The sequence below is a fragment of the Mycobacterium sp. genome, assembly GCF_035640695.1.
GTDB lineage: Bacteria > Actinomycetota > Actinomycetes > Mycobacteriales > Mycobacteriaceae > Mycobacterium.
Window position 1 is genome coordinate 1 of sequence record NZ_DASQVQ010000112.1, and the last position, 46,882, is coordinate 46,882.

Below are 46,882 nucleotides of genomic sequence, written 5' to 3' on the forward strand. Positions count from 1 at the left end.
CCGCCCCTGGGCGGATTCTGAAACGTCGTCTTGTGGAATCCCTCGACATCGGCACCGAACGTCTTCGTTTCCTCGAATATCCAGCCGCATTGCGGCGGCGCGTCCTTGGCGAACTGTTCGATGTCGACCGGAATCTTGCCGTCCATGCTGGGGATGATGTTCAGGTCCTCGCCGGCACCGGTGATCGCCCGCATCCGAGCCTTGTCGAGCATCACGGTCTCGACGTCGACCGGGGATTTCGACCCGACGTCGAGAGCGCCGCCAGGCGGCGACACCCTGCCCGCGACCATGTGCGTGCACCCCGAGACCAGAACGGCCGCCGCGCACCAGAGCAACGCGCGTGCGGGCATGGCGGCGACCCCCTTCCGTGTTTGGAAGACTAATCCAGTGAGCGTTTTCGCTGTCGCGACCGGTATCGGATCATGGCCCGGTGAGAATCCCCGCGAGGCAGCCGAGGTGGTGGTCGGCGAACTGCACTCGTTGCCCCATCTGGTCGAATTGCCCGCCCGCGGGGTTGGCGCCGATCTCATCGGGCGCGCGGGCGCACTGCTCGTCGACATCGCGATCGACACGACGCCGCGCGGCTACCGGATCACCACCCGTCCCGGCGCGGTGACGCGGCGCGCGGCGAGCCTGCTCGACGAGGACGTCGACGCGTTCGAGGAGGCCTGGGAGAAGGCCGGACTGCGCGGCGGCGAACGCACCGTCAAGGTACAGGCGCCCGGACCCGTCACGCTGGCCGCCCAACTCGAACTGCCGGGCGGCCACCGCGCCATCACCGATGAGGGCGCGCTGCGCGATCTCGCGGCGTCACTGGCCGAGGGCGTCGCGGCGCATCGCGCGCAATTGTCCGGCCGGCTGGGAACGCGGGTCGTCGTGCAGTTCGACGAACCGTCGCTTCCGGCCGCGCTGGCCGGCCGGCTGACGGGTGTGACCAGCCTGACGCCGGTGCATCCCGTCGACGAGACGCTGGCCATCGCGTTGATCGACGACTGCGTCACCGCCGCGGGCACCGAGGTGGCAGTACACAGCTGCGCCGCTGGACTGCCGTGGGACATGCTGCGGCGCACTTGCATTCACGCCGTCTCCGTCGACCCGTCGACGTTGCAGCAGCCCGACCTCGACGGTATGGGCGAGTTCGTCGACACCGGCCGCACGGTGCTGCTCGGCATCGTCGCGTCGACGCCACCCGCGAAGACGCCGGCCGTGGCGGAGGTGGCCACCGCGGCCGCCGCGGTCACCGACCGGCTCGGCTTTGCACGGTCGGTGCTGGCCGAGCGGATCGGCGTTGCCCCGGCGTGCGGGCTGGCGGGCGCAACTCCGCAATGGGCGCGCACCGCGATCGAGCTCGCGCAAAAGACCGCCGACGCGCTCGCCGACGACCCCGAAGCGGTCTGACTACGACGGACCGACCGGCGCCCCGCCCGCCCCGCCGAGCTGGTCCAGCCGCTTGACCAGCATCTTCGGCGCGCAGAACACCGGCCGGCCCCACGAGATCTTCTCGAACGCCTCCGGGAAGGCCAGCGCGATCCGCCCAAGTCTCTTCAGCGCGCGGCGTGCTGTCGGCGGCGTCGGCTAGCCTGCGGACGTGGGGCTTGACGAGGCGACGGCTTCGGCGGCGGATCCGATCGATCCCGACGTTCGGCGACGCTGGCGGCAGCTGGCCGACGAGGTGCGCGAGCACCAGTTTCGCTACTACGTCAAGGACGCGCCGATCATCTCCGACGCCGAGTTCGACAAGCTGTTCAACGAGCTCGCCGGGCTCGAGGACGCCCATCCCGAATTGCGCACCCCCGACTCGCCCACTCAGCTGGTCGGCGGCGCCGGCTTCGCGACCGACTTCGCGCCGGCCGAGCACCTTGAGCGGATGCTGTCCCTGGACAACGTGTTCAGGCCGGACGAGCTCGCGGCCTGGGCGGCCCGGGTCCGCAACGAGATAGGCAACGAGACAGGCGGTGATCCCCGGTACCTGTGCGAGCTGAAGATCGACGGCGTCGCGATGTCGCTGGTGTACCGCGACGGCAAGCTCATCAGGGCGGCCACCCGCGGTGACGGCCGCACCGGTGAGGACGTCACGATGAACGCGCGCACGATCGACGAGATCCCCGAAAGGCTCGGCAAGGCAAACGAATACCCGATCCCACGCGTGCTGGAGGTCCGCGGGGAGGTGTTCTTCCGGGTCGCCGACTTTGAGAACCTGAACGCCAGTCTGGTCGAGGAGGGCAAGGCGCCGTTCGCCAACCCCCGTAACAGCGCCGCCGGGTCGCTGCGGCAGAAGAACCCCGCCATCACCGCGAAGCGCAAGCTGCGGATGATCTGTCACGGGCTCGGCCACACCGAAGGGTTCCGTCCAAAGAGCCTGCACGACGCCTACATCGCGCTCAAGGCCTGGGGCCTGCCGGTGTCGGAGCACACCAAGCTGGTTGATGGCATCGACGCCGTCGAGGGTCAGATCACGTATTGGGGCGAGCACCGCCACGACGTCGAACACGAAATCGATGGGCTCGTGATCAAGGTCAACGACGTCGCCCTGCAACGCCGGCTGGGCTCGACGTCGCGGGCCCCGCGCTGGGCGGTGGCCTACAAGTATCCGCCCGAGGAGGCGCAAACCAAGCTGCTCGACATCCGTGTCAATGTCGGGCGCACCGGGCGGGTCACGCCGTTCGCGTACATGACGCCGGTCAAGGTCGCCGGGTCCACGGTCGGGCTGGCGACGCTGCACAACGCGTCCGAAGTCAAGCGCAAGGGTGTGCTGATCGGCGACACGGTGATGATCCGCAAGGCCGGCGACGTCATCCCGGAGGTGCTCGGCCCCGTCGTCGACCTGCGCGACGGCACCGAACGCGAATTCGTCATGCCCACCCACTGTCCGGAGTGCGGCACACCGCTGGCGCCCGCCAAGGAGGGCGACGTCGACATCCGATGTCCGAATGCCCGCAGCTGTCCGGCGCAGCTGCGGGAGCGGGTATTTCACCTCGCCGGCCGGGGAGCCCTCGACATCGAGGGGCTCGGCTACGAGGCGGCGATCGCACTGTTGAAGGACCACATCATCACCGACGAGGGCGACCTGTTCTCGTTCGGACGCGACGACTTGTTGCGCACCGAGTTGTTCCGCACCAAGGACGGCGGCTTGTCCGCGAACGGCGTGCGGCTGCTCGACAACCTGGAGCGAGCGAAGTCGCGGCCACTGTGGCGGGTGCTCGTCGCGTTGTCGATTCGGCATGTCGGGCCGACCGCGGCACGCGCGCTGGCCACCGAATTCGGCAGCCTCGACGCGATCATGTCGGCGTCCGAAGAGCAGCTCGCCGCCGCCGAAGGCGTGGGGCCGACGATCGCGGCGGCCGTCACCGAGTGGTTCGATGTCGACTGGCACCGCGCGATAGTCGACAAGTGGCGTGCGGCCGGGGTCCGGATGGCCGACGAACGCGATGCCGGTGTCGAGCGCACCCTCGAAGGGCTGTCCGTCGTGGTCACCGGCTCGCTGACCGGGTTCTCCCGCGACGAGGCCAAGGAGGCGATCGTGGCCCGCGGCGGCAAGGCCGCCAGTTCGGTGTCGAAGAAGACCGCCTACGTCGTCGCGGGCGATTCGCCCGGTTCGAAATACGACAAGGCCGTCGAACTCGGCGTTCCGATCCTCGACGAAGAGGGCTTTCGATCATTGCTGGACGACGGGCCACCGGTTGCTCGGTAGCACGAGCACCCGAATCCATACCTCGCCCGCGGGCGGCCGAGCGGCGTGACCGGTGGTGCGTTATCCCAGGATCGTTGCGACGATGCCGGCGAGGTAGCCCAGCCGGGCGACCTCCGATGGCCGGAAATCCGGGCCGCCCGGCCGCCCGAGCAACACCGCGCAACGGGGGTCACCCAGCGGTGCGGCGGCCAGCGTGGTGTCCATGTCGCGCCACACCGCGGGCACCCAGTCCGCGTCCGCGTCCAGCGCCACCGCATGGTCGAGGGGGAGCCACGGCGCCCGCTCGGCCACCGTCTCCGGCGCGCCGGGGCTACCGACGATGCGCTCGAACCCCGAGTCGGACAGCCGCACCACGGTGCACCAACCCACCCGCAGCACTCGCGGTGACTCGTCGGCGAGCACCTGCAGCTTGTCCAGTCCGCCGCCGCCGCCCGCGACGTGGTCGATCAGCTCCAGCTCACGATGCGCCTCCAACAGCCCGGTGTGCGGGCGGATGGCGTCGACCCTTACCCCGTCGAGCGCCTCGGCTGCGGTGATCAACATGTCGGGCATCGAGCCGGCCGGCAGATCGACCACCAAGTCGTCGATCGCGGTGCCCGACGCCCGCTCGACCACGTCGAGCGACAGGATGTCCGCGCCCACCGAACCCAGCGCCACGGCCAACGAGCCGAGGCTGCCCGGACGGTCGACCAGTTGAACCCGCAGCAGATACGAAGGCACGCCCACACTGTGGCACAGCACCCGCCGGTGAGCATTCCGGCGGAGAGCACCGCCTGGCGACCACTAGGCTTGTGCCTCGTGCCGCAGATCTCCCGAGACGAGGTCGCCCACCTGGCGAGGCTGGCCAGGCTGGCGCTGAGCGACGACGAGTTGGACAGCTACGCCGGTCAACTCGACGCGATCCTGGGCTATGTCGGCAAGATTCAGGCCGTCGACGTCGGCGACGTCGAACCGACCGGCAATCCGCTCAAGGATGTCAACGTCACCCGGCCCGACACCGTGGTGCCCGGCCTGACCCAGGAACAAGCGCTGGACCAGGCACCCGAAGCCGTCGACGGCCGGTTCGCGGTCCCGAGGATCCTCGGGGAACCGGAGTGACCACGAGCGACCTGATCCGGCTCGACGCGGCGACGCTGGCCGGCAAAATCGCGGCGGGCGAGCTGTCGTCCACCGAGCTGACCCGGGCGTGCCTCGACCAGATCGAGGCCACCGACGGGCGCTACCACGCCTTTCTGCACGTCGCCGCCGAACGGGCGGTTGCCGACGCGGCGCGGGTCGACGATGCGGTGGCCGCCGGCGAGCAGCCGGCATCGCCGCTGGCCGGTGTCCCGCTGGCGCTCAAGGACGTCTTCACCACCACCGACATGCCGACCACATGCGGGTCCAAGATTCTCGACGGCTGGCGATCGCCGTACGACGCGACGGTGACGGTGCGGCTGCGCGCGGCCGGGATCCCGATTCTGGGCAAGACGAACATGGACGAGTTCGCGATGGGTTCGTCGACGGAGAACTCCGCGTACGGGCCGACCCGCAACCCGTGGGACGTGGACCGGGTGCCGGGCGGGTCGGGCGGCGGCAGCGCGGCCGCGCTGGCGGCGTTTCAGGCGCCGCTGGCGATCGGCACCGACACGGGCGGATCGATCCGACAGCCCGCCGCGTTAACCGCGACCGTCGGCGTGAAACCCACGTACGGCACGGTGTCCCGCTATGGGCTGGTGGCGTGCGCGTCGTCGCTGGACCAGGGTGGGCCGTGCGCGCGAACGGTGCTCGACACCGCGCTGCTGCACCAGGTGATCGCCGGGCACGACCCGTGCGACTCGACGTCGGTGAAGGCCGGCGTGCCCGACGTCGTCGGGGCGGCGAGGCTCGGTGCCGGCGGCGACTTGCGCGGCGTGCGGATAGGTGTTGTCAAGGAATTGCGCGGCGACGGCTACCAGCCCGGCGTGCTGGCGTCGTTCAACGCCGCGGTCGAGCAGTTGATCGCGCTGGGCGCCGACGTCAGCGAGGTGTCGTGCCCGAACTTCGATTACGCGTTGCCCGCGTACTACTTGATCCTGCCGTCGGAGGTGTCGTCGAACCTCGCGCGGTTCGACGCGATGCGCTATGGGCTGCGTGTCGGCGACGACGGGACCCGCAGCGCCGAGGAGGTGATGGCACTGACACGTGCGGCCGGCTTCGGCCCGGAAGTCAAGCGCCGCATCATGATTGGCACTTACGCGCTGTCGGCCGGTTACTACGACGCGTATTACAACCAGGCCCAGAAGGTGCGCACGCTGATCGCGCGTGATCTCGACGAGGCGTATGGCAGGGTCGATGCGCTGGTGTCGCCGGCCACCCCGACGACCGCGTTTCCGCTGGGGGAGAAGGTCGACGACCCGCTGGCGATGTATCTGTTCGACCTCTGCACGCTGCCGCTGAACCTGGCCGGGCACTGCGGAATGTCGGTGCCGTCGGGTCTTTCGCCCGACGACTCGCTGCCGGTGGGCCTGCAGATCATGGCGCCCGCGCTGGCCGACGACCGGCTGTATCGGGTCGGTGCCGCCTACGAGGCCGCCCGGGGCCCGCTGCCGTCGCCGATCTGACCTGCCCGGCGCTGCGCGAGGGGGCAAGATGAAGGCATGCGGATCGGCATCCTCACCGGCGGCGGCGACTGTCCAGGCCTGAACGCGGTCATCCGCGCCGTGGTGCGAATCTGCGACGCGCGATATGGCTCTTCGGTGGTCGGATTCCTCGACGGGTGGCGCGGCCTGCTCGAAGACCGGCGCATCCAGCTGCGCAATGACGACCGCAACGATCGGCTGCTGGCCAAGGGCGGCACGATGCTGGGCACCGCCCGCGTCCATCCGGACAAGCTGCATGCCGGACTGCACCAAATCATGCAGACGCTCGACGACAACGGCATCGACGTGCTGATCCCGATCGGGGGCGAGGGCACGCTGACTGCCGCGCACTGGCTCTCCGAGGAGAACGTGCCGGTGGTCGGGGTGCCGAAGACCATCGACAACGACATCGACTGCACGGACGTGACTTTCGGCCACGACACCGCGTTGACGGTCGCCACCGAGGCGATCGACCGGCTGCACAGCACCGCCGAGTCGCACCAGCGGGTGATGCTGGTCGAGGTGATGGGCCGCCACGCCGGCTGGATCGCGCTCAACGCCGGCCTGGCCTCCGGTGCGCACATGACGCTGATCCCCGAGCAGCCGTTCGACGTCGAAGAGGTCTGCCGACTCGTCAAGGGCCGCTTCGTGCGCGGCGACTCGCATTTCATCTGCGTGGTCGCCGAGGGCGCCAAGCCCAAACAGGATTCGATGCAATTGCGTCAGGGCGGCATCGACGAGTTCGGCCACGAGCGCTTCACCGGCGTCGCGCAGCAGCTCGCCGTCGAGGTCGAGAAACGGATCAACAAGGAAGTGCGGGTCACCGTGCTCGGCCACGTGCAGCGCGGCGGCACGCCCACCCCTTACGACCGCGTGCTGGCCACCCGCTTCGGCATCAACGCCGCCGACGCCGCGCACGCCGGCGAGTACGGGCAGATGGTGTCGCTGCGCGGCACGGAGATCGGCCGTGTCCCGCTGGCCGACGCGGTGCGCCAGCTCAAGCTGGTGCCGCAGAGCCGCTACGACGACGCGGCGGCGTTTTTCGGCTGAGCCTCGTCGCTCTTGAACGCCTCCCGGCGGATCATCTGCCACACCGTGGGTGTGTGCTCGGTGGTCGAGATGATCACCGACTTGCCGACCGCGTCTCGGTCTTGGGCCAGCGCTAGCAGGTAGTCGGCCAGGTCGACGCGCGCGGTGAACGCGCCCACCGGATCGACTTCTCCGGCAACGTAATTGGTGGGTTCGGGCAGGTCGAACAGTCCGGACGGCCGCACGATCGTCCAGTCCAGGCCGCTGTTGCGGACGGCGGTCTCCATCCGCCTGATGTCGTCGTAGACCGTCTTGCCGATGGTGCGGGTGATGAGCGGTTCGAAAAGCCGCAACGCCAACGGCACGTGCCGCCGGCCGGGGGCAGGGTAGGCCGCCGAAGAGCTGACCACGACCAGTCGCCGCGCCGAGGTCTGGCGCATCGCGTTGACGATGTTGGCGGTGCCGACCGAATACGTGTCGACGGCCTGCCGGGTGAACGCGACACCGAGCGTCGAGAGCACCGCGTCGGCGCCGTCGATGACGGGCGCGAGCGCCGATTCGACTCGCACGTCCGCGCCCGCGACCGTCAACCGGGGGTGCTGCCACGGAAACTCGCCGGGCCGCCTGGTCACGGCGACCGCCGAATGCCCAGCATCGACGACGTGCCGGGTCAGCAGCCGTCCGGTCTGCCCGTTCGCGCCGAAGATCACGATTCTCATGCTCACTCCTCCTGATAGTCACCTGTAGTGACTATCACTCTACCGGATCGGCTGGCGGCTTGACGAGGCTCTGCCCCCCGAGGCCTGCCCCGGCCGGTCGGCGAGCCGGTCGTGCCGCGAACCGTCGGCTCAGGCCACCTAAAATCGGGGCCATGACGCTTGCCCCCGCGGCCGAACTACTCGACTACGACGAGGTCATCGCCCGCTACGAACCGGTGCTCGGCCTCGAGGTCCACGTCGAGCTGTCGACCGCAACCAAGATGTTCTGCGGCTGCCCGACCACGTTCGGCGCCGAACCCAACACCCAGGTGTGTCCGGTGTGCCTGGGCCTGCCCGGGTCGCTGCCGGTGCTCAACGCCGCCGCCGTTGACTCGGCGATCCGCATCGGCCTGGCGCTGAACTGCGAGATCGCGCCGTGGAGCAGGTTTGCCCGCAAGAACTACTTCTATCCGGACATGCCGAAGAACTATCAGATCTCCCAGTACGACGAGCCGATCACGGTCAACGGCTACTTGTGCTTTCCGCTGGACGACGGCACCACGTTTCGCGCCGGAATCGAGCGCGCGCACATGGAGGAAGACACCGGCAAGCTGACCCATCTGGGCAGCGTGACCGGCCGCATCGAGGGTGCGACGAAGTCCCTGCTGGATTACAACCGCTCCGGTGTGCCGCTGATCGAGGTCGTCACCAAGCCGATCGAGGGCACCGGCGCGCAGGCTCCGGAGATCGCCCGCGCTTATGTGACGGCGCTGCGCGACCTGTTGCGCGGCTTGGGCGTTTCCGATGTGCGGATGGACCAGGGTTCGATGCGCTGTGATGTCAACGTGTCGCTGAAGCCGATCGGGGCAAAGGAATTCGGCACTCGCACCGAGACCAAGAACATCAACTCGCTCAAGAGCGTGGAGGTTGCGGTCCGCTACGAGATGCGCCGCCAGGCGGCGGTACTCGCATCCGGTGGCCGAGTCACGCAGGAGACCAGACATTTTCACGAGGACGGTTACACCTCGCCCGGGCGAAGCAAGGAGACCGCGCAGGACTACCGCTACTTCCCGGAGCCCGATCTGGAGCCGGTCGCGCCGAGCGGCGAGACGATCGAGCGGCTGCGGCAGACGATTCCTGAGCTTCCGTGGCTGCGCCGCAATCGGATTCAGCAGGAGTGGGGCGTTTCCGAGGAGGTGATGCGCGACCTGGTCAACGCCGGGGCGGTGGAATTGGTCGCCGCCACCGTCCAGCAGGGGGCGTCCAGCGACGCGGCGCGGGCGTGGTGGGGAAACTTCCTGGTGCAGAAGGCCAACGAGGCCGGTGTCGAGCTCGATGCGCTGCCGATCGCGCCGGCGCAGGTGGCCGCGGTGATCGCGTTGGTCGACGAGGGCAAGCTGTCGAACAAGTTGGCCCGCCAGGTCGTCGAGGGCGTGCTGGCCGGTGAGGGCGAACCCGGGCAGGTGATGAAGGCGCGCGGCCTGGAACTGGTGCGCGACGATTCGGTGATCAGGGCCGCCGTCGACGAGGCGCTGGCCGCCAATCCGGATGTGGTGGAGAAGATCCGCGGCGGCAAGGTCGCCGCGGCGGGAGCGATAGTCGGCGCCGTGATGAAGGCGACCCGCGGGCAAGCCGACGCGGCCCGGGTGCGCGAACTGGTGCTGGCGGCCTGCGGCCAGTGACTCGCACGACCGCTACGTCAGATCGACGACGCTACGTCAGATCGTCGGGGGCGCGCGGGAAGCCGCCCGAGGGGAACACCGGGAAGACGACGTCGTCGAGCTTCTCGGCATCGCCGAAGGTCTTGTTCACCGTCGCGGCCCACACGTTGCCATCGGGGGAAACCTCCAGCGCCCAGGCGTGACCATGAATGTCCTGGCGCACCACCTCGGGCTGGCCGGTCACCGCCGCGCTTCCCGGCGCCAGGCGCACCGCAACGGTCTGCTTGGTGTTGACCAGGTTCACCAGCACGGTGCCCTCCATCGCCGCACAGCCGGCGACGCCGGGCCGATCGGGCCACGTCCACACCGTCGACTGCTTCGAGTCGGGGGCGATGCGCTGCAACCGGTCCGCGGTCGGCGTGCGGTCGGTGATGTACAGCGAATTGTCGGCGGGGTCGATGCACATTCCCCCGCCGGCGCCCATGCCCGTCATCGCGGTGGTCAGCGGCGCCTGGTTGACCGTAGTGGGTTGCTCGATGCGGACCACCTTGCCGGCCAGCGAGGCCGGGTCGGCCGCCGCGCCGGGATTGCCGGCGTCGCCGGTGAGCACGACGAGCGTCGTGGGGCTGGTGAAGATCATCGCGCCGGTGTTGCCGGTGGCGCCCTTCGGAATCCCGGTCAGGATGTTCTTGGGGATGTCCCCGTCGGCGATGCGGATGACCCGGTTGTCGGTGGGGGTGCTGACGTAGGCGTACATCAGCCGGTCCTGCGAGTACTTCGGCGACAACACGATGTCGATCAGTCCGCCGTCGCCGGCCGGGTCCACCGGTATGACGGTCTTGACCTTCGGCTCGGCGTTGACCGACACCTCCTTGACCGCGCCGGTCACCCGCTCGGCGACGAGCGCCGACTTGCTGTCCGGCAGCATGATCAGGCCGCTGGTGGTCTCCAGGCAGCCCTGCATCACGTTCGGCGCCGGGCACTGCTTCGGAAACGGGATCGGCGGCAGTGGCGGCGGTGGCGGCGGGCTGCTGCTGGGCCCGGACTTGATTTCGGGCTGGGTGGTGAACGGTTGCGACACCGCGTCGTTGAACCGCGCGCATCCGGTGCCGAGGAGCAGCGCGGCGGACAGCACCGCGAGCGCGCTCGTGACCGGGCCCCGCATTCGCATGCCAGCCAGGTTACGGACAGTACGGCTCCGCTCGCCACGTTGCCACGCCCCGCCCGGGCAGCCGACGGCGTAGGTAGGCGTAGGTAAAGGTGCGGTGACGGCGGGCCGCAAATCCTCGATTCGCGGGTTGCTTGCACTTACCCTGGCAGCGTGACCAGTCACCCGGATGACCCGCGCACCTGGCAACGGCCCGACGACACCAGCACTGTGCGGCCCGGCTCGGCAAGCCTGGTCGATCCGGAAGACGACCTGCCCTCGGCGAACTACGCAGGGGATTTCACGACTACCGCGATCCCGCGGTACAACTCCGGCAACCAGACATCCAGCAGTTCCGGATTGGGGCTGCTCGGTGAGCCCGAGCCGTTGCCGTACGTGCAATCGGGCCCCGGCCGACACGCCGCGGTGGGTCCCGAGGAAGTCGGTCCCGACGAGATCGTCGACGAACGCGTCCGCGCCGCCGGCCGGCGTGGCACGCAGGACCTCGGCCTGCTGCTGCTGCGCGTCGGCGTGGGCGCGGTGCTCGTTGCCCACGGCGTGCAGAAGGCGTTCGGACTGTGGGGTGGGCAGGGCCTCGCCGGCTTCGGGAACTCGCTGTCCGACGCGGGCTATCAGCACGCGGGCATGCTGAGCTATCTGGCGGCCGGCACCCAGATCGCGGCCGGGGTGCTGTTGGTGCTGGGACTGTTCACGCCGCTGGCCGGCGCCGCCGCCCTCGCGTATCTGACAAACGCGCTGCTGGCCAACGTCGCGGCCCAGCACCGCAGCGGACGCCTGTCGTTCTTCCTGCCCGACGGCATCGAATACCAGGTGGTGTTGATCGTCGCGGTGGCCGCGGTGATCCTAGCCGGTCCGGGACGGATCGGTTTCGACGTGGGGCGAGGATGGGCCCGGCGGCCGTTCCTCGGCTGCTTGGCGGCGCTGCTGATCGGCATCGGCGGCGGGGTCGGGGCCTGGATGCTGTTGAACGGCGCCAACCCGATCGGTTGAGTCAGGCGTACGGGTTCGGTACGCGTCCCTGACTGGCCGCGGCCAGCTGCGGCAGCGTCGAGAACGTCACGGCTGGTAACCGCAACTGGTCGCCGTTGCGCAATTGCGCACGGCCCCATCGTCCCTTGATGAACCGCAGCCCCGCGACATCGGACCACGGCACGGTCCGGCTGCCCAACAGTGTGCGCGCGGTCACGGTCTGCGCATCCGCCACCGTGCGCAGCCGCACGATCATTGCCGACAGGATCACCGGAATGATCAGCAGCGGCGCGCCGATCGACGGCCACGTCAGCACCGGCACCAGCAGGCCGAGCGTCAGGAATCCGACCGCGATGTGCGCCACCGGCGAAATCCGGATCACCACGGGCGGGTCCGACGACGATTGGTCAGCCACCTCAGCCATCATCGAATCATCGCAAATTTGACCTTGACCTGTGCGGAGGCTACCGTCGATTGTCATGCGGACCAGGTTGCTCGTAGTAATTAGTCGGCGCGTTGGTGCCGCGCTAGTCCCCGCACGGGCATAGCCACTGCACCGACGCGCAACCCTCGTACAGCAGCCAACGCTGACGGGGGTTTTTTGTTGCACAGACCGAAAATTCGACAAACCCGACAAGACACCGACAACGACCAAGAGGACACCGTGAGCGCACCAACGACGCGACCACCGGAGCGGTCGACGCCGCCGGCCACCAACGGCGGGCAAAGTCACGCTAAACGGATTGCGCCACAAGAGGTTACCGGCGCACAGTCGGTTATCCGGTCACTGGAGGAACTCGGCGTCGACGTGATCTTCGGAATTCCCGGCGGCGCGGTGCTTCCGGTCTATGATCCGCTGTTCGATTCGCGCAAGCTGCGCCACGTGCTGGTCCGCCACGAGCAGGGCGCGGGCCACGCCGCGAGCGGCTACGCCCATGCGACCGGACGTGTCGGCGTGTGCATGGCGACCTCGGGACCCGGGGCCACCAACCTGGTGACCCCGCTGGCCGACGCGCAGATGGATTCGATTCCGGTGGTGGCGATCACCGGCCAGGTTGGGCGGTCGCTGATCGGCACCGACGCGTTCCAGGAGGCCGACATCTCCGGCATCACCATGCCGATCACCAAGCACAACTACCTGGTCCGCAGCGGCGAGGACATTCCGCAGGTGCTGGCCGAGGCGTTCCACATCGCGGCGTCCGGGCGCCCCGGCGCGGTGCTCGTGGACATCCCGAAGGACGTCCTGCAGGGTCGGTGCACGTTCAGCTGGCCGCCGCGGCTCGAACTGCCCGGCTACAAGCCGAATACCAAGCCGCACGCCAAGCAGGTGCGCGAGGCCGCCAGGCTGATCTCGGCCGCGCGCAAGCCGGTGCTCTACGTCGGCGGCGGTGTGGTCCGCGGCCAGGCCAGCGCGCAGCTGCGGGAACTGGCCGAGCTGACGGGCATCCCGGTGGTGACGACGTTGATGGCCCGCGGCGCGTTCCCCGACAGCCACCCGCAGCAGCTCGGCATGCCCGGCATGCACGGCACCGTCGCCGCGGTGGCAGGGCTGCAACGCGCCGACCTGATCATCGGGCTCGGCGTGCGGTTCGACGACCGGGTCACCGGCCGGCTGGATTCGTTCGCGCCCGAGGCGAAGGTGATCCACGCCGACATCGATCCGGCCGAGATCGGCAAGAACCGCAACGCCGACGTGCCGATCGTCGGCGACATCAAGGCCGTCATCACCGATCTGATCGAGGCACTGCGGAAGACCGGCTCCGCCGGCGCAAGCCTGGACGGCTGGTGGGAGTACCTGCGCGGCGTGCAGTCCACCTACCCGCTGAGCTGGTCGCCGCAGCACGACGGCAGCCTCAGCCCGGAGTACGTGATTTCGACGATCGGCAAGATCGCCGGACCGGAGGCGGTTTACGTCGCCGGGGTGGGACAGCACCAGATGTGGGCCGCGCAGTTCATCCAATACGAGAACCCGCGGACCTGGATCAACTCCGGCGGCCTTGGCACCATGGGCTATGCGATCCCGGCGGCCATGGGCGCCAAGCTCGGTCGGCCGGGCGCCGAGGTGTGGGCGATCGACGGCGACGGCTGCTTCCAGATGACCAATCAGGAGTTGGCCACCTGCGCGATCGAGGCAGCGCCGATCAAGGTCGCGATCATCAACAACGGCAATCTCGGCATGGTGCGCCAGTGGCAGTCGCTGTTCTATCAGGAGCGGTATTCGCAGACCGACCTGTCCACGCATTCACATCGGATCCCGGACTTCGTCAAGCTGGCCGAGGCGCTGGGCTGTGTCGGATTGCGTTGCGAGCGTGAGGAAGACGTCGTCGACGTGATCAACGCGGCCCGGGCGATCAACGACCGGCCGGTGGTGATCGACTTTATCGTCGGCGCCGACGCCCAGGTGTGGCCGATGGTCGCGGCGGGCACCGGCAACGACGAGATTCAGGCCGCGCGCGGGATCCGCCCGCTGTTCGACACCGAGGACCTGGTCTAGTGACGCTTACGACACACACCCTGTCGGTGCTTGTCGAGGACAAGCCGGGCGTGCTGGCCCGCGTCGCATCGCTGTTTTCTCGGCGGGGCTTCAACATTCAGTCACTTGCCGTCGGCGCCACCGAGCAGAAGGACATGTCGAGGATGACGATCGTCGTCACCGTCGAGGACTTCCCGCTCGAGCAGGTCACCAAGCAGCTCAACAAACTCGTCAACGTCATCAAAATCGTCGAGCAGGAGGAAGAGAACTCGGTGGCCCGCGAGCTTGCGCTGATCAAAGTGCGGGCCGACGCGGGGACCCGCGGCCAAGTGATCGAGGCGGCCAACCTGTTCCGCGCCAAGGTCATCGACGTCTCCCCCGATTCGCTGATCATCGAGACCACCGGCATGCCGCCGAAGATCGAGGCGCTGCTGCGCGTACTCGAGCCGTACGGCATCCGCGAGATCGTGCAGTCGGGGGTGGTGTCGGTGGCGCGCGGACCGCGCGGCATCGCAACGGCGAAGTAACGGCGAAGTAACGCAAAGTAGTGAGAACTCTCGAAGAGAGCCTTGAGAGAAAGAGAAGTTCACGTGGCAGTTGAGATGTTTTATGACGACGATGCAGACCTGTCGATCATTCAGGGCCGCAAGGTCGCCATCATCGGCTACGGCAGCCAGGGGCATGCGCATTCGCTGAGTCTGCGCGACTCCGGCGTGCGGGTGAAGGTCGGACTGCGGGAGGACTCGCGGTCCCGGGCCAAGGTCGCCGATCAGGGACTGGAGGTCGACACGCCCGCCGAAGTCGCCAAGTGGGCCGACGTGATCATGTTGTTGATCCAAGACACCGCCCAGGCCGACGTCTTCAAGAACGAGATCGAACCTCATCTAAAAGCAGGCGACGCGCTGTTTTTCGGCCACGGATTGAACATCCACTTCCATCTCATCGAACCACCGGCCGACGTCACCGTCGGGATGGTGGCGCCCAAGGGGCCCGGGCACCTGGTCCGCCGCCAATTTGTCGACGGCAAGGGCGTGCCGTGTTTGGTTGCGGTGCAACAGGATCCTCGCGGAGACGGCATGGACTTGGCGCTTTCCTACGCGAAGGCCATCGGCGGCACCCGCGCCGGTGTGATCAAGACCACGTTCAAGGACGAGACCGAGACCGACCTCTTCGGCGAGCAGGCCGTGTTGTGCGGCGGCATCGAGGAATTGGTCAAGACCGGCTTCGACGTGATGGTGGCGGCCGGATATGCGCCGGAGCTGGCGTATTTCGAGGTGCTGCACGAGCTCAAGCTGATCGTCGACCTGATGTACGAGGGCGGCATCGCGCGGATGAACTATTCGGTGTCCGACACCGCGGAGTTCGGCGGCTACTTGTCGGGTCCGCGGATCATCGACGCGGCCACCAAGGAGCGGATGAAGCAGATTCTGGCCGAGATCCAGGACGGCACGTTCGTCAAGAAGCTCGTCGCCAACGTCGAGGGCGGCAACCGCGAGCTCGAGGAGCTGCGTAAGCGCAACGCCGAGCACCCGATCGAGGTCACCGGCAAGAAGCTACGCGCGCTGATGAGCTGGGTGGACCGCCCGATCACCGAAACCGCCTGAGCTCTCCAGCCCCCACGACGACGGCGCTGTCCACGCTCACAGCCGACCCCATTACGCTGGTCGGGTGAGCTTGCCCGTTGTTCTGATCGCCGACAAACTTGCCGAATCCACCGTCGAAGCCCTCGGTGACCAGGTCGAGGTCCGCTGGGTCGACGGCCCCGACCGCGACAAACTGCTCGCGGCCGTCCCCGAGGCCGACGCGCTGCTGGTGCGCTCGGCCACCACCGTCGACGCCGAGGTGCTCGGCGCCGCTCCCAAGCTCAAAATCGTCGCCCGCGCCGGCGTCGGCCTCGACAACGTCGACGTCGACGCCGCGACCGCGCGCGGCGTTCTGGTGGTCAATGCGCCGACGTCGAACATCCACAGCGCCGCCGAGCATGCCCTGGCGCTGCTGTTGGCCGCCGCACGCGAGATCCCGGCGGCCGACGCGTCACTGCGGCAGCACGCCTGGAAGCGGTCGTCGTTTTCCGGCACCGAGATCTTCGGCAAGACAGTCGGCGTCGTCGGGCTTGGCCGCATCGGGCAGCTTGTCGCTCAGCGGCTCGCCGCGTTCGGCACCCAGCTGATCGCCTACGACCCGTACGTGTCGCCGGCGCGCGCCGCCCAGCTCGGTATCGAGCTCGTCAGCCTGGACGAGCTGTTGACGCGGTCCGATTTCGTCTCGGTGCACCTGCCGAAGACACCGGAAACCGCCGGGCTGATCGGCAAGGAGGCGCTGGCCAAGACCAAGCCCGGGGTCATCATCGTCAACGCCGCCCGCGGTGGACTCGTCGACGAGGAGGCGCTCGCCGAGGCGGTCGGCAGCGGACATGTCCGGGCCGCCGGGATCGACGTGTTCACCAAGGAGCCGGCCACCGAAAGCCCGCTGTTCGAGCTGCGGCAAGTGGTCGTCACTCCGCATCTGGGTGCATCGACGGCCGAGGCTCAGGACCGGGCAGGTACCGACGTGGCCAAGAGCGTGAAGTTGGCGCTGGCCGGCGAATTCGTGCCCGATGCGGTCAACGTGGGCGGCGGCGTCGTCAACGAGGAAGTGGCGCCGTGGCTGGACCTGGTGCGCAAGTTGGGTCTGCTGGTCGGCGTGCTGTGCACCGAGTTGCCCTCGTCGCTATCGGTGCAGGTGCGCGGCGAACTGGCCTCCGAAGAGGTTGCGGTGCTGCGTCTTTCGGCGCTTCGCGGATTGTTCTCGGCGGTGATCGAAGACCCGGTGACGTTCGTCAACGCGCCCGCGCTGGCCGAGGAGCGCGGCGTGGCGGCCGACATCAGCACCGCCAGTGAGAGCCCGAACCACCGCAGCGTCGTCGACGTGCGGGCGGTGTACTCGAACGGTTCGGTCGCCAATGTCGCCGGCACGCTGTCCGGCCCACAGCTGGTGCAGAAGATCGTCCAAATCAACGGCCGCAACTTCGATCTGCGCGCCGAAGGGGTGAACCTGATCATCAACTATGTCGACCAGCCCGGCGCGTTGGGCAAGATCGGCACGCTGCTGGGCGGGGCGGACGTCAACATCCACGCCGCCCAACTCAGCGAGGATGCCGAGGGACCGGGCGCGACGATCCTGTTGCGGCTCAACCAGCGACCGCCCGAAGACGTGCTGGACGCGATCCGGCCCGCGGTCGGCGCCGCCTTGCTGGAAGTGGTCGATCTGTCGTGAGGCTGGCGATCATCGCCGGTGATGGCATCGGCCCCGAGGTGATCGGCGAGGCCGTCAAGGTGCTCGATGTGGTCCTGCCCGATACCGAGAAGACCAGCTATGACCTTGGCGCGCACCGCTATCGGACCACCGGCGAGATCCTGCCCGACTCGGTGGTCGAGGAGCTGCGCGCACACGACGCGATCCTGCTCGGCGCGATCGGCGACCCGTCGGTGCCCAGCGGGGTGCTGGAACGGGGCCTGTTGCTGAAACTTCGCTTCGTGCTGGATCACCACATCAACCTGCGTCCAGCACGGCGCTATCCTGGCGTGAAAAGCCCGCTGGCCAACATATCGGAGTTTGACTTCGTCGTCGTCCGCGAGGGCACCGAGGGTCCCTACACCGGCACCGGCGGCGCAATCCGGGTCGGTGGCCCGCACGAGATCGCCACCGAAGTCAGCGTCAACACCGCCTACGGCGTGCGGCGGGTCGTGCAGGACGCGTTCCAGCGAGCGCTGCAGCGGCGCAGGCACTTGACGCTGGTGCACAAGACCAACGTGCTGACCTTCGCCGGCGCGCTGTGGTCGCGCACGGTCGACGACATCGCGCACGAGTACCCCGAGGTCGAGGTGTCATATCAGCACGTCGATGCCGCGACGATCCATCTGGTCACCGATCCGGGCCGGTTCGACGTGATCGTCACCGACAACCTGTTCGGCGACATCATCACCGATCTCGCCGCCGCGGTGTGCGGCGGTATCGGCCTGGCCGCCAGCGGCAACATCGATGCCACTCGGGTCAACCCGTCGATGTTCGAGCCGGTACATGGCAGCGCTCCCGACATCGCCGGGCAGGGCATCGCCGACCCGACCGCGGCGATCATGTCGGTCGCGCTGATGCTCTCCCATGTCGGCGAGGACGCCGCGGCCGCGCGGGTGGACAAGGCCGTCGAAAAGCACCTGGCAACCCGCGGTGACCAGAAGCTGTCGACCACCCAGATCGGCGACCGGGTCGCTGCGGCCCTGTGAGTCCGGCGTGCACCGATCCGCAGCGACGCTGAGCACCGGACCGCGATGGCGACCATGAGACGGATGGCGGCGCGGTGGCATCCAAAGTACTGGGGCATCCCGGCGCGTTCGGCGTTCGTCTCGGCCGCGGTGGTGTTGGTCGTACTGACCGTCGCCGGGGCGCTCCTCACCGGAGTGCTGTATGGCTCGCTGGTGTCGGGCCTCGACGCGGCCGCGGCCGGCCGCGTGCGCGACATTGCATCGGGGTTGCAATCCGACCCTCCCGCCGAGCTGGACGCGGCGCTGGTGACAACCGACGAACGCATCGCCGCCGTGCAGGTCATCGACTCCTCGGGTGCGCTGATACGGGGCTCGGCGACCGCACCGCACGCACCACTGGTACCCGCCGAGACGGTGGGCGCGACCCTTCGGTCGGGTCTGCCCGGCCACGGCGCCTCACCGGCAGATCTTCGGGTGGCCGCGCAAAACGTCGATACCCCTACCGGGCGCTACACGCTGATGGTCGGCGCCAGCAGCGCGGGCATCGAATCCGCCACCGCCGCCGTGGGGGTCGGGCTGATGGCGGCGGCACCGATCGTCGTCGTCGGCGCGGCGGTGGCCACCTACCTGCTCGTCCGCCGGTCACTGCGCTCGGTCGAAGCGATCCGGGCCCGCGTCGCCGACATCAGCGCCTCCGATCTGACCCAGCGGGTGCCGGTCCCCAATCATCGCGACGAGATTTCGGCGTTGGCCATGACGATGAACGAAATGCTCGCACGCATCGAATCCGGCCAGCTCGCCCAGCGCCGCTTCGTTGGCGATGCCTCTCATGAACTGCGCAGCCCGCTCGCGACGATCATCTCCGCCCTGGAGGTCGGAGTCGCTCATCCGGAGTTGCTCGATGAGGAGCTGGCCAACACCGCGCTGCTGCCCGAGGCCCACCGCATGCGCGCACTTGTCGAAGACCTGTTGCTACTGGCCCGCGCCGACGAACACGCGTTGACGCTGCGGCACGCCGACATTGACCTCGATGACTTGGTGGCCACCGAAATCGCGCGGCTACGACGTGATACCGGGCAACGCATTGAATGCGACCTCACCCCGACGCGGGTTGCCGGCGACGCCGGCGCGCTGTCTCGGGTGCTGCGCAATGTCCTCGACAACGCCGCGCGTCACGCGGCCTCGCTGATCGAGGTCACCCTGCAACCCGACGCCGGCCAGGCTCAGCTGCGCATCGCCGACGACGGACCCGGAATACCCACCGGCGACCGGCTTCGGGTATTCGAGCGGTTCGTTCGGCTGGACACCGGCCGGGCACGCAGCGGCGGGGGAACGGGGCTCGGCCTGGCGATCGTCGCCGAAATCATTGCGGCACACCGCGGTAATGTGCGGATCACCGACCGCGTCGGCGGTGGCACCGCGGTGATCGTTCAGCTGCCACTGGCCGAGTCACCGGCCGAAGCGTCGACGATTTCGCCGCCTTCCAGCCGGTAGCCGACGCCGCGGATCGTTTCAATGGTGTTGGTACCGAACGGGGTATCTATCTTTCGGCGTAGATAGCCCATATAGACCTCCACGACATTGTCGGCTCCGCCGTAGTGCGGGTCCCACACGTTGTGCAGGATGTCGGCCTTGGTGACAACGACGCCCTTGTTGCGCATCAAGTACTCCAGCAACCCGTATTCCCGCGGCGTCAGCGTGATCGGCTCATTGTTGCGTCGCACACTGCGACGGGCCGGATCCAGCGACAGCGTCCCGGCGGTGAGCACCACCGGTCGTTGCGGTGCGCCGCGGCGCACGAGCGCCCGCAGCCGCGCCACCAGCACGATGAACGAGAACGGCTTGGTCAGATAGTCGTCTGCGCCCAGGTCGAAGGCGTCGGCCTGATCGTAATCACCATCCTTGGCGGTCAACATCAGCACCGGCGTCCACACCTGCTTGGCGCGCATCTGCCGCACCACCTCGTAGCCGCTCATCCCCGGAAGCATGATGTCGAGCACGACGACGTCGAATTGATTTTCGCTGGCCTCCCACAAGCCGTCCACGCCGGTGTTCGCCGTGACCGCCAGGAACCCCTCGGCGCGCAAACCCATCGCCACGGTCGCCGCCAATCGCGGCTCGTCCTCCACGACGAGGACCTTCACCTCGGCCCCATCTCCACAGCCAATTGACCTGGCTGATTCATCCGACCATTCCTCTCTGGTCAGTGCCGTTATGTGCTGACCCACCGTGGCACAAGGCCGCTGTGGAAACGCTGAGCCCGGGCCGGTACCGCGCCTGCTTGGAATCGACCTCCGCCGTTCCCGCGTGTCGCCACAGTGTGGCGCACGTCGCTGAGAGGACGCTGATAAGGCTTACCGCCCAGCCGGAGTCGCGGCTAGCATCACCTGCGGTCGGCGAGCCGGCGGTCGTCGTCGGATCTGATCTCACCCTGTGGAGGCTTTTGCGGATGACCGCGCACCTGACCTATGCCGAAGCGCTGATCGTCGGCGCGTTGCAAGGCGTCACCGAGCTGTTCCCGGTTTCCAGCCTCGGCCATTCGGTGCTGGTGCCCGCGCTGGTGGGCGGCAGCTGGGCCAGCGACTTGAATGTGTCGGCGCCGGAGTCGCCCTATCTGGCGTTCATCGTCGGGCTGCACGTCGCGACGGCCGCCGCGCTGCTGGTGTTCTTCTGGCGGGATTGGGTGAGAATCGTCGCGGGCTTCGTTTCATCGCTGCGGTACCGCCGGATCGAGACGCCCGCGCAACGGCTGGCGTGGTTAATCGTGTTGGCGACGATCCCGGTCGGATTGTCCGGACTGGCGTTGGAGCATCTGTTCCGAACCACCCTGGGCAGACCGGTTCCGGCGGCGTCATTTCTTTTTATAAACGGGCTCATCCTCTATGCCGGGGAGAAGTTGCGTCGCCGGACCGCTGCCGTTGTCCCCGCCGGCGCTGAGCCGTCGGCATCGGAGGCCGAACCGATCACCGGCAACGCCGCCGATGACCGCATCGCGAAAATACCTATGCCCCAAGGGGTTCTGATCGGCTGCGCGCAGATTCTGGCCCTGCTGCCGGGTATCAGCCGCTCGGGAGTCACCATGGTGGCCGGCCTGTGGCGCGGGCTCTCACATGAAGACGCGGCACGGTTCTCGTTTCTGCTCGCTACCCCGATCATCCTGGCCGCGGGCGTGTTCAAGATCCCGGACCTGTTCGGCCCGCTGGGTGACGGCATCCACGGCCAAGTGCTGGCCGGCAGCGTGGCAGCCTTCGCGTGCGCGTATCTGGCGGTACGGTTCCTGATCCGATACTTCGAAACCCGAACGCTGACACCGTTCGCAATCTATTGCGCGGTGGCCGGAGCGGCCAGCCTGGCCTGGCTCACCCTGCGCTGATGGGCCCGACTGCGACGGCAAGCTACGCCGCGGTCAGGCCCGCGCACGGGCGGCCTGCCACCGGCACCAAAGGTAGTGCGGCCAACGGGAATACCGCACAGACCGCGAACGCCAACGGGTAGCCGGCCGCCGAGATCAGCGCTCCGAATACCGGTGGGGCGATGCCCGCGGTCAACAGCTGGCTGGTGTTCTGCGTGCCCAGCGCGCGCCCGCTCCAAAACGGTCCGGCGATCTCGGCGATCGCCGTGAACGCCAACCCGTTGTCCGACACGGTGATCACCGATGCCGCGATCATCACCGCAACCGAAAGCGGCGAGCGAAGCTGGTCGGTCAGCGCCAGCACGCCCATCGCGATCGCGGCGGCCAGTGCGATGGTGCGGATCGGGCGCAGCCGCGAGCCCACCCGATCCGACCATCGGCCCGCACCCACCCGGCCCAGCGCGCCGAGCACCTGCGCCGCGGTCACCAGCGCGCCCGCCGAAGGGGCCGACCAGCCGCGATCGGTCATCAGCCACACCAGCGTGAACGTCCACACCACCACCTGCGGCACCACGAGCAGCACCGATACCGCATGGATGCGCCACAGCAGCCCCGACGCGCGATAGGGATTGGCCAACTCGGTCGCGGCAGCCTGCGCGCGCGGCGGGCGCGGCGGATCGAGCACCCACAACGCGCAGACCGCCGCCGCCGCAGCGCACACCGCCGCGGGAAAGAGCAGCGCCACCGCGATGCCGTGGCTTCCAGCCAGCCGCGGGATCACCAGCGCGCCGAGAGCGACGCCGAGCGGTTGGGCCATCTGCCGGATGCCCATCGCCAGCCCGCGCCGATCCACCGGAAACCAGCCGACCACCAGCCGGCCACTGGCCGAATTGCTGCTCGCCGCCGCCATGCCGCCGAGAAACAGGAACAAGCCGATCACCGCCACCGAGTCGGCGGCCGCCGCGGCGAAGGCCGCAGCCGCGGTCAGCGCCGAACCGAGCGCGAGCACTTTCCGCTCGCCGACCCGGTCGACCACGTAGCCCCACGCGATCAGCGTGACCACCATCCCCAAGCTCGGCATCGACGACAGCAGACCCGCCTTGGCGAGGTCGAGACCGCGATTCGAGTGCAGCGTGGGGATCAGAAACGCGGCGCCGTTGACGAACACATTCGCGCACATCGTCGCGGTCAGCGCGATCACCAGCATCGACCACCGGCGCGGGGTGCTGATCATGAATCGATCGTCGCACGGGCGTTCCCATCATGCTGAATCCCTGTCTCAATTTGTGGACCCGGACACGGGGCGGTGGGCCGTTTCCGGCGCACTAGGCTTGGCCAAATGCGCCTTGGTCGAATCGCCAGCCCCGACGGGGTCGCCTTCGTCAGCATCGAGGGGTCCGAAGACCAGCAGATCGCCCGCGAGATTGCCGAGCATCCCTTCGGCACGCCCGACTTCACCGGCCGGCAGTGGCCGCTGGCCGACGTGCGGCTGTTGGCGCCGATCCTCGCCAGCAAGGTGGTCTGTATCGGCAAGAACTATGCGGCCCACATCGAGGAGATGGGCGGCGGCCAGTTCGACGACCCGATCATCTTTCTCAAGCCCAACACCGCGATCGTCGGGCCCAACGCGCCGATCGTCTTGCCCGCCGATGCCGATCCCGTTCACTTCGAGGGCGAATTGGCCGCGGTGATCGGCCGGGCGTGCAAGGACGTGCCCGCCGCGCGAGCCGCCGAGAACATCCTCGGCTACACGATCGGCAACGATGTCACCGCGCGCGACCAGCAGCGCAAGGACGGGCAATGGACCCGCGCCAAGGGCCACGACACCTTCTGCCCGGTTGGTCCGTGGATCGTCACCGGCATCGATCCGTCGGACCTCGAACTGCGCACCGAGGTCAACGGCGAAGTGCGCCAGCACAGCCGAACGTCGATGCTCATTCACGACGTCGGCAAGATCGTGGAATGGATCTCCGCGGTGATGACGCTGCTGCCCGGTGACCTGATCCTGACCGGCACACCGCAGGGCGTCGGGCCCATCGAGGCCGGCGACACCGTCACCATCACCATCGAAGGCATCGGCGCATTGGCCAATCCCGTTGTGCGGAAAGGGAAGCCATGACCATACGGGTCCGCTTCTGCCCGTCGCCGACCGGCACTCCGCACGTCGGGCTGATTCGCACGGCGCTGTTCAACTGGGCTTACGCGCGGCACTGCAACGGCGTTTTCGTGTTCCGCATCGAGGACACCGACGTGCAGCGGGACACCGAGGAGAGCTATCTGGCGCTGCTGGACGCGCTGCGCTGGCTCGGGCTCGACTGGGACGAGGGGCCCGTCGTGGGCGGACCCTATGCGCCGTACCGGCAGTCCGAACGCAGCGACATCTACCGCGACGTCCTCGCCCGCTTACTGGCGGCGGGGGAGGCCTACGAGGCCTATTCCACCCCCGAAGAGGTCCAGGCACGTCATCTGGCCGCGGGCCGCAATCCCAAGCTCGGCTACGACAATTACGACAGGAACCTGACCGACGAGCAACGCGCCGCCTATCGCGGGCAGGGTCGCCGGCCGGTGGTGCGACTGCGCATGCCCGACGAGGATCTGGCCTGGCGGGACCTGGTGCGCGGGGAAACCGCTTTCGCCGCGGGCAGTGTGCCCGACTTCGCGCTGACCCGCGCCAGCGGCGATCCGTTGTACACCTTGGTGAATCCGGTCGACGACGCGTTGATGAAGATCACCCATGTGCTGCGCGGCGAGGATCTGCTGCCGTCGACGCCGCGACAGATCGCGCTGTACCACGCGCTGATCCGGATCGGCGCGGCCGAGTCGGTGCCGGAATTCGCACATCTGCCAACGGTGCTCGGCGAGGGCACCAAGAAGCTGTCCAAGCGCGACCCGCAGTCGAATCTGTTCCTGCACCGCGAGCGCGGGTTCATCCCCGAGGGCCTGCTGAATTACCTTGCGCTGCTCGGCTGGTCGATCGCACCGGATCGCGACGTCTTCAGCCTGGACGAGATGGTGGCCGCGTTCGACGTCGCCGATGTCAACCCCAACCCGGCGCGGTTCGATCAAAAGAAGGCCGACGCGATCAATGCCGAGCACATCCGGCGGCTGCCCGAGGACGACTTCGCGGCGCGGCTGCGCGACTACTTCACCGTGCACGGCCACGATCCGGGCCTGAATGCCGAGCAGTTCGCCGAGGCCGCGCGGCTGGTGCAGACCCGCATCGTGGTGCTGGGCGACGCGTGGGGACTGCTGAAATTCCTCGACGACGACGAATACGCGATCGAGCCGAAGGCCGCCGCCAAGGAACTCGGCCCGGACGCCGCGCCGGTGCTGGACGCCGCGCTCGCGGCGCTGGACGGTGTGACGGACTGGTCGGCCGCCGAGATCGAGGCGGCGCTGAAGGCCGCGTTGCTGGATGGACTGGGGCGCAAGCCACGCAAGGCGTTCGGGCCGATTCGGGTGGCGGTGACGGGATCATTGGTCAGCCCGCCATTGTTTGAATCACTCGAACTGCTCGGTCGCGACCGTAGCCTGGGCCGATTGCGCGCGGCCCGCGCGGCACACGTGGACGCTTGAACCGCGCCCCGAAAGGCCGCGCCGAGAATTTGGTAATCTGCACGTCGGCCCGCATTGGGGCCGGTGGCCGCCGCGAAAGGCCCTGACCAGCGGTTCTGGGTGGCCAGTGGGGTATGGTGTAATTGGCAACACAGCTGATTCTGGTTCAGCCGTTCTAGGTTCGAGTCCTGGTACCCCAGCGCGCATAGTGCAGTGGGCTATGCTGCACTTCGGCTCGATCATGCGAGTCGCACGGAGGTCTGGCCCCGTCGTCTAGCGGCCTAGGACGCCGCCCTCTCACGGCGGTAGCGTGGGTTCGAATCCCATCGGGGCTACAAAATCGTCCGCCCGGCGCAAGCTACTGCGCCGGCGCCGTCGAGCCGCCGGCCGGAATGTGGGGCAGTCCCAGCTTGCTGTGGTCCCACGACCGCGTCCGCTTCACCTGCAGGCGCACGCCCACCCGCTTGTTCATCATCATCTCCACCGTGGGCCGCAGCTCCTCGGTGTAGGGGCCGTTGTAGCGCTCCCAGATGCTGACGCCGACCCGGAACAGCGATTCGGGATCGTCGACGATTTCGCCGACGCCCTCGAACGACACCCCGCGCAGCGTGTCATAGGTGATGCCGTCCTCGATCAGAAACGACATGCGGGGATCGCGCCGAAGATTGACCGCCTTCTGGGACTTCGCCTTTGTCTCGAACCAGATTTCGCCGTCGACCACGCCGTACCACATCGCGATTAAGTGCGGCTGACCATCGGCGCCGATGGTGGCCAGGGTGCCCGTGCGGCCGGACGCGACGAACTCGGCGATCTCCTCGTCGGACATGACGATCTGTGCGCGTTGATTAGTGCCCATAACCGAATTCTGTCAGGCCGCCACAGCCGGCGCTTCACAGCCGCCGGGTCAGTGCTTCCGACGCGGCGATCAGGTCGGCGGCCCACCGTGCGCCCGGTCGTCGGCCCATCCGATCGATCGGTCCGGACACCGACACCGCCGCTATCACGTTTCCCAGCCCGTCGCGCACCGGCGCGGACACGCTTGCGACGCCGGGCTCGCGTTCGGCCACGCTCTGCGCCCACCCGCGACGGCGCACCTCGGCCAGCGTGCGGTCGGAGAACTTGGCGCCGGGCAGCACCGCCTGCTGCGTGGCCGCGTCGCTGTACGCCAGCAAAATCTTGGCGCCCGAGCCCGCGGTCATCGGCAGCCTGGTGCCCACCGGCACGGTGTCGCGTAGTCCGGCAGGCGGTTCCATCGCCGCGACGCACACCCGCCACGTTCCCTCGCGGCGGTACAGCTGCACGCTCTCGCCGGTGATTTCCCGCAGCCTCGGCAGCACCGCCGCGCCCGCCGCCGGCAACGGATCGTTGACCCGACCCGCCAGCTCACTCACCGCCGGACCCAGCCGCCAGCGGCCCTGACCGTCGCGGGCCAGCAGCCGGTGTGTTTCCAGGCCCACCGCCAGCCGGTGCGCGGTCGCGCGCGGCAGCCCGGTGCGCTCGCACAGTTCGGCCAGACCGCACGCCGACTCCGCGACGGTGTGCAGCACACCCACCGCTTTGTCGAGCACACCGATGCCGCTATCCTGTCTCATAAAGAGATACTAACGTCCCAGATTGTGAGAAGGCCACCAATGACTGAGCAATCGCGGCCACGCACGCTGGCGGAGAAGGTGTGGGATGCGCACGTGGTAGCGCGCGGCGCGGGCGGCGCGGCCGCATCGCGTGAGCCGGACCTGATCTACATCGACCTGCACCTGGTCCACGAGGTGACCAGCCCACAGGCCTTCGACGGTCTGCGCTTGAACCGGCGCACCGTGCGCCGGCCCGATCTGACCATCGCCACCGAGGACCACAACGTGCCGACGATCGGCATCGACAAGCCGATCGCCGACCCGGTGTCGCGCACTCAGGTCGAGACCCTGCGCCGCAATTGCGAAGAGTTCGGCATCCGGTTGCATCCGATGGGCGACGCCGAGCAGGGCATCGTGCACATCATCGGACCGCAGCTCGGCTTGACCCAGCCGGGCATGACGATCGTCTGCGGTGACAGCCACACCTCCACCCACGGCGCGTTTGGGGCATTGGCGATGGGCATCGGCACATCCGAGGTCGAGCACGTGCTCGCCACGCAGACGTTGCCGCTTCGGCCCGTCAAGACGATGGCGGTCAACGTCGACGGGCAACTGCCGCCGGGCGTGACGGCCAAGGACATCATCCTGGCGGTGATCGCCAAGATCGGCACCGGCGGCGGTCAGGGTCACGTCATCGAATACCGGGGCAGCACCATCGAATCGTTGTCGATGGAAGGCCGGATGACGATTTGCAACATGAGCATCGAGGCCGGCGCGCGGGCCGGCATGGTCGCACCCGACGCCACCACATACGAATATCTGCGTGGCCGCGCGCACGCGCCGGCCGGCGCACAGTGGGACATCGCAGTGGCCGCCTGGGATCGGCTCCGCACCGACGAGGGCGCGGACTTCGACACCGAGGTGTACCTCGATGCGTCCGCGCTGAGCCCGTTCGTCACCTGGGGCACGAACCCGGGACACGGCGTGCCGCTGGACGGATCGGTGCCCGATCCCGAGCTGATGACCGACGACAGCAAACGGCGTGACGCCGAGAACGCGTTGGCGTACATGGATCTTCGGCCCGGTACCCCGATGCGTGACATCGCGGTGGATACCGTGTTCGTGGGCTCGTGCACCAACGGCAGGATCGAGGACCTCCGACTGGTCGCCGACGTGCTGCGCGGTCGCAAGGTCGCCGACGGCGTGACGATGCTGGTGGTGCCCGGCTCGATGCGAGTGCGCGCGCAGGCCGAATCCGAAGGACTCGGCGAGATATTCACTGCCGCCGGAGCGCAGTGGCGGATGGCCGGCTGCTCGATGTGCTTGGGCATGAACCCCGATCAGCTCGCGCCGGGGCAACGATGTGCGTCGACGTCGAACCGCAATTTCGAGGGCCGCCAAGGCAAGGGCGGCCGCACGCACCTGGTGTCGCCGGCCGTGGCCGCGGCCACCGCGGTGCGCGGGACGCTGTCGGCACCGGCAGATTTGAATTAGGAGAGCTAGCGATGGAAGCGTTTGTCACCCACACCGGCATCGGCGTCCCGTTGCGGCGATCCAATGTCGACACCGACCAGATCATCCCCGCGGTCTACCTGAAGCGGGTCACCCGAACGGGTTTCGAAGACGGCTTGTTCGCGGCCTGGCGCAGCGATCCTGCATTCGTGCTCAACCAGGCTCCGTTCGACAAGGGATCGGTGTTGGTGGCCGGGCCAGATTTCGGTACCGGCTCGTCGCGGGAGCATGCCGTCTGGGCGCTGATGGACTTCGGATTCCGGGTGGTGATCTCGTCGCGGTTCGCCGACATCTTCCGCGGCAACGCCGGCAACGCGGGCCTGCTCGCCGCCGAAGTTGCGCAAGATGATGTCGAAATGTTATGGAAGCTGATCGAGCAGCAGCCAGGCTTGGAAGTCACTGTCAATCTTCAAGATCGAACCGTCGCTGCGGCAACGGTGGTGGTGCCGTTCACTATTGACGATTACACCGCCTGGAGGCTGCTCGAAGGACTCGACGATATAGGCCTTACGCTGCGGAAACTCGATCGAATCGAGACGTTCGAAGCGACTCGGCCGGACTACCTGCCGACCACTGTAGAGGTCTCCTAACCGAATCAAGATCAGCCAAATCAGCGGCCGACGAACGGGTTCCGCACCCACCCGATCACCGGCCAAGGGCGCCAACCGGATTGCCAAAAAGTTCGCTAGAACATGGCGAAAATAGGCGTGGCTCTTGGAAATCAGCAGGTGAAGGGTTTACCGTGTCCTCTAGTCGGTCCAAGAAGGACCACCGACTCGGAGGTTTTGCATGAACAAAGCTGAATTGATCGACGCACTGACGAACAAGATGGGCACGGATCGTCGGCAGGCCACCGCCGCGGTGGAGAATGTCGTCGACACCATCGTTCGCGCGGTGCACAAGGGTGACAGCGTCACGATCACCGGCTTCGGTGTTTTTGAACAGCGTCGCCGCGCCGCCCGCGTGGCGCGCAATCCGCGTACCGGCGAGACCGTCAAGGTCAAGCCCACATCCGTCCCGGCGTTCCGTCCGGGTGCACAGTTCAAAGCGGTTGTCTCTGGCGCACAGCGCCTCCCGGCGGAAGGACCGGCAGTGAAACGTGGTGTGGGTGGTCCGGCCAAGAAGGCCGCGAAGAAGGCCGCGAAGAAGACGACGGCCCGCAAGGCCGCCAAGAAGGCTCCGGCCCGCAAGTCTGCGGCCAAGAAGACGACGGCCAAGAAGGCAGCGAAGAAGGCTCCGGCCAAGAAGTCTGCGGCCAAGAAGACGACGGCCCGCAAGTCTGCCGCCAAGAAGACGACGGCCCGCAAGTCCGCCGCCAAGACCGCAACCAAGCGGACGACCAAGCGGTCACCGGCCAAGAAGACGACGGCCCGCAAGGCGCCCGCCCGCAAGGCGCCGGCCAAGAAGGGTCGTAGGTAACTTCACGAAGCCGAGGCGCCGCGGGTAGAGCCCACCCGCGGCGCGCCCGGCTGTCTGCGAAACCCGCGAAACCTGGCGAAACCTAGCGAAACCTTAAGCCACTTGCGCTTCGATCACCGACGGCAGACCGACCGTTGGAACAATGCGGTGCAGTCGCAAGCCGGCCCGTGCCAATAACTCGCGGTACCGGGCTGTGGTGCGCTCGCGGCCCGTGCCGGCGACGAGCATCTCCAGATCGAGCAGGTTCGCAAAATGATCGCCGGTGTCGTCCGGCACAACCGCCTCCACTACCAGCATCTTCGCATCGTCGGTCATCGCGGCGCGTCTCCGCCGGACGGTACGATATCGAAGAACGACCCAGCGACAACGGTGCAACGATCCGCCGACCCGGCCTCGTCGAAAGCGGCTGAGGCACCGGCGATGACCGACTCGAGGTCGAACAAGATTCCGCGGGCCCTCGGCCACTTGCCCAGGATTGCGGCCAGCAGCCGGCCGTGCCCGCCGCCGACATCGACGATCGTGCCGAAGCTGGAGAAGTCGTATGCCGACAGAATCGGCGCGAGCTCCATGTCCGAGATGCTCGTCATGTCTTCGTTGAAAATCGCCGCGAACTCCGGATTCTCAGCGAGGAAGTCGAACATCGGTTTGCCGCGCAGCGCGTCGACGTTCGGCTTGCCCGTCCGCACCGAATACTCCGGCTGGGCCCAGTGCTCGTAATGGATCGGATCACCGAGAAACAAGACGAACCCACGCAGCGGTCATCGGCCCGGCACTGAGCGTGTCGGCGATGCCGAGCTTCGTCGCCACGTAGATCGCGCGCGACACCCAGCTCGCCGTCAACATCTCGCGCAGCGCAGCCTGCGCAGGAACCGGTGGAATTCTCGAACTCGCGTCGCTCACTTGCGCACCTCCTTTCGCGGCGGCAGCGCGCTGTCGAGGTGATCGGCCGCGATCAGCTTGCGTTGCCACAGCGACAGCACCCAGGTGCTGCCCTTTCGGTTGCGGGACTTAACCGGCCGCACGCCGTCGCGCTCGCACCACCACCCGATCAGATCGGGAATCACCTTGCCCTGCGTACAGATCACCGGCGTGCCGCCCGCCGCGGCGATCTCCAGCACCCGTTGCCGCGCTCGCTTGCGGTTTTCCGAATAGGCTTCCTCGGTCAGCACGGGCTCACTGCTGATGCCGACGCCAAGTTCGTCGGCAAGCGGCTCGAGCGTCTGCCGGCAGCGCTCTCGATCGGCGGCATACAGGGAGGAGGCCCCGAACGCCAGCAGCGTGCCGACCAGGGACTCGGCCTGCGCGCGACCGTAGGCGTCCAGCGGGCGCTCTCTGTCGTCGCCCTTGTAACGATCCTTATCCCCGGCCCTGGCGTGCCTGACGATCAACACCGTATGCGTGTCGGCCGGGCATTGACTGAAGCGCCGCAACACTTTTCGGTCATGGGGATAGCTCACCTTCGCCATCGCGTCGGCGACCGGCAGCCACACCAGATCGTCGACTTCGGCACCCGGGGTGAAGTCCCCGTCTAGCGCCCGGGCCGCCCAGAACCGGACGTGTTTGGTGCCTGGTTCGACCGGATACTTCACCGCGGCCAGCCGCCGGCCCAGATGTGACCGGTAACCGGTCTCCTCGCGAACTTCGCGGACCGCGGCGACGGGTTCGGTCTCACCGTCGTCGAGCTTGCCCTTGGGCAGCGACCAGTCGTCGTAACGGGGACGGTGGATGATGGCCACCTCGGGGTCCGGCGAACCGCCTACCGAGCGCCACAACACCGCGCCTGCGGCAAGAATCTTGGTGGCCGGCTTGGTGGCCGGCTTGGACGCCGGCTTGGAGGCCGGCTTGGAGGCCGGCTTGGACGCCGAGGACCCGTCGTTCGACGACATTGCCTTCGGCACCTCAATTCCTGCAGCTGAATTCGGGCAGCCGCTCGGCGACACGGTTGTCACCCGTCGTCGCCGTCATTGGTAGCGGTGCCGCTCCATTAACCATGCCTGATGGTCGCGGACGTTTTCGCCGTCGTGCGGCGACGCAGTCCATGAACCATCGACGCCCAGCTCCCAGCACCGGGTCGCCGGATCCAGCGCGGACTCGAACACCTCGTCGAGGTAGGCGGTCAACTTCGGATCCTTCACCTGAGCCATCACCTCGACTCGCCGGTCGAGGTTTCGATGCATCATGTCGGCGCTGCCGATCCACCACTCGTCAATGGCTAGGAAATCGATGATTCGCGAGTGCTCGAGGAATCTGCCGAGTATCGAACGCACCCTGATGTTCTCGGAATATCCCGGAGCGCCCGGCCGCAGCGCGCAGATCCCGCGCACCACCACTTCGACCCGTACGCCGGCCTGCGAGGCCCGGTACAGCGCGTCGATCACCTGCTCGTCGACAAGAGCATTGGCCTTCAACCGGATTCGTGCTTCCTTGCCGGCGCGACCGGCTTCGGCCTCGCGTTTGATCCGTTCAATGATGCCCGTACGTACCCCGTGCGGGGCGACCAGCAGGTTGCGATAGGTGAACTTGCGCGAGTATCCGGTCAGCGAGTTGAACAGGTCGGTGAGATCGGCGCCGATGTCGGGTGCGGCGGTGAGCAGACCGACGTCCTCGTACAGCCGCGCCGTTTTCGGGTTGTAGTTGCCGGTCCCGATGTGGCAGTAGCGCCGGATCACCGATCCTTCGCGGCGCACCACCAGCGCGGTCTTGCAGTGTGTCTTGAGTCCGATCAGCCCGTACACGACGTGCACGCCGACGTCTTCCAGTGCCCGCGCCCACTTGATGTTGGCCTGCTCGTCGAAGCGTGCCTTGAGCTCGACGAGCGCGACCACCTGCTTGCCCGCCTGCGCGGCGTCGATCAGCGCGTTGACGATCGGGGAATCACCGGAGGTGCGATACAGCGTTTGCTTGATCGCCAGCACGTTGGGGTCGGCGGCGGCCTGCTCGATGAATCGCTGCACGCTGGTGGAGAACGAGTCGTATGGATGGTGCACCAGCACGTCGCCCTCGCGCAGCGTCGCGAAGATGCTTTTCGGCGTTTCGCGTTCGCCGAACGCGGGGGGCGTGGCGGGCACGAACGGCGGATCCTTCAACGCCGGGCGATCCACGCCGTAGATCTGCCAAAGCGACGACAAATCCAGCAGTCCCGGCACCTCGATGACATCGCCGGGATCGACGTCGAGTTCACGCAGCAACAGCTCGAGCATGTGCTCGGTCATGTCGTTCGAGACCTCGAGCCGCACCGGAGAGCCAAACCGCCGACGAGCGAGCTCACGTTCCAGCGCTTGCAGCAGGTCCTCGTCCCGGTCCTCTTCGACCTCCATGTCGGCGTTGCGGGTGATGCGGAACGCGTGGTGTTCGACGATCTCCAGACCGGGGAAAAGCACCGGCAGGAACGCCGCGATCAGCTCCTCCATCGGAAGGAACCGCACCACCCCCTCCACGCCTTCACGCGCGCCGAGTTCCACGAAGCGGTCGACGTTGTTGGGCACCTTGATCCGGGCGAAGTGACTGCCACCGTCCTCGGGCTGCTTCACCGTGATCGCCAGGTTCAGGCTCAAGCCACTGACGAACGGGAACGGGTGAGCCGGATCGACGGCAAGCGGCGTCAACACCGGGAACACCTGTTCGTGGAAATAGCTCGAAAGCTGATCACGCTCGGCCTCGTCGAGATCCGACCACGTGATGATCAAGATTCCCTCGTCGGCCAGCGCCGGCCGCACCGAGTCCAGGAACACCCGGGCATGGCGAATCGACAGCTGCTGGGTGCGCTCGCTGATCCGGCGCAACTGTTCGCGCGGCGACAGGCCGTCGGCCGACCGGACCGACAACCCCATTTCGTCGCGGCGCTTCAGCCCGGCGACGCGCACCATGTAGAACTCGTCGAGATTGGACGCGAAGATCGCCAGGAACTTGGCGCGTTCCAACAATGGCAGCGACGTGTCGGCCGCCAGCGCGAGCACCCGAGCGTTGAAGTCCAGCCAGCTCAGCTCGCGATTGAGATAGCGGTCGTCGGGCAACTGGTCGGCAATCGCCTCGATGGTGGCCGCAGGCGGCGCCGCCGGGGCCGAATCGGCCGGCGGTGCCCACTCGGTCTCGGTGGTTCTAACCTCGGCCCCGGCCTCAGTCTCAGTCATCCTGTGAATCATTCCAAATAGTGCGGCTAGGTTGCTACCCGCCCCGCTGCATGTGGGCAAAAGCTAATGCGGATTCACCATCTCTTGCTGACCGCGCGCGTGGTGGCGCGTCCCACCCCGAGGCGGCGGGCGGCCATCAGATCGTCGGGCGTGTCTATGTCGCAGCGCAGCCCCGGCCACGGGCCGGTCAGCTCGACGGCACCCGAATGTCGATGCCGCCGAGCCGAATCGGGTCCAAATTCGGGTTGCAGCGCAGCGCCTCCAAAAGCAAACAATGCCCCGGTCCCCGATCCGTGCCGGTCCGCCACGAAGCTGCGGGCGTGCGCGCGGGCCGCGGTGATAGCCTCGGTCAGCTCCTGCGATTGCAGCGCCGGCAGATCACCTTGTAGCGCAACGAGATTCGCCGGCGGCATCGGCGCATCTCTGATCGCAGCCTCGGCCGCGATGATGGCATTGTTGAGCGGGTCGGGGTGATTGTCGGGAGTCGGATCGGCAAGCACTTCGGCGCCGAGTTTCCGGGCCGCGTCGGCGGCCAGCTCGTCGGGTGTGACGACGGTGATGCCGCGCAGCGATGAGACTTTTGCCGCCGCGGTGACGGTGTCGACGAGCATCGCGAGCACGACCCGCTCGCGGGTTGGCGCCGAGAAGATCGGCGCCAACCGAGTCTTGGCCGCGGCCAGCCGCTTGACGGCGATGATCAGTCCGACGTCGCCGCTCAGCCCGCCGCTCATGGAAACAATCCTGCCAGTCCAGGCGGTTCTGACGGCCAACCGCGCCGGACTAGGGTTGGGGCGTGGACGGCACCGAGTGGTCTGTGGCGGTGATGGGCGCCGGGGCGTGGGGCACGGCGCTGGCCAAGGTGCTCGCCGACGCCGGCAACGGTGTCACGCTCTGGGCCCGGCGCGCCGAAGTCGCCGAGGAGATCAACGCGACGCATCGCAATCACGAGTACCTGCCCGACACGCAGTTGCCCACCGAGGTTGCGGCCACCGCCGATCCGGCCAAGGCGCTGGCCGGGGCTACGACGGTGTTGCTGGCGGTGCCGGCGCAGTTGATGCGGGCCAACCTCTGTGAGTGGACCGCCCTGATCGAAAACAACGCCACACTGGTCAGCGTCGCCAAGGGCATCGAGCTGGGCACGTTGATGCGGATGAGCCAGGTCGTGGTGCATGTGACCGGTGTCGAGCCGTCACGCGTCGCAGTGGTTTCCGGACCGAACCTGGCCAGTGAAGTCGCCGACGAACAGCCGGCCGCGACCGTGGTCGCATGTGCCGACTCCGGGCGCGCGGTGGCGTTGCAGCGCGCGCTGAAGACCGGCTACTTCCGGCCGTACACCAATTCCGACGTGATCGGGGTCGAGGTGGGCGGCGCATGCAAGAACGTGATCGCGCTGGCATGCGGGATCGCCGCGGGAGTCGGGCTCGGCGAGAACACCGCGGCGGCGATCGTCACCCGGGGCCTGGCCGAGATCATGCGGCTCGGAATAGCGCTGGGCGCCAAGCCGACGACGCTGGCGGGCCTGGCCGGCGTGGGTGACTTGGTCGCGACCTGCACCTCGCCCCGGTCGCGGAACCGCAGCTTCGGCGTGCGGCTGGGCAGCGGCGGGACGATGGAGTCGGCGTTGCGGGCCGCGGGTGGACACATCGCCGAGGGCGTCACGTCGTGCGAATCGGTACTGGCGCTGGCCGACAGCTACGACGTCGAAATGCCCCTCACCGACGCGGTGCACCGCGTGTGCCACAAGGGCTTGTCGGTCTATGAAGCGATCGCGTTGTTGCTCGGGCGAAGCACCAAACCGGAGTGAGCAACAATGGCTTCCTACGGTGATTCCACCCGCAGCCTCAAAGCAGCTGCGCCAGAATCTATTCCCGGTCAGCCGGTCGCGCCCACGCCGGTCCCCGCGTCGACATATCACTTGACCGAGGACGAGTCGGCCGAATACGACACCTACGGCCGAGGCTCGAATCCGACATGGCGGTTGTTGGAATCGGCGTTCGCGCAACTGGAGGGTGCGGCGTCGGCGTTGTCGTTCGGATCCGGCATGGCGGCGATCACCTCGGTGCTGCGGGCACTGTGCAAGTCGGGCTCGGTGCTGGTGGTGCCCGCCGATGGGTATTATCAGGTTCGCCGATATGCCACCGAATACCTTGCGCCGCTTGGCGTAACGGTCGAAGAGGCCACCACTTCCCGGATGTGTGAAGCCGCCATGGGCGCGGACGTGGTGCTCGCGGAGACTCCGGCCAACCCGGGGCTGGACGTGGTTGATCTGCATCGGCTGGCGATGGAGTGCCGTGGCCGTCGCTCGACGCTGATCGTCGACAACACCACCGCAACGCCGCTGGGTCAGCAGCCGCTGTTGCTCGGCGCGGACCTGGTGGTGGCCAGCGCCACCAAGGCATTGTCCGGTCACAGCGACCTGCTCGCCGGTTACGCCGCCGGAAGCAACCCCGACCTGATGGCTCGAGTCGAAGCCGAGCGCCTACTGGCCGGGCCGATACTGGGCGCCTTCGAGGCGTGGCTGGTGTTGCGCAGTCTGGGCACCGCCGGGCTGCGGTTCGAGCGGCAGTGTCAGAACGCACAGGCGCTCGCGACGATGCTGCACGCCCACCCGGCGGTGCGCTGCGTGCGCTACCCGGGGCTGCCCGACGATCCGTCGTATCGGGTCGCCGTCGCACAGATGCGTCGTTTCGGCGGACTGGTTGCGGTCGAATTCTCCGACGCCGCCGCGGTGCACGCGCTGATCGAGCGCAGCGACCTGTTGATCGCGTCGACGAGTTTCGGCGGCATCCACAGCTCGGTCGATCGCCGGGCGCGGTGGGGCGATCCGGTCGGCGGCGGATTCGCCCGCGTGTCGCTCGGCATCGAAGACACCGATGACCTGGTCGCCGACGTCGAGCGCGCGCTCTCCGGCTAGCGCGACCAACCGCCGCGCGGCTCGGGCGGTAGCCTCTCTAGGTTGTGACCGTCAGCCGGCCCGGCGCTACCGGGCGGATCCGCGTCGCCGTGATCTATGGCGGACGCAGCAACGAGCATGCGATTTCCTGCGTGTCAGCCGGCAGCATCCTGCGGAATCTGGACCCACAGCGCTTCGACGTCGTCGCGATCGGCATCACCCGGGCGGGCTCGTGGGTGCTCACCGGTGCAAACCCCGAAACTCTCGCGATCCAGGATGGGAAGCTTCCCGGCGTGACCGCGTCGTCGGGCACCGAGCTCGCGCTGCCGGCCGACCCGTGCCGGCACGGTGCACTGATTTCCCTGGGCGATACCGCGGGGGAGCTGCTGACCTCGGTCGACGTTGTCTTCCCGGTGTTGCACGGGCCGTACGGCGAGGACGGCACCATTCAGGGTCTGCTCGAACTGGCCGGTGTGCCGTACGTCGGCGCCGGCGTGTTCGCAAGCGCGGCCGGCATGGACAAGGAGTTCACCAAGAAGCTGCTGGCCGCCGACGGTTTGCCGATCGGCGACCATGCCGTTCTTCGGCCTCGCCAGCGCACGCTGGAGCCCGAACAGCTTGGGCGACTTGGGCTTCCGCTGTTCGTCAAGCCGGCCCGCGGCGGGTCGTCGATCGGGGTGAGCCGGGTGGCGACGCCCGAGGATTTGCCCGCCGCGATCGCCGAGGCGCGCCGGCATGACCCGAAGGTACTCGTCGAAGCCGCTGTCCGCGGTCGCGAGCTGGAGTGCGGTGTGCTCGAATTCCCCGACGGCACGGTAGAAGCCAGCACCGTCGGCGAGATCCGGGTGGAGGGTGTGCGCGGCCGCGAGGACGGCTTCTACGACTTCGCCACCAAGTACCTCGAGGACATCGCCGAGCTCGATGTGCCGGCCAAGATCGACGACGACATCAGCGCCGAGGTGCGTCAGCTCGCGATCAGGGCCTTCCACGCGATCGACTGCCAGGGTCTGGCGCGCGTCGACTTCTTCCTCACCGAGAACGGCCCGCTGGTCAACGAGATCAACACGATGCCGGGGTTCACCAAGATCTCGATGTACCCGCGGATGTGGGCGGCCAGTGGGGTGGACTATCCGACACTGCTGGCGACGATGGTCGACACCGCGCTGGCCCGCGGCACCGGCCTGCGTTAGCTACCGCGGCGGACCCGGTCGGATCGGCACGGCGGGCATCGTTTGCGTGATCGCGTCGGACACCTCTTGTATCGGCGTCGGGCCCGAGTTCTGCGGCAATGTCAGCGCGACGTAGACCGGTCGGTCGACGGCGAACCACGTGCTGCGGCCACCATCGATCACCGGGAACCACTGCACGGCGTCGACGACCTGGATCGGCGAGCCGACTACGAAGTCGGCGGGCGGGTCAACCCCGCACCGCAGCACCACCGGATCGTCGCCGCCTTGCCGCCAAGCCGCCGCGCCGGGTGGTGCCGGCTCGGCGAGCGTGGCGCGCGGAAAGTCACCGAGCTGCCTCGGCAGCGTCGACAGCAGGCGCCGGCATTCCGGGCCGGCCGCCTGCGGCGCGGGCAGCGCGGGCAGCGCGATCGGCCGCTGTGCGGGCTTTCCGCGCGATGCGACCGCGACAACCAGCACGGCGATCACCGCGGCCGTGGCCACCGCGACGGCGATGATCAGCATCGCCCGCGGCGGCCCGTCGGTCGTCAGGCCTGCGCCTTGCTGGCGACCGGACACGTCAGGGTGCGGGTGATGCCGGGAATCTGCTGCACGCGGGGAACGACGTCGGCCCGCAGCTGCTCGATGGTGTCGGCCGCGATCCGGATGATGACGTCATAGGGACCGGTCACATATTCAGACGTCAGCACCCCCGGCAGCGCGGCGAGCTGCTTGGCGACCACCTCGGCGCGGCCCACTTCGGTCTGGATCAGCATGAATGCCTCGACCACCGGTGGTAACTCCTCGTCTGTCGGTTCGCCCGTTACGCGCGTCCGCATACACTGACGCGGGTTGCTCCCGTCGGCAGGGCCCAAACGTACCGCAGGTGGGGCCCGCGTTCAGCGCCACCGAGGGCGGCCAGGAGGTGCGGATGAGCAACGACGAAGGACAGCCGACACTGGCCGAAGTCGGTGAGTTCGCCGTCATCGACCGCTTGGTCGCGGGCCGTCGGCAGCCGGCCGCGGTTGCGCTGGGTCCGGGCGACGACGCGGCGATCGTGGCCGCCGCCGACGGCCGGGTGGTCATCTCGACCGACATGCTCGTCGCCGGCAGGCACTTTCGGCTGGACTGGGCCACCCCCCATGACGTGGGCCGCAAGGCGATCGCGCAGAACGCGGCCGACATCGAAGCGATGGGCGCGAGCGCGACCGCTTTCGTCGTCGCGCTCGGCGCACCGGCCGACACGCCGGCGCGGGTGCTCAGCGATCTGACCGATGGTCTTTGGGACGAAGCGCGGCCGCTGGGCGCCGGCATCGTGGGCGGCGACCTGGTGAGCTGTCCGCAGTTGGTGGTGTCGGTGACCGTGCTCGGCGACCTGGCCGGCCGCGCGCCGATTACTCGAAGTGGCGCGCGACCGGGTTCGGTGGTCGCCGTGTGCGGCGAGCTCGGCCGATCGGCGGCGGGATATGCATTGTGGCACAGCGGCGTTGCGGGTTTCGACGCGCTGCGCCGTCGCCATCTGGTGCCGGAGCCGCCGTACCGGCAGGGCGCCGTGGCAGCCGACGGCGGGGCGGAGGCGATGACAGACGTATCGGATGGATTGATCGCCGATCTGCGGCACGTCGCCGACGCGTCGGAGGTCGGTATCGAGCTGTCCACCGCCGCGCTGGCCACCGATTACGAGGCGCTTACCGGCGCGGCGGCAGCCACCGGCGGCGACCCGTGGGCGTGGGTGCTTGCCGGCGGCGAGGACCACGCGCTGACGGCGACGTTCCCGGGTGCGGCGCCGGCCGGCTGGCGGATCATCGGCAAGGTGTTCGACGGGCCCGCGCGCGTGCTCGTCGACGGCCAAGAATGGAATGGATACGCGGGTTGGCAGTCCTTTCACTGAAGCATCGCGCTAGGTTGGCATTCCGTGACGGCCAGGCCCTTGCGCGAACTCGTCGAGCAGGGCTGGGCCAAGGCGCTGGAGCCGGTATCCGCCCAAGTCGCCTCGATGGGGGAGTTCCTTCGCGCCGAGATCGCCGCCGGACATCGCTACCTGCCTGAAGGCCAGAATGTGTTGCGCGCGTTCACCTTTCCATTCGACCAAGTGCGCGTGTTGATTGTCGGGCAGGACCCTTATCCGACTCCGGGCCACGCGGTGGGGCTGTGCTTCTCGGTCGGCCCCCACGTGCGGCCGCTGCCACGCAGCCTGGAAAACATTTTCGCCGAATACTGTTCGGATCTGGGCTACCCGCCGCCATCGGGAGGTGACCTGACGCCGTGGGCGCAGCGCGGCGTGCTGTTGCTGAACAGGGTGCTGACCGTGCGGCCCGGCAGCCCGGCGTCACATCGCGGCAAGGGCTGGGAAACCGTGACCGAGCGGGCGATTCGCGCGCTGGCCGCCCGGCCGCGGCCGATGGTGGCGGTGCTGTGGGGCCGCGACGCCGGCACGCTCAAGCCGATGCTGGTCGGTGGCGGCCCGGATGGGCGTGCGCACGTGCAGACCATCGAGTCGGTGCACCCGTCGCCGCTGTCGGCGCAGCGGGGATTCTTCGGGTCGCGGCCATTCAGCCGCGCCAACGCGCTGCTGGCCGAGATGGGCGCCGAACCGATCGACTGGCGCCTGCCGTAGCACTTGTTGCGCCGAGATTGCCGTGACGGCTGTGACCACCGCCGCCTTACGACCTTGGCGGCAATCTGGGCGCAGAAAAGTTCAGCCGCGGCTGACCTTGCCCGCCTTCAGGCAGGAGGTGCACACGTTCAGCCGCTTCTTGTTGCCGCCGGGCCGCGTGACGGCGCGGACGGTCTGAATGTTCGGATCCCAGCGGCGGCTGGTCCGGCGGTGCGAGTGCGACACCGACTTGCCGAAGCCGGGGCGCTTGCCGCAGATATCGCAGACGGCAGCCATGGTCGTTCTCCTTGAAAGCTCTTCTGAACCCGTTGGGCCAGCAACCGCGTAGCGGGTGACCCGACAACCGCTCCAGACTACCGGCCGATGCGGCGATCGCCAAAACTCACCCAACCCACGGCTCGGCGCTGACCTGGGATGTCGCGATCGGTGGATAGGCTTCCAGCCAAGTGGCAACCCGGGGAGGTGGCATGTCCGATCGACGGTTGGACGCCGCCGCCCTGCGCGACTGGGCGCACGCGGCGGTCGAAGACCTGATCGCTCACACCGACGAGATCAACCGGCTCAACGTTTTTCCGGTCGCCGACGCCGACACCGGCACGAACATGCTGTTCACGATGCGCGCGGCGCTGGCCGAGGTCCAGCGGCGGGGTCATGGCAAGGCCGGCGACGTCGACCTGGTCGCCGCCGCGCTCGCCCATGGTGGGCTGCAGGGCGCCCGCGGCAACTCCGGGCTGATTCTGTCGCAGATCCTGCGCGGCCTCGCCGACGTGACCACCGATGCGGCCGCCGACACCGAGGGCCGGCTGGCCGACATCGACGCCGTGCTGTTGGGGGCGGCGCTGCGCCATGCCGTCGGACTGGTGGTGGCGTCGATGGGCGAGGCGGTGCCGGGCACGATCCTTACGGTGCTGCAGGCGGCTGCGGCCGCCGTCGAGGGTGCCGCGGCCGACGGCGACGACCTCGCCGCCGCGGTCACCGCCGGCGCCGACGCGGCGACGGCGGCGCTGGACAAGACGCCGGAGCAACTCGACGTTTTGGCCGAGGCCGGTGTTGTCGACGCCGGCGGGTTGGGCCTGTTGGTGCTGCTCGACGCGCTGGTTGCGACGCTGACCGGGCACCGGCCCGTCCGCCGCGAATACCTGCCGGCTCCCGCGTCGGACCGGCACGGCCACGTGCTGGGCCCCGACGGCGGCCCGCCGCCGCGTTTCGAGGTCATGTACCTGCTCAGCGGCTGCGACGCCGCGGACGTCGACGCGCTGCGCGGGCGGCTCGAGCAGCTCGGTGACTCGGTTGCCGTCGCCGGCGCCGGCCCCGACCGCTATTCGGTGCACGTGCACGCCGACGACGCGGGCGGCGCCGTGGAGGCGGCACTGACGTACGGCACGCCCGGCAACATCCAGATCTCCGCGCTGACCGGTGCCGCGGCACCGGGCCAGTGGACCCGGCGGCGCGCCGTGCTGGCCGTCGTCGACGGCGACGGCGCCGAGCAGCTGTTCGCCAGCGAGGGCGCCGATGTGCTGCGCGCCGACCCGGACAGTCCCGACCCGACCGCGGCGGTAACCGCCAAGCAACTGGTGCGCGCCGTCGTCGACACCGGCGCCGCACAGGTCACCGTGCTGCCCAACGGCTATCTTCCCGCCGAAGAGCTGGTCGCCGGCTGCACCGCGGCGACCGGCTTGGGCGTAAGGGTGGTGCCGGTGCCCAGCGCGTCCATGGTGCAAGGACTGGCCGCGCTGGCCGTTCACGACCCGATACACGCCGTCGTCGACGACGGCTACACGATGGCCCGGGCCGCCGGCGCGACCCGGCACGCGTCGGTTCGCGTCGCCACCGAGCGGGCGCTGACCTGGGCGGGACCGTGCGAGCCGGGCGACGGCCTCGGCCTCGCCGGTGACGAGGTGCTGGTGGTACGCCGAGATGTGGCCGCCACGGCGCGCCGGCTGCTCGACCTGCTGCTGGCGGCGGGCGGGGAGTTGGTGACCGTGCTCACCGGCGCGGGTGCCGACCCGCGTCTGGGCGACAAGCTCGAGGCGCACGTGCACCGCCATCACCTGGGCACCGAGCTGCTGTGCTACCACACCGGCCATCGCGGCGACGTCCTACTCATCGGGGTCGAGTAACGATGGCGACACTCGACGACCGGCTCGACTCGATCCTGGGCAGAAAGGCCGCCACTCGGCTCGACGAGGTCTTCGGCATCCGCACCGTCGACGACCTGCTGCGGCATTACCCGCGCAGCTACAGCGAGGGCATGACCGTGCGCGGCCAGGACGACACCGAGCCACCCACCGTGGGCGAGCACGTCACGCTCGTGGATGTGATCACGCACACCAAGGTCGGTGTGATGAAGCGAGATCCGACCAAGCCCAACAAGAAGAGGGAATGGCTTCGGGTCACGCTCGGCGACCGTCGCCCCCCGGTGACCGCGACCTTCTTCAACGCCCAGTGGATTAAAAACGGGCTGACCGAGGGCACCCGCGTGATGCTGTCCGGCGAAGTCGAATTCTACAAGGGCACAACGCAATTGACGCATCCCGACTTTCTCATTCTCGACGACCCGAGACGCAAGATGAGCGGCAGCAAGTCACTGGCCGCGATTGCGCAGGCATCGCGGGCCGAAACCGGCGAGATCGACCTGTCGGCGTTCGAGCGTGAGTCTTTCCCGATCTATCCGGCCAGCGCGCGGTTGCAGAGCTGGGACATCTATGCCTGCGTGAAGCAGGTCCTCGATGTGCTCGACCCGATCCAAGATCCGCTGCCCGAATCGCTGCGGCGGCAGTGGCATTTGATATCCGAAGACCAGGCGGTTCGGGCGATCCACCTTGCCGAGACGGAGGCCGAGCGCGGTCGCGCCCGCGAGCGGCTGACGTTCGACGAAGCCGTGGGTCTGCAATGGGCCTTGGTGCAACGTCGGTACGGCGAATTGTCCGAATCCGGTCCGCCGGCCTCACCCAGGCCGGACGGGCTGGTACGGGCTTTGCTACAGCGATTGCCGTTTGAGTTGACCGCGGGTCAGCGCGAGGTTCTCGACGTGCTGTCGCCGGAAATGGCCTCGACCCGTCCGATGAACCGACTGCTGCAGGGTGAAGTCGGCTCCGGCAAGACGATCGTCGCCGTGCTGGCGATGCTGCAGATGATCGACGCAGGCTACCAATGCGCACTCATGGCCCCCACCGAAGTTCTTGCCGCCCAACATGCGCGGTCGATCGCCGACGTCCTAGGTCCGCTGGGCACCCGCGGCGAACTCGGCAGCGCCGACGACGCGACTAGGATCGCACTGCTGACCGGCTCGATGTCGTCCCAACAAAAGCGGGAGGTTCGCCACGAGGTCGCAACCGGTGCGGCCGGCATTGTGATCGGCACCCACGCGCTTCTCCAAGAGGCCGTCGAGTTCCGCCGACTCGGCATGGTCGTCGTGGACGAACAGCACCGTTTCGGCGTTGAGCAGCGAGATCGGTTGCGCAACAAGGCCCCTGCCGATATCACCCCGCATCTGCTGGTGATGACCGCGACCCCGATTCCGCGCACGGTGGCACTGACTGTCTACGGCGACCTGGAAACCTCGACGCTGCGCGAGCTGCCCCGCGGGCGCCAGCCGATCAAGACCAGTGTCATCTTCACCACCCAGCAGCCGCAGAAATACATGGACCGCGCCTTTCAGCGCATCGTCGAGGCGGTCGGCGAGGGCCGCCAGGCCTACGTGGTGGCGCCGCGGATCGACGCGTCCGACAAGGAGGCCAAGGACGACAAGCGCAACGCCGAGGGTCCGCCGTCGGCGACCGTCGTCAACCTGTTCGACCGGTTGCGGACTCGCGAGCTCGCGGGCCTGCGAGTCGGCCTCATGCATGGCCGGCTTCCCGCCGACGACAAGGACGCGGTGATGAATGCGTTCCGCGCCGGCGAGGTCGACGTCCTGGTGTGCACCACCGTGATCGAGGTCGGTGTCGACGTTCCCAATGCCACCGTGATGCTGATCGTGGACGCCGACCGGTTCGGCATCAGCCAGCTGCACCAGCTTCGCGGGCGCATCGGGCGCGGCAGCAACCCGAGCCTGTGCCTGATGACGACGAAGGTTCCGGAGAAGTCCACGGCCGGCGCGCGGCTCACCGCCGTCGCGGCCACGCTCGACGGCTTCGAACTCGCCGAGCTCGACCTCAAGGAGCGTCGCGAGGGGGATGTGCTGGGCCGCAACCAATCCGGTCGAGCGATCACCCTGCGGCTGCTATCGCTGGCCGAGCACCGCCACGTGATCGAGGCGGCCCGCGAGTTCTGCCAACAGGTCTACTCCGCCGATCCGGCCAACGCCGGAATGACCCGGCTCGCAACGCAATTCACCGTCAACGACCGCGTCGAATACCTCGACAAGGCATGAGATGCGCCGGTAGGGTTCTCATCCGGGCAGGCGGCGGTGGATGAGAATCGCCGTCAGCGCCGCCAGGGCCAGGGTCAGGGCGGCGAGTCGCAGCCAGCCGGCGCTGGCGTCGCCGGGGATGGTTTCATAGCCGATCTGCTGTTGCAGGGTGGCATAGACGTCGCGGAGCTGGGCAATGGTCGATGCGTTGTAGGCGGTGCCTCCCGAGAGCTCGGCGACCTTCTTCATGGTCTCGTCGTCGACGGGCACCGGTTGGCGCTGGCCGTTGATCTCGACATACCCGTACGGGGTGCCGAAGGAGATCGTCGAGATCGGCACGCCCTGATCCTTGGCGCTGCGCGCGGCGGTGTAGGCGCCCTTGGGACTTTCGGGGTTGGATGGCACGGTTTCCTTGCCATCGGAGAACAGCACGATCCGCGCCGGCGGCGGTGTGTCTCCGCCGCCGATCACCGCGCCGACGGTGGCGATGGCTTGCAGTGCGGTGAAGATGCCCTCCCCGGTGGCGGTGCGGTCGGCGAATTGCAGTGTGCCGATGGCGTTCTTGACCGCGGCCCTGTTGGTGGTCGGCGACTCCAGCACCGCGGCGGTGCCGGCGTAGGCGATCAGCCCGAGGTTGATGCCAGGGGTGAGTTCGTCGGCGAACTGCTTGGCCGCGTCCTGGGCGGCGACCATGCGGTTTGGCTGGATGTCGGTGGCGCGCATCGACTGCGACACGTCGATGACCAGCATCACCACCGCACGATTACGGGGGATCCGGACGTCGTGGGTGGGCCCGGCCATCGCAATCGTGAACAACACCAGTGCGATCACCAGCAGGACGGCCGGCAGGTGACGCCACCGTGTGGATTGTTGCGGCGCAACGCTTTCCAGTAGCTCCATGTTGGCGAACCGCAACACGCGCCGTCGGCGCGACACCTGCACGATGATGTAGAGCGCGACAATCCCGGCGACCACGAGCAGGAACAGAAAGAACCACCCGTTTTGAAAACCCTTCAACGACATGGGGCCCAGCAACGGCAGATCCATCACGCGGCCGTTTCGGTTGGCGGGCTCCGGTGGTGGGGCACTGTCGCCGAGAGAAACGCGAACAGCAGGGCGGTGGCTTGCAGCAGCCGCGGCGGCAAGGGTTGGCCGAGCCGTGCCGCTTTGGTTTCAAGCACGAAAAGTCCTCTCGATGGCCACTGCCAGGCTCACTCGGTGCCGACACTTGGGCAAGCGTTTGATTCTAATCGGCTCGGCCGGCCGACCTGACACATCGCGGCTCGATCTGACAGACTGCAGGGAGAGGGGAGTATTCCTTCGCCGCGGTGTCGTCATCACGTCGTCCGTCGTCGGACGACCGGTGCCGTGGACCGCGCTGTGCGGTGGCAGAGACCTCTGGCCGTTAACCGACCGGAGGCTGCTTCATGGACGTTTCCCAGCTCGAGTGGCTCGTCACCCTGGGGGTGACCATTGCCGCGCTGCTGTTCGACGTGGTGGTGATCGCCCGCCGGCCCCATGAACCGACGATGCGCGAGTGCGCGATCGCGCTGTCGATTTATATCGGGCTCGCGGTGCTGTTCGGTGCGTGGGTCTGGTTCTTCCACGGCGGACAGTTCGGGCTGGAGTTCTTCGCCGGCTGGCTCACCGAATACAGCTTGTCGGTCGACAACCTGTTCGTCTTCATCCTCATCATGGCCAGCTTCAACGTGCCGAAAAAGTACCAGCAGCAGGCGCTGATGGTCGGCATCGTGCTCGCGCTGGTCTTCCGTGGCGTGCTGATCGG

43 protein-coding genes, 2 tRNA genes and 3 pseudogenes are annotated in these 46,882 nt (G+C 68.0%); 29 read left to right on the top strand and 19 right to left on the bottom strand.

Annotated features, from left to right (window positions below; all coding sequences use genetic code 11):
* A pseudogene (locus VE759_RS13130) lies at window positions 1-350 on the bottom strand (sensor domain-containing protein); the annotation flags it as partial.
* A gap of 37 nt (window positions 351-387) precedes the next feature.
* Here VE759_RS13130 and VE759_RS13135 point away from each other — a divergent pair.
* On the top strand, window positions 388-1,398 hold the full coding sequence (locus VE759_RS13135; protein ID WP_324932883.1) for a methionine synthase: 1,011 nt from the start codon (window positions 388-390) through the stop codon (window positions 1,396-1,398).
* A gap of 60 nt (window positions 1,399-1,458) precedes the next feature.
* On the opposite strand, the pseudogene VE759_RS13140 reads toward VE759_RS13135, so the two are convergent.
* Window positions 1,459-1,548: pseudogene (locus VE759_RS13140) on the bottom strand (MmcQ/YjbR family DNA-binding protein); the annotation flags it as partial.
* 40 nt (window positions 1,549-1,588) lie between these two features.
* Between VE759_RS13140 and ligA the strand changes: the two are divergent.
* Window positions 1,589-3,691 carry an NAD-dependent DNA ligase LigA gene (gene ligA, locus VE759_RS13145; protein ID WP_324932886.1) on the top strand — a complete coding sequence of 701 codons (2,103 nt, stop codon included), beginning with the start codon at window positions 1,589-1,591 and terminating at the stop codon, window positions 3,689-3,691.
* A 60-nt stretch (window positions 3,692-3,751) separates the two neighbouring features.
* On the opposite strand, the gene VE759_RS13150 is transcribed toward ligA, so the two are convergent.
* Window positions 3,752-4,411, bottom strand: a complete 660-nt coding sequence (locus VE759_RS13150; protein ID WP_324932889.1) for an amino acid-binding protein — start codon at window positions 4,409-4,411, stop codon at window positions 3,752-3,754.
* A 78-nt stretch (window positions 4,412-4,489) separates the two neighbouring features.
* Here VE759_RS13150 and gatC point away from each other — a divergent pair, with 78 nt between their 5' ends.
* Genes gatC through VE759_RS13165 form a run of 3 tightly spaced genes read left to right on the top strand, consistent with a single transcriptional unit; the run spans window position 4,490 to window position 7,341 of the window.
* Window positions 4,490-4,789 carry an Asp-tRNA(Asn)/Glu-tRNA(Gln) amidotransferase subunit GatC gene (gatC, locus tag VE759_RS13155; protein WP_324932892.1) on the top strand — a complete coding sequence of 100 codons (300 nt, stop codon included), beginning with the start codon at window positions 4,490-4,492 and terminating at the stop codon, window positions 4,787-4,789.
* Window positions 4,786-6,273, top strand: a complete 1,488-nt coding sequence (gene gatA / locus VE759_RS13160; RefSeq protein WP_324932895.1) for an Asp-tRNA(Asn)/Glu-tRNA(Gln) amidotransferase subunit GatA — start codon at window positions 4,786-4,788, stop codon at window positions 6,271-6,273. The genes gatC and gatA overlap by 4 nt, the downstream gene beginning before the upstream one ends.
* Window positions 6,274-6,309: 36 nt before the next feature.
* The gene (locus VE759_RS13165) at window positions 6,310-7,341 is read left to right on the top strand and encodes an ATP-dependent 6-phosphofructokinase (RefSeq protein WP_324932898.1); all 1,032 of its coding nucleotides are present in this window, start codon (window positions 6,310-6,312) and stop codon (window positions 7,339-7,341) included.
* On the opposite strand, the gene VE759_RS13170 is transcribed toward VE759_RS13165, so the two are convergent.
* Window positions 7,311-8,039: an NAD(P)-dependent oxidoreductase gene (locus tag VE759_RS13170; RefSeq protein WP_324932901.1), complete on the bottom strand. Its 729-nt coding sequence runs from the start codon at window positions 8,037-8,039 to the stop codon at window positions 7,311-7,313. The two genes, VE759_RS13165 and VE759_RS13170, sit on opposite strands and share 31 nt — an antisense overlap.
* Window positions 8,040-8,191: 152 nt before the next feature.
* Between VE759_RS13170 and gatB the strand changes: the two genes are divergently transcribed.
* A complete protein-coding gene (gene gatB, locus VE759_RS13175; protein WP_324932904.1) occupies window positions 8,192-9,700 on the top strand; it encodes an Asp-tRNA(Asn)/Glu-tRNA(Gln) amidotransferase subunit GatB in 1,509 nt (502 codons plus the stop codon).
* A gap of 31 nt (window positions 9,701-9,731) precedes the next feature.
* On the opposite strand, the gene VE759_RS13180 is transcribed toward gatB, so the two are convergent.
* Complete coding sequence (locus VE759_RS13180; protein ID WP_324932907.1) at window positions 9,732-10,850, bottom strand: PQQ-dependent sugar dehydrogenase; 1,119 nt, start codon at window positions 10,848-10,850, stop codon at window positions 9,732-9,734.
* Window positions 10,851-11,000: 150 nt separating this feature from the next.
* Here VE759_RS13180 and VE759_RS13185 point away from each other — a divergent pair, with 150 nt between their 5' ends.
* On the top strand, window positions 11,001-11,837 hold the full coding sequence (locus VE759_RS13185; protein WP_324932910.1) for a DoxX family protein: 837 nt from the start codon (window positions 11,001-11,003) through the stop codon (window positions 11,835-11,837).
* A gap of 1 nt (window position 11,838) precedes the next feature.
* Here the strand turns inward: VE759_RS13185 and VE759_RS13190 are convergent, their stop codons facing one another.
* On the bottom strand, window positions 11,839-12,201 hold the full coding sequence (locus tag VE759_RS13190; RefSeq protein WP_324932989.1) for a PH domain-containing protein: 363 nt from the start codon (window positions 12,199-12,201) through the stop codon (window positions 11,839-11,841).
* Between the two features lie 279 nt (window positions 12,202-12,480).
* Between VE759_RS13190 and VE759_RS13195 the strand changes: the two genes are divergently transcribed.
* The 6 genes from VE759_RS13195 (at window position 12,481) to VE759_RS13220 (ending at window position 20,024) form a co-directional block, all read left to right on the top strand.
* A complete protein-coding gene (locus tag VE759_RS13195; RefSeq protein ID WP_324932912.1) occupies window positions 12,481-14,310 on the top strand; it encodes an acetolactate synthase large subunit in 1,830 nt (609 codons plus the stop codon).
* Window positions 14,310-14,816, top strand: coding sequence for an acetolactate synthase small subunit (gene ilvN / locus VE759_RS13200; protein ID WP_324932915.1), 507 nt, complete (start codon window positions 14,310-14,312; stop codon window positions 14,814-14,816). The genes VE759_RS13195 and ilvN overlap by 1 nt, the downstream gene beginning before the upstream one ends.
* Before the next feature lie 75 nt (window positions 14,817-14,891).
* Window positions 14,892-15,893 carry a ketol-acid reductoisomerase gene (gene ilvC / locus VE759_RS13205; RefSeq protein WP_324932992.1) on the top strand — a complete coding sequence of 334 codons (1,002 nt, stop codon included), beginning with the start codon at window positions 14,892-14,894 and terminating at the stop codon, window positions 15,891-15,893.
* 64 nt (window positions 15,894-15,957) lie between these two features.
* The gene (serA, locus tag VE759_RS13210; protein WP_324932918.1) at window positions 15,958-17,544 is read left to right on the top strand and encodes a phosphoglycerate dehydrogenase; all 1,587 of its coding nucleotides are present in this window, start codon (window positions 15,958-15,960) and stop codon (window positions 17,542-17,544) included.
* Window positions 17,541-18,551 carry a 3-isopropylmalate dehydrogenase gene (locus VE759_RS13215; RefSeq protein WP_324932921.1) on the top strand — a complete coding sequence of 337 codons (1,011 nt, stop codon included), beginning with the start codon at window positions 17,541-17,543 and terminating at the stop codon, window positions 18,549-18,551. The genes serA and VE759_RS13215 overlap by 4 nt, the downstream gene beginning before the upstream one ends.
* 54 nt (window positions 18,552-18,605) lie before the next feature.
* Window positions 18,606-20,024 carry a HAMP domain-containing sensor histidine kinase gene (locus tag VE759_RS13220; protein ID WP_324932995.1) on the top strand — a complete coding sequence of 473 codons (1,419 nt, stop codon included), beginning with the start codon at window positions 18,606-18,608 and terminating at the stop codon, window positions 20,022-20,024.
* Here VE759_RS13220 and VE759_RS13225 read toward each other — a convergent pair.
* Entirely contained in the window at window positions 19,961-20,674 is a 714-nt protein-coding gene (locus tag VE759_RS13225; RefSeq protein ID WP_324932924.1) for a response regulator transcription factor, read from the bottom strand. The two genes, VE759_RS13220 and VE759_RS13225, sit on opposite strands and share 64 nt — an antisense overlap.
* Before the next feature lie 305 nt (window positions 20,675-20,979).
* Between VE759_RS13225 and VE759_RS13230 the strand changes: the two genes are divergently transcribed.
* A complete protein-coding gene (locus tag VE759_RS13230) occupies window positions 20,980-21,903 on the top strand; it encodes an undecaprenyl-diphosphate phosphatase (RefSeq protein WP_324932927.1) in 924 nt (307 codons plus the stop codon).
* Between the two features lie 22 nt (window positions 21,904-21,925).
* Here VE759_RS13230 and VE759_RS13235 read toward each other — a convergent pair whose 3' ends face one another.
* Entirely contained in the window at window positions 21,926-23,116 is a 1,191-nt protein-coding gene (locus VE759_RS13235) for an MFS transporter (protein WP_324932930.1), read from the bottom strand.
* Between the two features lie 105 nt (window positions 23,117-23,221).
* Between VE759_RS13235 and VE759_RS13240 the strand changes: the two genes are divergently transcribed.
* The 4 genes from VE759_RS13240 (at window position 23,222) to VE759_RS13255 (ending at window position 25,772) form a co-directional block, all read left to right on the top strand.
* Window positions 23,222-24,001, top strand: a complete 780-nt coding sequence (locus tag VE759_RS13240) for a fumarylacetoacetate hydrolase family protein (protein ID WP_324932933.1) — start codon at window positions 23,222-23,224, stop codon at window positions 23,999-24,001.
* Complete coding sequence (gltX, locus tag VE759_RS13245; RefSeq protein ID WP_324932935.1) at window positions 23,998-25,458, top strand: glutamate--tRNA ligase; 1,461 nt, start codon at window positions 23,998-24,000, stop codon at window positions 25,456-25,458. The genes VE759_RS13240 and gltX overlap by 4 nt, the downstream gene beginning before the upstream one ends.
* Window positions 25,459-25,565: 107 nt before the next feature.
* A tRNA-Gln gene (locus tag VE759_RS13250) sits at window positions 25,566-25,637 on the top strand.
* A gap of 62 nt (window positions 25,638-25,699) precedes the next feature.
* A tRNA-Glu gene (locus tag VE759_RS13255) sits at window positions 25,700-25,772 on the top strand.
* 23 nt (window positions 25,773-25,795) lie between these two features.
* Here the strand turns inward: VE759_RS13255 and VE759_RS13260 are convergent.
* Window positions 25,796-26,293, bottom strand: coding sequence for a PPOX class F420-dependent oxidoreductase (locus VE759_RS13260; protein ID WP_324932938.1), 498 nt, complete (start codon window positions 26,291-26,293; stop codon window positions 25,796-25,798).
* A 34-nt stretch (window positions 26,294-26,327) separates the two neighbouring features.
* Window positions 26,328-27,029 carry an IclR family transcriptional regulator gene (locus VE759_RS13265; protein WP_324932941.1) on the bottom strand — a complete coding sequence of 234 codons (702 nt, stop codon included), beginning with the start codon at window positions 27,027-27,029 and terminating at the stop codon, window positions 26,328-26,330.
* Window positions 27,030-27,068: 39 nt separating this feature from the next.
* On the opposite strand from VE759_RS13265, the gene leuC reads away from it, so the two are divergent.
* From leuC to VE759_RS13280, 3 genes are all read left to right on the top strand, one after another.
* The gene (gene leuC, locus VE759_RS13270; protein ID WP_324932944.1) at window positions 27,069-28,502 is read left to right on the top strand and encodes a 3-isopropylmalate dehydratase large subunit; all 1,434 of its coding nucleotides are present in this window, start codon (window positions 27,069-27,071) and stop codon (window positions 28,500-28,502) included.
* An 11-nt stretch (window positions 28,503-28,513) separates the two neighbouring features.
* Window positions 28,514-29,110 (top strand): 3-isopropylmalate dehydratase small subunit, encoded by a 597-nt coding sequence (gene leuD, locus VE759_RS13275; protein WP_324932947.1) that lies wholly within the window; start codon window positions 28,514-28,516, stop codon window positions 29,108-29,110.
* Between the two features lie 199 nt (window positions 29,111-29,309).
* On the top strand, window positions 29,310-29,939 hold the full coding sequence (locus tag VE759_RS13280; protein ID WP_324932950.1) for an HU family DNA-binding protein: 630 nt from the start codon (window positions 29,310-29,312) through the stop codon (window positions 29,937-29,939).
* A 93-nt stretch (window positions 29,940-30,032) separates the two neighbouring features.
* On the opposite strand, the pseudogene VE759_RS13285 reads toward VE759_RS13280, so the two are convergent.
* From VE759_RS13285 to cofC, 5 genes and pseudogenes are all read right to left on the bottom strand, one after another.
* A pseudogene (locus VE759_RS13285) lies at window positions 30,033-30,580 on the bottom strand (methyltransferase).
* Window positions 30,581-30,665: 85 nt separating this feature from the next.
* Window positions 30,666-30,839, bottom strand: coding sequence for a hypothetical protein (locus VE759_RS13290; protein ID WP_324932953.1), 174 nt, complete (start codon window positions 30,837-30,839; stop codon window positions 30,666-30,668).
* Window positions 30,836-31,825, bottom strand: coding sequence for an NUDIX hydrolase (locus VE759_RS13295; protein ID WP_324932956.1), 990 nt, complete (start codon window positions 31,823-31,825; stop codon window positions 30,836-30,838). The genes VE759_RS13290 and VE759_RS13295 overlap by 4 nt, the downstream gene beginning before the upstream one ends.
* A gap of 75 nt (window positions 31,826-31,900) precedes the next feature.
* Window positions 31,901-34,081: an RNA degradosome polyphosphate kinase gene (locus tag VE759_RS13300; RefSeq protein WP_414687906.1), complete on the bottom strand. Its 2,181-nt coding sequence runs from the start codon at window positions 34,079-34,081 to the stop codon at window positions 31,901-31,903.
* A gap of 62 nt (window positions 34,082-34,143) precedes the next feature.
* Window positions 34,144-34,800 carry a 2-phospho-L-lactate guanylyltransferase gene (gene cofC / locus VE759_RS13305; protein ID WP_324932962.1) on the bottom strand — a complete coding sequence of 219 codons (657 nt, stop codon included), beginning with the start codon at window positions 34,798-34,800 and terminating at the stop codon, window positions 34,144-34,146.
* Between the two features lie 92 nt (window positions 34,801-34,892).
* On the opposite strand from cofC, the gene VE759_RS13310 reads away from it, so the two are divergent.
* From VE759_RS13310 to VE759_RS13320, 3 genes are read left to right on the top strand one after another with little or no spacing between them, the layout of a single operon-like run.
* Window positions 34,893-35,873: an NAD(P)H-dependent glycerol-3-phosphate dehydrogenase gene (locus VE759_RS13310; RefSeq protein ID WP_324932998.1), complete on the top strand. Its 981-nt coding sequence runs from the start codon at window positions 34,893-34,895 to the stop codon at window positions 35,871-35,873.
* Between the two features lie 6 nt (window positions 35,874-35,879).
* Window positions 35,880-36,983, top strand: a complete 1,104-nt coding sequence (locus tag VE759_RS13315; RefSeq protein WP_324932965.1) for a cystathionine gamma-lyase — start codon at window positions 35,880-35,882, stop codon at window positions 36,981-36,983.
* 44 nt (window positions 36,984-37,027) lie between these two features.
* Window positions 37,028-38,152 carry a D-alanine--D-alanine ligase family protein gene (locus VE759_RS13320; protein ID WP_324932968.1) on the top strand — a complete coding sequence of 375 codons (1,125 nt, stop codon included), beginning with the start codon at window positions 37,028-37,030 and terminating at the stop codon, window positions 38,150-38,152.
* On the opposite strand, the gene VE759_RS13325 is transcribed toward VE759_RS13320, so the two are convergent.
* The gene (locus VE759_RS13325) at window positions 38,153-38,653 is read right to left on the bottom strand and encodes a DUF3515 domain-containing protein (RefSeq protein WP_324933001.1); all 501 of its coding nucleotides are present in this window, start codon (window positions 38,651-38,653) and stop codon (window positions 38,153-38,155) included. It lies immediately after the preceding gene.
* A 23-nt stretch (window positions 38,654-38,676) separates the two neighbouring features.
* Window positions 38,677-38,919, bottom strand: a complete 243-nt coding sequence (locus tag VE759_RS13330; RefSeq protein ID WP_324932971.1) for an Lrp/AsnC ligand binding domain-containing protein — start codon at window positions 38,917-38,919, stop codon at window positions 38,677-38,679.
* 140 nt (window positions 38,920-39,059) lie between these two features.
* Between VE759_RS13330 and VE759_RS13335 the strand changes: the two genes are divergently transcribed.
* A complete protein-coding gene (locus tag VE759_RS13335; protein WP_324933004.1) occupies window positions 39,060-40,019 on the top strand; it encodes a thiamine-phosphate kinase in 960 nt (319 codons plus the stop codon).
* 24 nt (window positions 40,020-40,043) lie between these two features.
* A complete protein-coding gene (locus tag VE759_RS13340) occupies window positions 40,044-40,745 on the top strand; it encodes a uracil-DNA glycosylase (protein ID WP_324932974.1) in 702 nt (233 codons plus the stop codon).
* Between the two features lie 81 nt (window positions 40,746-40,826).
* On the opposite strand, the gene rpmB is transcribed toward VE759_RS13340, so the two are convergent.
* A complete protein-coding gene (gene rpmB / locus VE759_RS13345) occupies window positions 40,827-41,021 on the bottom strand; it encodes a 50S ribosomal protein L28 (protein ID WP_324932977.1) in 195 nt (64 codons plus the stop codon).
* A 191-nt stretch (window positions 41,022-41,212) separates the two neighbouring features.
* On the opposite strand from rpmB, the gene VE759_RS13350 reads away from it, so the two are divergent.
* Window positions 41,213-42,865, top strand: a complete 1,653-nt coding sequence (locus VE759_RS13350; protein WP_324932980.1) for a DAK2 domain-containing protein — start codon at window positions 41,213-41,215, stop codon at window positions 42,863-42,865.
* Between the two features lie 2 nt (window positions 42,866-42,867).
* A complete protein-coding gene (gene recG, locus VE759_RS13355) occupies window positions 42,868-45,117 on the top strand; it encodes an ATP-dependent DNA helicase RecG (RefSeq protein WP_324932983.1) in 2,250 nt (749 codons plus the stop codon).
* 18 nt (window positions 45,118-45,135) lie between these two features.
* Here the strand turns inward: recG and VE759_RS13360 are convergent, their stop codons facing one another.
* Complete coding sequence (locus VE759_RS13360; RefSeq protein ID WP_324932986.1) at window positions 45,136-46,143, bottom strand: VWA domain-containing protein; 1,008 nt, start codon at window positions 46,141-46,143, stop codon at window positions 45,136-45,138.
* Window positions 46,144-46,523: 380 nt separating this feature from the next.
* Here VE759_RS13360 and VE759_RS13365 point away from each other — a divergent pair.
* The coding region (locus VE759_RS13365) for a TerC family protein (RefSeq protein WP_414687907.1) at window positions 46,524-46,882 on the top strand (359 nt) is incomplete at its 3' end.

Coding starts and splice junctions, on each gene's coding strand:
- VE759_RS13310 (WP_324932998.1), top strand. CDS start 34,893: ATGGGCGCCGGGGCGTGGGGCACGGCGCTGGCCAAGGTGCTCGCCGAC.
- VE759_RS13260 (WP_324932938.1), bottom strand. CDS start 26,293: ATGGGCACTAATCAACGCGCACAGATCGTCATGTCCGACGAGGAGATC.
- VE759_RS13180 (WP_324932907.1), bottom strand. CDS start 10,850: ATGCGAATGCGGGGCCCGGTCACGAGCGCGCTCGCGGTGCTGTCCGCC.
- ilvC (WP_324932992.1), top strand. CDS start 14,892: ATGTTTTATGACGACGATGCAGACCTGTCGATCATTCAGGGCCGCAAG.
- VE759_RS13300 (WP_414687906.1), bottom strand. CDS start 34,081: ATGATTCACAGGATGACTGAGACTGAGGCCGGGGCCGAGGTTAGAACC.
- VE759_RS13295 (WP_324932956.1), bottom strand. CDS start 31,825: ATGTCGTCGAACGACGGGTCCTCGGCGTCCAAGCCGGCCTCCAAGCCG.
- VE759_RS13265 (WP_324932941.1), bottom strand. CDS start 27,029: ATGAGACAGGATAGCGGCATCGGTGTGCTCGACAAAGCGGTGGGTGTG.
- VE759_RS13220 (WP_324932995.1), top strand. CDS start 18,606: ATGAGACGGATGGCGGCGCGGTGGCATCCAAAGTACTGGGGCATCCCG.
- recG (WP_324932983.1), top strand. CDS start 42,868: ATGGCGACACTCGACGACCGGCTCGACTCGATCCTGGGCAGAAAGGCC.
- VE759_RS13235 (WP_324932930.1), bottom strand. CDS start 23,116: ATGATCAGCACCCCGCGCCGGTGGTCGATGCTGGTGATCGCGCTGACC.
- VE759_RS13315 (WP_324932965.1), top strand. CDS start 35,880: ATGGCTTCCTACGGTGATTCCACCCGCAGCCTCAAAGCAGCTGCGCCA.
- VE759_RS13230 (WP_324932927.1), top strand. CDS start 20,980: ATGACCGCGCACCTGACCTATGCCGAAGCGCTGATCGTCGGCGCGTTG.
- VE759_RS13165 (WP_324932898.1), top strand. CDS start 6,310: ATGCGGATCGGCATCCTCACCGGCGGCGGCGACTGTCCAGGCCTGAAC.
- VE759_RS13350 (WP_324932980.1), top strand. CDS start 41,213: ATGTCCGATCGACGGTTGGACGCCGCCGCCCTGCGCGACTGGGCGCAC.
- gatB (WP_324932904.1), top strand. CDS start 8,192: ATGACGCTTGCCCCCGCGGCCGAACTACTCGACTACGACGAGGTCATC.
- cofC (WP_324932962.1), bottom strand. CDS start 34,800: ATGAGCGGCGGGCTGAGCGGCGACGTCGGACTGATCATCGCCGTCAAG.
- VE759_RS13240 (WP_324932933.1), top strand. CDS start 23,222: ATGCGCCTTGGTCGAATCGCCAGCCCCGACGGGGTCGCCTTCGTCAGC.
- leuC (WP_324932944.1), top strand. CDS start 27,069: ATGACTGAGCAATCGCGGCCACGCACGCTGGCGGAGAAGGTGTGGGAT.
- VE759_RS13325 (WP_324933001.1), bottom strand. CDS start 38,653: ATGCTGATCATCGCCGTCGCGGTGGCCACGGCCGCGGTGATCGCCGTG.
- gltX (WP_324932935.1), top strand. CDS start 23,998: ATGACCATACGGGTCCGCTTCTGCCCGTCGCCGACCGGCACTCCGCAC.
- VE759_RS13170 (WP_324932901.1), bottom strand. CDS start 8,039: ATGAGAATCGTGATCTTCGGCGCGAACGGGCAGACCGGACGGCTGCTG.
- VE759_RS13335 (WP_324933004.1), top strand. CDS start 39,060: ATGAGCAACGACGAAGGACAGCCGACACTGGCCGAAGTCGGTGAGTTC.
- VE759_RS13360 (WP_324932986.1), bottom strand. CDS start 46,143: ATGGATCTGCCGTTGCTGGGCCCCATGTCGTTGAAGGGTTTTCAAAAC.
- VE759_RS13280 (WP_324932950.1), top strand. CDS start 29,310: ATGAACAAAGCTGAATTGATCGACGCACTGACGAACAAGATGGGCACG.
- rpmB (WP_324932977.1), bottom strand. CDS start 41,021: ATGGCTGCCGTCTGCGATATCTGCGGCAAGCGCCCCGGCTTCGGCAAG.
- leuD (WP_324932947.1), top strand. CDS start 28,514: ATGGAAGCGTTTGTCACCCACACCGGCATCGGCGTCCCGTTGCGGCGA.